Below are 47,328 nucleotides of genomic sequence, written 5' to 3'. Positions count from 1 at the left end.
TCACCAAGGAGCATTGCGCATGAGCAAACTGACTTCCTTCCTCGGGGCCTTCGGACGGTTCGCCCAGGTCAAGAAGCTGTGCCGCGTCAACGGGCGCGGTATCTACAAGCGCATAGACGAAAACCGCGAACTGCTCGAACTGCTGCAACGGGAAAGCCCCGACCTCATGAAGCGCTGCCCGTGGATTGAGGGCTGGCTAGAAAGCCAAGACCATTTCTTGGTCGAACTGGCCGCGACCGTCGGCACAAAGAACGACCTTGCCGGGAGCTTCCCGAACTATCCGCGCCCGTGGCCGGGCCACGACCGTAAGGGGGCATAAGCATGGACATGCCGAAGTGGTTGAAATGGACGCTTGGCATCGTGGCATTCATCGCCGCGACTGTCGGCGTCGTGTGGCTGTCGGGCTTCCTGTTCTTCGCGTTCAGCAAGACGAACCCGATAGGCAAGACGGACTTCTCGACGTGGTGGACGTACTGGCAGTTCTACCAGGGCGATCCGGTCATAGCGAAGCGCCTCAAGGTGTCGTTGATCGTCGCGGCCGTAGTGGCCTACGGCGTGCCCGTTTTCGCCATCATTGCAGCCATGCGCGAAGTGCGTTCGCTGCATGGTGAATCCCGGTTCGCAAGGCCGGGCGAAGTCGCCAAGGCCGGGCTGTTCGCCAAGACGGGCATCATCGTCGGCAAGCTGGGCCGGCGCTTCCTGATGTTCTCCGGCATGCAATTCGTGCTGCTGGCCGCGCCGACCCGCTCGGGCAAAGGCGTCGGCATCGTCGTGCCGAACCTGCTCAACTGGCCGGAATCGGTAGTAGTGCAGGACGTGAAGCTGGAAAACTTCCTCATCACGTCCAAATACCGGGCCAAGTACACAAAGGTCTATCTGTTCAACCCGTTTGCGATCACCGAGGACGCCGAGGGCAACCCGCTACATGGGCGTTCGCACCGCTATAACCCACTCGGCTACATCAGCGACGATCCGCGCTTGCGTGTGACCGACATTCTGGCAATCGGCTATTCGCTCTATCCGGGCGAAGGCCGCGACGCCTTTTTCGATGACGCGGCCCGAAACCTGTTCCTGGGCCTGACGCTGTACCTCTGCGAAACGCCGACCTTGCCGCGCACCATGGGCGAACTGCTGCGCCAGTCGTCGGGTAAGGGCCGGCCGGTGAAGGAGCACATTCAGGGCTTCATTACCGAGCGCAATTACCGCGAGTTTGGCGACGTGATGTTGAACGACCTGGGCGAGAACCGCGCGGCCGTCGTGGAAGCGGTTGCCGCGATCCGTGCTTGCACCGACGCCGAGGCCGACGCGCTTTGCTCCGAAGTGCCGGTAGCGGTCGCCGAGAACGTCGGCAAGGCCGAGCTTGACCAAATCGAACTGCTGTTGAGCGCGGCCGGTGCGGAGTATGAAACCGAGCGCCGGCTTGTGCCTCTGACGGTGTGGGACGGCGTGGGCCTGCCGCCTCTGTCGATGGAGTGCGTTGACGCTCTGAACCGCTTCACGTCAACGTCCGACAACACGCTGTCGAGCATCATGGCGACGTTCAACGTCCCGCTGACCATTTGGGCAAGCCCGATTGTCGATGCCGCGACCAGTGCGAACGACTTCGACCTGCGCCGCGTCCGCAAGGAACGCATGTCGATCTACATCGGCATCCCGGCGAACAAGCTGGCCGAGGCCAAGCTGCTGCTGAATATGTTCAAGACGCAGTTGGTCAACCTCAACACCAACCAACTGCTGCATTCGACGCCTGAACTCAAATACACCTGCTTGATGCTGGAAGACGAATTCACGGCACCCGGCCGGATCGGCATCATCGACAAGGCGAACTCGTACATGGCCGGCTATGGTCTGCGGCTGCTGACCATCATCCAGTCGCCGGGCCAGCTTGAGGCGGAACCGCCAAAGGGCTACGGCAAAGAGAACGCCCGCACGTTCATTACGAACCATGCGTGCCAGATTCTCTACACGCCGCGCGAGCAACGCGACGCGAACGAATATTCCGAAATGCTCGGCTACTACACCGTGCATGCACGCGGCAAGAATTGGGGCCGTGGCAACACCGGATATTCCGAGCAAATCGGTGAAGGCGCGGGCCAGAAGCGCGCCCTGATGATGCCGCAAGAACTCAAGGAGATGAGCCAGCAAAAGCAAATCATCAACCTTGAAAACACCAAGCCGATTCAGTGCGACAAGATTGCCTACTACGCCGATCATGTGTTCATGGATCGGCTGAAATCTGTGTCGCCGACCTTGCAAGCCCTAGGCCGCAAGCTGCCCTCCAAAAAGCAGCTTGAAGACACCTGGGGATCGGGCGAACTGGCGTCGCCGGTCCCGGTGCTCGACCTCGACTTGCACGAAGCTGTCGTGCAGGCCCGTACCCGTGAAATGACCGTCGCCGACGTTGAACAGGGCATCGACCTGCGCAAGCTGGCCGTCGATACCTCGAAACTCGCCGTCGCGGCCGGCTCTGATGGTCTGGAACCTGACCAGATTGAAGACTTCGTGAATGGCTTCTTCGATGCGCTCGACGCGGCCGACGATAGCGAGCACGAAGACGGCGAGGCCGTCGATGACGACGGTTCGAGCGCCCCGCCAAGCGACGACGAACTTGCCGCGCTCGATGCCGAGGCCGACGCCGAAGACGAAGCGGCCGAAGTGAACGCCATTGCGCCGCCTCCCGCTGCGCCCGAGCCTGTTACGACGGTCGCAGAAGTGCCGGCCGTTCCGGCTGCTACTGTCGCCCAGGCTGCGCCAGCGCCGGCCGCCGAAACCCTTCGTCATGACGAAGACGACGGCGACTTGATCGCGGCGGAACCTTCCGACGACGAACTGGCGGCAATGATGGATGAAGTATTCCCAGGCGATGACGCGCTGCCGGACGAAGCTGAAATGCTGGCCGCGCTCGATGCGATGGAAGAACCGCCGGAATTACCGGCCGAGGCTGAGGAAGACGCGCCCGTACTAGATTTGAGCGTTCTTGACAAGCCTTTGCGCCAAAATAGATAATCTTGGCTAACCAAGGTTTCACATTTTGCGAGCGAGGCCATTTCGGCCTCGACGCAATGCGGGCACTGCCCATCACTTAGGAGAACCTTCGATGTCTCAAGAACGTCCTATTGGCGATTCCGCCAACACCCCCCCGAAAGCCGAAAAATCCAAAGCGCCGACCGCAGGCGCGTACCGCATGGATGCCGGCGAAATCCCCCAGGAAATCCGCTCCAACATCGCCGGCAAGCTCGGGACCGAGGCCGAAGTGTTCCCCGCAAAGGAGAACGGCAGCTACAAAGGCCCCGTCGTCCACGCCGACAAAGATTTTGTCGTGCAGGCTGTCGGCAAGAACCAGCAAACCGCCGTCGTTCATCGTCGTGAAGACGTGGAAATGATGGGCGCATCCCTCAAGGGCCGCGACGCCAACAACGACTTGGAGAACCGGAATATTCAGGTTCACTACCGAGGCGACAAGGCCAAGGCGTACCCGTGGGACGCGGAGAAGGAACAGCAGCAGCGGGCCGCCCGCGCGTCCGAAAAATCGGCCGAACGCGGCGCATCCACCGCAAACAAGGTCATGAGCGAGGCCGAGAAATACGCGGCCGAGAACATCAAGAACGCCAAGCAGCGCGAAGCGTTCTTGAAGCACCTGGGCAACGTCACGCAGCAGGCTTTCCAGCCGCAACAGCGCCAGGAACAGGCCGCGAAGGAACAGGCGAAGCCCGTCCCGTCGCAGACGAAACAAGCCGATCACGGCATCGAACGATAAGGGGCGGATATGGCTACCGAAGAAAACAAAGACCTGGGCGGCGTCGATCCGGCGTACCGGGAACAGATGGCACGGCTTCGCGCCACCACGGACGACCTCAACGCGGCCATGGCCGGCCCGGCCTATGGCATCACGCAGATTGACGGCAAGCCGGCAACGTCGTTGCGGTTCGAGCGCTCGGAAAAGGACGGCCAGCCGTCCTATACCGTGTCGTTCCACATGGGTAACAAGCAGGTTGCCCGCTTGAAGGATTTGGACGGCGACACCCTGGCCGATGCTGTCGGCGACAAGAACGCGAAGGCCATCACCGAGCACGCCGAGGCCAAGGGTTCGCTCAAGGGCGAAGACCTGCAAAACGAGTACGGCCTAAGCCCGGAAGAAGCCGCGCGCCGGATCGCGGCCAAGGAAGCGCAAAAGGCCGCCCAGGAAGTGTTAGAGCCGGACGAACCGGGCGAGTCGAACAAGATCGAGCACACGCCCGAACGCCAGCTTGAGCAGTTCAGCGATGCCGAACTGGCTCAAGGTCTTGAGCGCGCAGCAGCGAACCGCCAGCGCGACCGCGAACTACTGGCCGCCGAGCAAGAACGCCTCGGGCTGCAAGCCGAGGGCAAGCGCATCGACGTTGAAAACCTGTCTGAAAAGGCCGATGAACAGCAGGACGCGAACCTGCTTGCCGAGCGCACGGGCGGCGATACGGATTACGACAGCCAAGTCGTGACCGAGCGCGAAAAGAACCGGCAGGCCGAATTGATGGACCAGCTTCACCAGCAATTCCGCGTCGCTGGCACGAAGTTTCACTTCAAGGACCAGCCCGGCCGGATCGCGTTCAAGGACAAGGGCGAACGCATGGTGTCGGCGTCGAACGATGAGCGCGTGGCGAAGGCCATGGCGACCATGGCCGATGCCAAAGGCTGGAAAACCATCACGGTTTCCGGCCATCCCGACTTTCAAAAGGAAGTCTGGATGGAAGCCAGCTTGCGCGGTATCGAGGTTCGCGGCTTCAAGCCCCAGGAGCAAGACTTGCGCGCTCTGGAAGAACGCCGCGAACGCCAGATGCGCAACAGCGTCGAGCATGACGCCGGCCGCGATCAGCAGAAGGCCGAGAAGGCCCGCGAGCGCGAGGAACGCGAGCAACGCGAAGCGAACCAGCGCAAGCAGGCCCAGGAAGCCGCAGAACGCCGCCAGGACGCCGAGAAGGCCGATAGCCGTGGTTCGGGTAGCAGCGTCGCAGAAAAGGCCGCTACGGCCGCGCTGCGCGTCTATGCGGGCCGTGTGCTGGCCCATGGCGAAGCGCCTTACAACCACGACCCGGACGAAAAGACCAACTACTACGTCAAGCTGGACACCAAGGACGGCGAGAAAACCGTGTGGGGCGTCGATCTGAAACGCGCCATGGCCGAGGGCAAGGCAAAGAACGGTGACGAAGTTCGGCTTGAATACAAGGGCAATCAGCCCGTCACGGTCGAAGCCTTGAAGCGTGACGACAAGGGCAAGGTGATAGGCACCGAGACTATCGACACCACGCGCAACACCTGGGAAGTGCAGAAATCCGACCGCCACAAGGTGGTCGAAGCTGTCGCGGCGGCCGTCATCGACGCCAAGGTGAAAGACCCGGCGCAGCGCGAAGCGTTGCGGCAAGCGGTCGATGCGCGCCTGCAAGAACGGGCCAAGGCCGGCAAGGTGCCAGCCGTGGCGATCTACGACAAGGCTGCGCCGTCGAAGTCCCAGGACGCCGAGCGAGCGCGCCCGCCGGTCGAACGCAACACCGAGCGCACTCGGTAAGGAGCATCAGCAATGCGAGATATGAGCAAAGAGGGCTATCTTGGAACGCATCGGGCATTGAAGGGCGAAGGGCATCAATTGCTCGTCGTTGCCAATGAATCCCGGCTTGTCGATACGCAGCAAAATGGCGAATGGGTGTCGAAGTACATCGGTTCGCGCAACTCGTTGCCGAAGGGTGTCTACGACATGACGGGCGCGACCAAGCCCGACAAAACCGCCGCGATGAAGACCTACGAAGGCAACGTGATGCACGTTGACAAGAAAGCCGTCTACCAGCTTCAAACGAACGACAAGGGCAAGGCCGAGCTGGTCAAGCACGACGCCGGCCTGTTTAAAGACAAGCCGCCCGTCGTCGGTAGCTACCTGAAGGTGGAGTACACGCGCGGACAAGGCCACGTCGCCAGCCAGGAACGCGCTTTAGAGCGTTAGAAGGCTCCGGCCTTCACAACGCTGAATTTGTCTTGAAATTTCCGAATCTCTATGCGCATCAACGATTTAGGTGATTCGCTGATTCGGCCTCTGGTGACACCGCGGCCGCCTCGATGCGGCCAAAGTGTCACCATCCTTCCCCCTCCCCTCTCCCTTTGGTGACGAAGTTCCCGCCGGCGCCGGCGGGATCTGTCACCAACACCCGCCCCGCGACGCCGCTTAGATGGTGACAGCCAGGCCATGGCCAGGTCGTCGAGTCGTCACCAGTCAAGACAATTTCAGCGCAAAGCGCACATTTGATTGCGGCAAACTTACCAAGATATATAATATTGGTTCACCAATGTTTCCTATTACGGGGTTCACACATGCACAAATTGGCTATTCTGTCGTGCGCGGTCTTCCTGGCCGCGTGCTCATCCCCGCCGAAACCGCCGACGGTGAGCGGTTCGGATCGGCACCCGGTCAACGACGCGCGCACGGCCGAAGTGCTGCATCTGCGTGCTGAGCTTGCCGCCGCCCAGGCCAAGCTAGAAGGCCAGTCGGCGCAACCCGTAGTGCTCGCCGCGCCGGCCAAGCCCGCCTTGCCGGCCTCGCAGACGGTGAGCGTCTATTTCCCGTTCAACAGCACCGCATTCCGACCGACGCAAGCCGAGGTCGCCGCGCTGCTTCCGCTCCTGGGTGGAAACGTTCGGCATGTTTGGGTCCGTGGCCGTACCGACGGCAACCGCCCGAGCGCGGCCGATGAACGTGTCGCCCTGAATCGCGCCCTCGCCGCTAAAAACTGGCTGGTCGCGCAAGGTGTGTCGCCGCTGAAAATCTCTGTGAACTACGTTTCGGCCGGCGATTACGTCGCGGACAACATTTCTGCGGCCGGGCGTGCGCAGAATCGCCGCGTGGATATCCAAGTTTTCAACCGCTAAGGAGAAAGGAAGTCTATGAAACGTCTACTCATTACGTCGTCACTCGCTGCGACGTTGCTGGGCGCACTACCCGCCCAGGCCCAGGAGTTCACGGGCGATGTGCGCCTTGCCTGCGAGGCAATTCTTTGCCTGTCCACCGGCCAGCGACCGGGCGAATGCTCACCGTCGCTGTCGCGCTATTTCGGCATCCACAAAAAGAAGCTGAGCGACACCATCAAGGCCCGCCACAACTTCTTGAACCTGTGCCCTGACGATCAAGGCCAGATGAGCGAACTCAAGAGCGCCATTGCCAACGGTGCAGGCCGTTGCGACGCGGCGGCCTTGAACTCGCAACTGATGTACTGGCAGTACGGCGACGAACGCCGGGTCATCCGCGACACGATGCCCGGCTACTGCTCGACGTATGCGAGCAACAGCAGCGTGGACCAGACGAACAGCGTAGCGGCCCGCTATGTCGGCACGCCTGAGCGTGGCGGCTTCTGGGTCGATTACGACAAGTACGATGCCGCCCTGGCTGAGTACAACGCGCGGATTGCGAAGGAAGACGCGAACGGCGGTCCGAACAACGGTCGCTGGAACCGCTACAACAACGACGGCGGCAACTAGACCGCTTACGACCAACACCGAGGAAACCAAAGCGCGGCCTTTGCCGCGCTTTTTTCTGACTACGGAATCATGGGAATGGAAAGTATCGAAAATCAGCAAGCCGGCGAGCGGATCGGCAACAGCTACAAGCTCTCATGGCTGGCCTATATCCGGCCGGTTGTCGTCCTTCTCGTCCTGCTCGCGGTGGCATCGGCGTTCGGCGTCGGGTCGCCTGTGTCACTGGTGATAGCGGCCGTTGCCCTGGCACTGTTCGTCTATCAAGTGCTCTACCTTCGTAGCGTCGTGCTCTATACCGACGATGACGGCGTGTGGTGCTATGCCGGCATCCTCCCTTGGAACAAAGGCATGGTGGGAGTGAAATGGCGCGACGTTGAAGACGCCGTGTTCTACACCGGGTTCGTGAGTTGGGCCTTTAACTCCTACGCCGTGCGCATCGGCCATCGGTTCACGAAAACCAGCGAGCTTTACTTGCGGCATGTTCGGTTCGGCCGGGCGGCCGTCGAACACATCAACGAACTGCATCGGTCGAAGCTCGTAGCCGAATGATCGGGCACCAAGGCAAAAAAGCGCGGCTGTGACCGCGCTTTTTTTTGCCCGCTCGACGCGACAGGAACGCCGTCAGCGCGTTTTCTCGTCGCTGCCCTTGCCCCTGCCCTGCTCGATGTCCTTCGGCTTCTCCGGGCCTTTCTTCCGCGCCTGCTGCTCCTGGCTGCGCAACGCCTGCACCATCGCTTCGTGTTGCGTGATCGGCGGCGGCATCTGCTGCACAAACCGCACGATCTGCAAGGCAAGCTCCTTGTCCTCGCCGTCGCCCTTCGCCAGTGCCCGAGCGACTTGCCCGTAGCCCTGTTGTGTCTCCTTCCTGGCCGCGCTGATTCTGTCTTGCGCCGGGTTCCTTCTTGCTGGACCGCCAGCCGCCTCGCGCATGGCTTCGGCCCTGCGGCTGGCCTTGGTCTTCGGCGTCATGCCCCGTCGTTCCATCTGGCGCACGGCCTGCTTTTCGGCCTTCTGCACAATGCCGCGTACCTTCCTCGGCGTGGCGTTCGCTTCTATGCCCTGCTCGCGCAACTTCTCGGCGAACGTCTCGCGCCAGTGCTGCAAATCGGCCTTGCGTGGATTGAGCCGCACCCCGTCAAGGTCCACGGCTTTGACGGCAAGGTGGACGTGCGGGTGCTTCTCGTCGTCATGAGCCGCGAAAACGTATTGGTGATTGCCGAACAGTTCCGCCGCGAACGCTCGGGCCGCGTTTTTGACCGATGCGCGATCCGTGCCGGGCGGCATGGACAGCACGATGTTGAACGCCTCGCGCTTCTTGCCGCCATCGTATGGAATGCCGCCGCCGCGCCAGTCGTCGCGGACCTCGCGCACGTCTTCTTTGCCCAGGTGAACCCTGCCCTGTTCGTCTTCTAGCTCGACGGCACCATTGCGCGATATGTAGTCCATGTGGGCTTTGATGCCCCGCATGTCCTTGCCGCCGCCCGAAATCTTCACCATGACTTCGGGAGCCTTCCGAACGGTCGCCGTGAGTTTTTCACGGCCCGATGGCCTCTTGGTCGGAGCCGGTTTGCTGTAGCGCCCGCCTGCGATGTTCTTGCCCTTGCGGCCCTGCACGCGGCCGTAATCGGTGCGCTCGCCCCAATCCTTGATTACGCCGTCAATCTCACGATGCGCCATTGGCTGCCCCCTCCAACTGGATGCCCCAACGGCTAAGGCTGGCGTCCTGAACGGCCGCCACCTTGTCCGTGTGTCGGTAAATGTAGGTCGCCAGCTTCTCTATCTGCTCGGTCTTGATGTTGGCCGGCTTCCCCTCGTTTAGCCGCTTGGCGATCTGGTTCAGGTTCCGGCCGATGGCCCGAAGCTGATACGACGATTCCCAAAGGGCTTTCGTCGTCTCCATGGTGAATTGCGGTTCATGGGTAAGGCTGGCCCGCACGCAGTTGATAACCCAACGCTGCGGGGAACAGCCTTCGGCCTCGGCTCGGGCGTTGATGCCCTGGAACTCGGTCGGCGTGAACCGGACTTCAAGCCGTTCTTTCGGCCCGATGTCCGGTTCGCCCTCGGTTTGCTCTGCAATCCAGCGGCGAACCTCGGGCGGCATGTCGTCCTGAATGATGTAGCGCATTAGCGCCCGCATCACCACGGACGGATTCTTGTCTTGCTTGGCGCAATGCTCGTCCCATTGCGCCTTCAATGGGGCCGGCACTCGAAGACGATATACGTAGCTATCTCGGGTGGCCCCAATTTCGGCCTTGCGCGGCATAGGTGCCTCCTAATCGGGGTGAGGGGGTCAATGTGCGAACGTAGTGTAGCACACAATACCGGCGTAAGCCTATCCTGCAATAGTCCTCACCCCCTCACGCTTTCTTCGTCATGACTAAGGTTTTGGCGAGCTTGGGAAAGAAAAGTGTTCTCGAACGACACAAACGGGAAATGTCCCGTGTGTTGTGAGTGAAAAATGGGATGGGACATACTGCGCGCCCTGCGGGCTTACCCAAAGGGGCGCTGCCCCTCTGGACGCCCCGCCCTCGCCGCCGGGAAGCTCGGGGGGCAGGGGTGGCGGGCTTCGCCCTTCGTCCCTGCCCCCACTCACATAGGCTTGGGTCGCCTACACCAGCATCAAGGGTTCGCTTCGCCGCCATCCTCGCCCGGTCCCTGCGCTGCGCTCCGGGCTGCGGCCTCCGGTGTCGCCCTTGACACTGGCTCCGGCTAAAAGCCGGGCAAGACAATTTCAGCGTGGCCGGCAATCGCGGCTGACAAGGCGGGAGCCTACGGCGAGGCCGCGCGCCTGGAATTGGCCTTGCGCCAGTTCCAAGGCGTCTTGCGCGGGCTGGCCTGAAAAATGGTATTCGTCGCTGTTCGGCTGCATGTCTTTGATGGCGAACAGTTGGCCGGCCGCATCAAAGAAACCGATGCTTAGCGGCGATGGGGTGTTGTGCATCCAGAAAACGCGCTCGGCTGCATCCGGCCAGGAAAAGAGCATACCCGGCCCTACATCGTCGCGGTGCATCAGGCCCCGCGCTTGTTGCTCCTGGGTCTTCGCCACGGGCACATCGGCCAGCGTGACGCCGCCGGAAAAATGCAAGGTGCAAACCTCTGTCGGCGTTGCTGCCCGCGTCTGCTGTCGGCCGACAACAAACGCGAGCACCAGCCCGGCCGCGATCAGGCCGGCGACACCGTTGCGGGCCGCCTTCCTGACGTTCATTTCTCGGCCTCGGTCAGCAGGTTGATTTTCAACGTGCCGGCATCGACTTCGGCATCGCCGCCGCCGTCTTCGTACCGGATGCGGATCAGACCAGCGGTGGACGGTCGGCGGTTCAGCAGGACCGCCGCCGCCCGGCCTTCGTGTTCCACGATCAACAGCGGCTTTTTCATGCTGTCCGGGTCCGACACTGCCTTACCACGGGGCCAGCTTGTCAGTTCGCCCCGGTCGATGTTGTCGTGGCCGTCTTCGCCCTCGGCCTTGCCGTTGCCCTTCGGGCTATCGCCCTTGGTGTCGGCGCTGCCGGTGCCCTGCTCGCCGTCGGTGCGAGGCTCGCGGCCGGCTCCGTCGCCCGCATCCAAGGAACCGCCGCCGCTGCGATTTCCTTCGTCATGACTAAGACTTTCCGGGCCGCCGGTCGAAGCGCCGTTACCGGCTCCGGCATTCTGGCCGCCTTCGCTGCCGCCCTTGTCGTTGTCCTGCGGCGGCTTCTTCTTGCCCTTCAACTGGTCGCCCAGGTCGGCAACACCCTTGCGGGTGATTTCCTCGGCCGTCTCGCACCACGCTTCGACCTGCTCGGCGAACTTGTCGTGCAGGGCGCGCAGTTCATAGAGCGTTTTCGGCGAAGTGCAGCGGCCCGAGCGGTAGGCTTCTTCGATGCAGGCCGGGGCCTCGATCAAGGCCAGCAGTTCGGTAATGGTGCTGGCCGGGCGGGTCAGCCGGCGGGCGATTTCCGCCTTCTTCACGCCCTGGTCGAGCTTGCCCTTGATGAACAAGGCAAGCTCCATCGGCTTGAGGTTGTCGCGGTTCTCGTTCTCGATCACCTGATCGAAATCGTCGCTCGTCTCGTCCACGAATGCCGGAATCGTGGCCTTGCCGGCTCGCTTGGAACCGCGATAGCGCCGAGCGCCGAAATTGAGAATCCACTTGCCGGGCTTGTCCGGGTGAGGGCGCACGGAAACAGGCTGACGGACGCCGCGCAACTTAATGCTGTCCTCCATTTCCTGCATCTTTTCCTCGGAGAACTCCTTGCGCGGCTGGTTCTCGTCTTCCTCGATGTCGTCAAGCGGCAGTTCCAACGGCTTGCCGGTGGGCTGTGCCTCTGCGCCGACGGGGATCGGCTTTTCTTCCAGTGCGGACAGGTCAAGCATGTTGTTCAACTCCCATGGTGGTGGCGATCTTCTCGAAAACCGGGCGCATCTGGCTCCATGCGTCGCGGGCGCTCGTCTTGCCGAGCTTCCAGACGGGCAGGCCGGCCGCCTGAGCTTCGGGGATTGCCGTCGTCTTCTTGACGGCTGCAAATCCGTTTTCGAGCGGGATCAGCAGCTTTGCGAATGCCTTGGACAAGTCGCGGAAGTTATCGCGCTGGAAGGGCGTCGGCTCTACGATGTTCGGCAGGATGCCGATAAGTTGCAGCTTCTTGTTGAGGGTGGCTTGTATCTTGCGAATGCCGATGTTCTCGTGGTTCAGCAGGTCGCCGATGCCGTCGATTGCCTCTTGGTTCAACTGCAACGGGGACAGCACGAAATCGCTCACGACAAGCGACGCCAGTTGCCGAATGTCCGGGTTCGGGTTCGTGTCGATCACGCACACGTCGAATTGGTCGGCGACGGATGCCAGGAACGTGTAAAGATTCGTGGCGAAGGCGTTGTGCTCGGCCGCCTGCTTTTCCATCTTGATAAGCTCGGGGTCGCCCGCGACCAAGACAAAATCAGCGTGCTCGATGCCGCTGGTTTTGGTCTTCAAAATGGTGCTGCTGGTGATGGCCGAGACGGTCGCCAGTCCGCCCGTGCGGATTGCCTTCGTCGTGTTGCGCTGATGGTCGAAGTCGATAACGAGAACGCGCTTATTGAGCACAAGCGCCAGGAAGTAGGCGAACTGGACCGCGACGGCAGACTTGCCGACGCCGCCTTTCTGGTTCGCAAGTACAAGAGTTTTCATGCCCGAATGCTCCTTAAAAAATTCCGAACGGTTGTCGGTGATGTCTTCACGCCGTTTTCCTTGAAGAACGCCACGATCTGCTCAATCGTGTAACCCTTGTCCCGAAGGGTGCGGACCTCGCTGGAATATGGCTCTAGTGCTGTGGTAGCGAGCTTGGGTTTCTCGCGCTGCATGAATGCTTCAAGGCGCTCGCTTTCCGCCTTGGCGGCAAAGCGGGCCAGAAGCACCCGCGCTTGTTTGACTGACATATCGTGCGCCGCCGCCGCATCGGGCAGCGGCACACCGTCAACCAACAAAGCACGCGCAACGCCCAAGGAACGCTCGGACCATCTGCATTTGGACGCAACGCGGTCGAACTGCGCGGCGTCCATCCTTGGGGTAGGGGACGCCATTTGTCACACGCTCGCCTTGAATTGCTCTCGTTTTTCTTTGCCCGGCGCACCGAACTGGAAGTCTTCAACGATGAAGTTGAAGCCGTAGACGGTTTCGCCGTCCTTCTCGTAGTCGTTGTTTTCGACGCGGTAATCGACAATCAACTGGTCGCCGCGCATGGCGTGCTTGGCGATGGATTCGGCCTTGCCTCGGAAGGCGGTGAACTGGATCGACACCGAGCGTTCGCGGGCTTCGCCGGTTTCGCGGTCCTTGCCGGCGTACTCGTTGGCGATCAGGGTAAAGCGGGCCACGGCGCGGTCGCCGGTCCCGGTAATCGTCGGGGTCTTGGCAAGGTTGCCGACGAAGACGTTTTTCTGCATGACATTCTCCAGGTGGCGCGGCCAGGATTGGACCGCAGGCATAGTATAACACCGGGAAAACAAAAAAGACAACAGCCGGAAAACAAAAAGACAACAAATAGGGAAACGCCGAAAATCGGCGCGCGCCCTTTCAACGCCGGCCAAAAATCGCCGCTGGCCGCATGAGCTAACGCGGCAAAAATGCCACATCGCCGCAAACGGCCGTAGAACGCCCTACAAGGCGTTTTTCCGCTTGCCGCACCCTCGGTATCAAAAAGTCCTTAAAACGGCCTTGGCGGGCCTCTCTGGCGGTCCTACGGGGCAATCCGGTCGAACCGAGACACCCCTTTCATTGCCAAACCTCTTTTTCGGCCTCTCAACCTGCGCGGACGGTTCAAGGATGGTTCGCACACGAACCCGGCTGAGCGGCCGGCCGGCTCTGCCGGTCGGGCGTGATTTGTCCGGGTCTTAGCGCCCGAAGGGTCGCGGCGCTTGCGCCGCGAGGGCGGCCGACTTGTCGGCCGGGCCGCTTAGACCATCCTCTACTCGGGCGGTGAATCGCCAGCTTTTGGAAAAGAGTCTGTGCCCGAAGGGCACACATTTCTTGCAAGCGAAGCGCGCAGGCTCGTAGAGCCGAAGGGGGGAGCCAAGCGCCCCCCTTTGGGGGGCACGTTTTGAAGGCGGGCTTGCCCGCCGTAGGCCGACGCCGTAGGCGGCGGGGCGGAGTGCCGAAGGCACGTAGGGCAGGCGTGTTTGGTCGTCGTGTCCACAACACGACGTGCCAAACCTACAGGTTATTTTTATAGGTATATCTTTAAGAAAGAACTACAGGGGGAACCGTTCGTGATTGCCAAAATATCCAGCATTGGCGGGGCTTTGCGCGTGTTTTGGCGGCATGTGGCTAAGACAGTTTCAGCGTGAGGCTGTAAGACAATTTCAGCGGGCGATTCTGTGGATAAGCAACTTTTCCGCCGCAAAATCAAAGCACTGCGAGCAAGACAATTTCAGCGTGGATAAAGTGATGTAACAACAGGCTTATCCACAAGCGCTACGTGGGCCTGTCCTCTCTCACGAATGGCCCTGCGGGCCTCTCCGGCGGCCCGTGGCGCGGCCGTAGCCTGCGCCCCGTGTGGCCCTACAGGGTTGTCCGTTCGCTGCTCCTACGTGCTCTGGATCGTCTGGACAGCCATGCAAAGAACCCGGCTTGTTGCCGGGTTCGTTTTGGTGACGCGGTGCAGTTGGCCAGGTTCTCGGCCTGTCACCAAGCAAACGCCATCTGTTGAGCGGCCGGCGCTCGCACGGCGGCAACGCTCGGGGCGCGGCGATGGCTAGCCGGGGTCATTTCGCGGATAGCTGCATTGGCCGTGTCGTCGTCCATGTCCATGTAATAGGCATCCTCCACGGCCGCGTCGATTTGCTCGGGAGTGATGCCGGCGTCGATGGCATGGCGGATCGCGTCGCGGTCCAGCCGGTCATACTTGTTTGCTACAGCCATCGCAGGATGGTCGTGCGCATTGTTCGCCATGAAAAACCCGTAGGCGAAGCCTTCCGGTGTCACACTGCGGGCGTTCTTCGTCGCCAAGCTCTTGCCACCATAGAGGCGGTGCATCTTCGATCCCTCGGTAGGCTCTACCGGCGCTATCGGCAAATCAGCATTGAAGCGGCCCCAGATGAGCGTTTTCTTGGTGTACGGGTCGCCCAAGTGGTTCGGGTCGAACGACAGCCGCCATTGAGGAAGGCCGCATAGCGCTTCGATACGGCCGACAGGGTTTTCGATTGCCCACAAACACGGCTTGAAATACTCGATTACGCGCAATGTCTGGTGGACCAGATTCACGCTCGCAATCGTGCGGCCGTCGGCGTCCTTGGCTGCGAAATGCCGCGCGCCGCTTACCGCGAAGTCAGTGCAGGGGCACGCGGCCAGAACTGCATAGATGTCCAGCCCGTCAAAATCGCCGAACCAATCCCCGAAGAAATCAACCGAAAAGTTGTTCACGTCTCCCACTTCGGCATCGGCCTGAATGTCGAAGCGATAGACTTGGTAGCCGGCTTCCTCCCAAGGCTTGGACCACTCGCCCGACAGGTCGAATAGCGACAACACAACCTTCTGGCTGTTCTCGCTGTAAATCGCGGCGTCCGTGCCTTGCGCAATGGCGCGCTTCTTCCACTCGCCAATGCGTTCCTTGGCCTCGGCCGGGGTCATCCATCCGTGCAATTTGTGATAGACCCGTGCCTTTTCGTTCAGGCGCACCACGTCGTTTTTTGCGGGCGGCTGGAACACGTTGGATACGGCGTGTTCGCCCTCCATCATGACGGCCTGCGCTGCGTTGAATTCCTCGACAATCTGGCTCAACTCGCGGTCGTCTACGCCCGTAGTGACGTGCTCGGGAGCGGTGCCATTTTCCAGAAGTCGCACAACTGCTCTTTGGTGAGCCTCGGGGGGTGCGGGGGGAAAGCCCGCGCTGTTCGTGCTGTTGTCGGTGTGGATGGTGATTGCGCTCATGGTTCGCCCTTGTCCTTCGTTCTGTTGCATCTGCTCTCTGGAGCCGCCTCGACGCATGGCCTGCACGCGGAAGGAAGGACGCAAGGGCACGCCCGGAAGCCGCAGCCCGCGCAGCGGGACCGGGTGAGGACGTGGGCGAAGCCGAACCCTTGCGGCCTGGATGACGTGTGCTATGCGTCGAAAAGAGGCGGCCCAGGGGGCAGGGGCGACGTGCTTAGAACGAAGGGCGAGGGTGGAGCGCGATCACCGGCTTTTCCACGCCGACAGCAGCACGCGCGGGGCCGAAGGCCATGCGGTCATACTGGCCGGCATCGCCGGCCGCCATAAGCGCGGCCTTGGCTGCGCGGGCTTCGCCCTTGCCCAAAGGGGCGCTGCCCCTCTGGACTTCCCGCCCTCGCCGGGGGGCAGGGATGCAGGGGGTAAGACTCCCTGCATCCCTGCCGTGAGGGTGGGAGCACTCCATCGGCATCAAGGGTTCGCTTCGCCGGCATCCTCGCCCGGTCCCTGCGCTGCGCTCCGGGCTGCGGCCTCCGGTCCCGCCCTTGACACCGATTCCGGCCGATGGTGACAACTGGCCCGCCCTGGATCTCCGAAGCTGTCGCCATTAAAAAACCCGGCTCGGGGCCGGGTTCGGACTGGTGACGCGGCCGAGCTGGCCAAGTCGTCATGCTGTCGCCAATGGTCAGTAGTCGGCCGGCGGCAGGATGAAGCCGCCGCAATCGACTTTCGGCGGGTTGTCGTCGGTGCTCACGCATTCCAACAGCGAGCCGGCCGGGATGGTGATTTGTTCGGCCTTGCCAGCTTTTGCAAGCAAAAGCTCGGTGTATGCCTTGCCGGCCTTGGCCTTCCATACCTGCGCTTCCTGCTGGTCCTTGACGGCCTGATTTTTGGCCGCGCCCAGGCCCATGCCCGTGATGACCGCCGCGCCCCATCCGCCGAGGGCGAACAGAATTAGGCCGGCGAGCTTGATCTTGCTGCGCTTCTTCGGTGGTGCTGTCTGCATGGTCAGTCCTCCCGGAACATGCCATAGGCGCGTTCGATGTAGCTGTAGGCCATATCGCGCTCGTCGCTGCCGTTGCTGCTGTATCCATCGGCGCGCGGTTCGCGGAAATAGTTCATCAGGCCGGCCGCGTCGGCGATGAAGCCGCGCAAGACTTCCTCGGGCGTCCGTTTGAACTGCGCGCAAAGCTCGAAGAACTCGCGCGGCACGTCCAGTTCGACGCCTTCGGTCGTGTCTTCGATGAAACGGCCGTTCTCGCCGGGGATGATGCCGGCCGGGGCCAAGAAACCATCAATGCACGCGGCATTGCGCCAGCCGATGCGCTCGGCGTTGTACCTGGGCGAGCCGACGGGCGCGACGTGCTCGAACACGTCAAGCTCGAAGGCCCGGCGCAAGCTCTGGTCCATGTACGGCTGAAAGCGGTACATCGGGAAATCGCTACCGGGATCGGCGTTCATGATGACGCCGATCTGGCCGACCTCGGCCAACGGCTTGCCGCCTTCGGCCTTGGCCTTGGCCGCACGCTCGGCACTGCCGGCGAATGTCGGCTTCTCGAACGTGTTGCCCTGGTACTCGAACAATAGGCGGTCGCTGCCGTGCTGCTCGGGATCGGAAACGATGTCGAGCAAGCGGGCGTTGAAGAACGCCACGGGTTGGCGGGGGTGAATGAACATAGTCGGTCCCTGTGGTGGTTAGTGAGTGAAAGCGCGACGCACGTCGCGCACGATTGCGGCGAAGCTGACGGCAGCGCGCCGGCCGTGGTGGCTCCCTGAGACGCTTGCGCGCGTCGCCAGGATGCGAAGCCCGCGCACGGCTGCATCCATGCCGGTGCGGCGGTGATGCGGTTGCCCGGCTTGGGCGGCCAGCATTTCGATTGCGATAGCGCCCGCGATTAGGTCATCGTGGCGCACGCCTTCGCCCGAGGCGAGGGCATCAAGCGCGGACACTGCCGCGTCCAGCGCTTGGGGGATGAAGCCGTGTGACATATCCATGTGGGGCAGTCTCCAAGGCGGCGGAAAGGCTTACCAGCGCTTGCCGGTAAGGTAGCGGCGTGCGTCTTGCATCGCCTGGATGACGTGATGCACGCGGCTATTGAGGCCCGCCAGGACCGCGCCGCATTCGTCGTATTCCTTGGCCCGTGCGATGCCGGCGCGGGCCTCCTCGATGCGATCCGCATCGCATCCGACATATTCGCGCTTGCGCGGCTCGCCGGGCTGCTGCGGATACAGCAAATAGAAATATTTCGGGTTGCCCTCGGCATCCTTCCGCCAGTGTTCCGAAGCGTAAATGAGGCCGGCTTTCTTGAGCGCGGCCATACGCTGCGTCACGGTTTGAATTTCGACTTCCAGGGCGTCAATCAGCGCGGGCAGTTCAGCGGAGAGCTTCACCAGTTCGGCCGTATGTGCCTTATTTGTCTTGGTTGCCATGCGTTAAGCTCCAAACAGTGCGGTCTTGAAGGCCGCCACAAGCACCGCAAAACCGACGGTGCCAAACATCGCCAGCACGAAGGCCAGCCCCACGAATTGGACGTACACAAGGCCAGTGCCCACGGCGAAAATTCCGCGAATGATTCGCGTCGCAATGCTCACGATCAGGTCATCTAGAAATTTCATGCTTGCCTCCTTCCGGGCTGGCCGACCGGGAAACCCGGCCGACCGCTTTGGACACTAGAGCACGTCCAAAATATACCATATTGGCTAGTTGTTGTCACCATTTCGAGCCGCATTTAGCGCCTCGAAAACCCGCTGTCCGTTCCAGATTCCGGCGTTATTCAGTTGCCGAACCCACGGCTTACCGTCGCGGCTTGGGCTGAACCGGAACCCATGCGAGCGCAAGATTTGGCGCGTCGCTTCGTCCGGCTTACCGTCGAAAACAAACATCACGCGGTTTTCTTCGGTGTCCTCGCGGTAGGTGAAGCCCTGGCCGGTGCGCTCCACGTCCGCCCGTTGCCGGCGCTTCTCAAGCTCGGCAATGCGGCCTTTGACCCTGCGCATGTTCCCGTTGTTGTTGGTCAGCGCGTAGTCGGGGAAGCCAATACGCCCGCAAAAGTCTTTTTCCAAGAGTTGCGCGGCCTGCTTCTCACTAAACCCGAGGGCGACTAATGCCGCTACCTGCGTTTCGGCGGTTTTATTGGTGCGAATGGCCTTGTTTGCCGCCTTCATGCGCTCCTGTGACTTCTCCATGTCGGCCAGTTCGGCGCGCAGCTTGTCGATAGCGTCGGGGTCGTCGCTGGAAATGCCGCCAGTGCCCACGGATGCGGCTTTCTGCTCGTAGTGCTTGGCCTTGTCTTGCAGCGCAAACGCCTTCCCATAGGTGTTATGGATGCGGTCGCGGTAATTCCGGTCCCGCTTCTCGCTGTGGTGGCCGACTAGGATCGGCTGGCCGAAGGGGATAGCTTCGCCCATCTGCCGGGCCTTGCGGTAGGTGCTTTCGCTGTCGCGGGCGGCACGTTCGGCGCGTTCCTCGTACCGGGCCTTCTTGTCGGCTAGGCGCTGCTCGTAACGGTTCAAGGGGCGTTCCTCGGCCTCGATGGCCTCGGCCGCGTCCGGTGCTGCCTGGGCGCTTTCCTCGGCTGCGGGTGCGTCCTCGATCTTAGCCGGCTGCTCGGCTTGGGCCTCGCTGTCGTCGTCCTTGCGCGGGCCGTCGAGCGGTTCGGTCTGCGAGATATGGAAAACGGTTGTGGTCTTCGGCTTCTTCACGGGCACTTCCTCGCCGGTCTGCTCGTCCTTCTTGGTGCAAGGGATCACGGTCACGATACGCACGCCGTGTTGGCCCTTCTTCACCACGCGGCCCAGGGCTTTCCATGCGTTGAAGGTAAAGACGTTCTCGCGCGGCTTCACGTCGTCCGGGTCGATGCCCATTGCTGCGAAACCCTCGAAGATGGCTTGATAGTTCGCCATGCTTTCACCAGTAACCGCATTCGTCAGCGCCTTGTGTTGCAATTCGGCCTGCTTTGCAGTCCGCCCGGTCTTCGGGTTTTGGCTGTCAAACATTGCTTTGCTAGATGCTTGAGCCGGCTTTTGACTTTGAATTTCTTGGTGGTGATTCATGTCGGTATCCGCCTTAGTGGTTGAACATTGCTTCGCTGAGTGCCTTTCGCCGTGATTGCCCGTAGGAAGCTCGGTCGGATAAGCCGGACTGCAAGGGCGGAACCGGAAGCCGCAGCGCCGAAGGCGACCGGGTGAGGATTCCGGCGTAGCGAACCCTTGCGGGCCGGCCCGGCCGGGCTACCGTTTAGGGCAGGCGAAAGGTGGTCAGCGAAGCGGCTGTTTGTTCAACCTCCGCCGTAGGCGGATACGGACATGAGCACCGAGTAGGGCTGGGCTATGCCCTGCGAACTGGACCCGCGCAGCGGGGCTTGAAGTGCTGCCGAAGGCGGCGCACTGGTGACACCGCGGCCGCCTCGATCGCGCGGGCCTGTCACCAAGAAAATGAGCGCGTGCGGCATTGGTGACGAACTTCCCGCCGGCGCCGGCGGGATCTGTCACCAAGCGGGCGCAATGGCCGGACTGGTGACAGCGCGAAGCGCTGCAGGAAGTCCGGCCGTCACCATGAGCGGGCGGGCGACTGGTGACAGCCTGGCGCAACCTGGTCGGCGTGGCCGTCACCATGCCGGCCTATGGGCGCTGTCCACATATCCACGGCTTGCGAAGGATGCCCCATACATCCGCAGCGGGCGGTGGGTATGTGTGTCAGACGCCAAGCGCCGCAAGGCGCAACGAAAGGGATTGATGCCCGAATGGGGCGAGACTGCCGCTTGCGGCTGGCTCGATGCACGGCACGAAAGCCCGGCCCCGGCAGCGCCGGGGTGAGCATGGATTACTGCGTGGCGGTGCCTGCCCGGCGAAATTCCCAAGGTGGGACGGGCGAAGGATCGGCCCAAAGGCCGCGCTTCTCGCGGCGGGCCTCGGCCTCGATCTGGATCACGGCCGGATCGGTGACATAGCGGCGATACGCCCAGGCCATGCCCTGGCGCACAAGCTCGTTGTTGACGTTGACCGCGCCGACGTAGACGGTCCCGACGGTGCGGCCGTAACGGTCGGGGCCGGCCTCGGTCACGGTCACGTCCTGGCGAAAGGTGAGGGACGAAAGCGCCTGACGGGCGCGGGTTCCGAATGCCTGCCGCTTCTCGGGCGCGTCGATCTGCGCAAGCCGCACGCGCACGGGGCGCTTGTCTACCAGCACGTCGAGCGTGTCGCCGTCGATGACGCCGATGACGCGGCCGGCGATGTCAGCATAGGCCGAGCTGGCCGCGAAAATGAGGGCGAGCGCTGCGGCTCGCGCGAAAGTCTTCATAGGTCAGAAGGGAAGCGACGGTTGTTTAGGCGTGGTGTCGGGCAAGACGTGCGTAGGGCTTGGGTACAGCACAAGCCCGTTGCGCGACTCCGACAACTTCGCTTCGGGATAGATGGCGACGACGTTTTTCAACTCGCGCAGGAATGCGCGCTTGAAGTCGCGCAAGCCTTGGTCGTTGATGGCGTAGCCCGCGCCGAACTGACCGGACAACGAAACCCATGGGATGGTCGTGCGCTTTGATAGGTAGCTCATGCGGTGCGTGAGCCACACATAAATGTCGAGCGCCAAGGGCGATTGACGAAGTACGCGCATCGCGCGCATGTCCACCGGCAAGGGGTGCTCGATGCACTCCTTAAAGAACGGCTCCGAAAGCTGTAGGCGCGATTGCCAAGTGCCGGCTTCTTCCTCGGCCTGCGGCTGCCACCATTCGACCTTATCGGCCAGCAGCACGTTTTGCAGCGCCCAGGAATCCTTGCCCTCGTAGCGGCACGAAATGATCGCGCTGAAAAGCGTGGTCATGGCGTGCTTCAAGCGGGTGATGTCGCCGCGCTTGCCGCCCGTGCTGTGTAGACCGAGTTCATTCAAGTAGGACGCCAGCGTGTCGCCCAGGCTCAAGACGCGCTCTTTTTTCTGCACGGCCTCGGTCGCAACCCAGGTCAGCAGCAGCCGGGGCAGGGTGCCGTAAGGCAACCCCTCCGGGTGCGCGGTAAGCATGGTCAAGGTGAAGTCGCCGTTCTTGCGCACGAAGCGGTCTTCGGAGAGCCGGCGATGCGGCAGCGTCGCAATGGCAAGCGCGCGGGTCATGAAACCGAGCGTGCCCGCGCTTTTCGCGTCCTCGGCTTCAATGGCAAGGTGCGCTTCGATCAGGTCGCGCACGCGCTCGGGTAGCTCGGCATAGCGGTAATCGAAAACGGCTTTGATGGGCGTTTCGATGCGGCGCTTTGCGGCGGCCGGCTTCTCGGCCGGCGGCGTAATGTCTTTGGCCGGCGATGTGAAAGCCCGGTAGGGCTTGACTGCGCCAGTCGGCCGGCCGTTCATCTGGTCGGCCCTCGCGCGGGCCTCGGTCTGAACCCTTGCAAGCAAGGGGAAGTCCTTCGCCAGAAGGTCGCCAACGGCTGAAAGCCGTTGTGCTTCCTGCTTCTTCCTGTAGGCGCGCTGCGCCTCGGCCTTGGCCGTGGCTTCGCCCTTCGCTTTGAGTTGCGCGGTCACGTCGTCGGCGTCGCCGATGATCTTGCCCACGGTAGGCACGGCAAGCCGTCGCTTGGCCTCGGCGTTGTCGCGGTGCGCCTGGGCGGTCTTCGCGGCAACCATCGTTGCCGATTCAAGGTCGATGCCGATCTTCACCAAATCGTCACGGTAGCCGGCTTCGTCGAAAACGTCGGCGTCGGTTTTTTTGCTGCGTGTTCGGCCGCGTGTGGTAGATTGTTGTCTGGTCATCGTCGCCTGTCCCTTAAATGTGGTGGTGATGGCAAGCCGGCAGATTGCCCGATCTGCCGGCTTTTCTGTTTCTAGCGCTCATGTTCCGGTCCTTGCTGGCCGGCCCGCGTGCGGTCGGCCTGCTTGGCCGGCGTGCTGTGTCCCTTCTGCCTTTCACTCGGCGACTGACGAAAATCTTTCGTCTCGCCCTGGTCTAGTTTGGCCTGAACGTGCGTGCGCACGGCCAGCAGCGCATTGCGCTGCGCGGCGGCATCGTCCGGCATCTTCGTCTCGAAATACTGCGCGGCCGTGCGCATGGTCTTGAACGCTTCGCGCAATTCGGGGTGTAGCTCGATGGCGTCGGCCTCGGGCATCTGCTCGAAGGCGATAGCGCGGCTTGGCCGGATCGCATCGCGCAGCAGGTCCGGCAAGGCGCGGTTGCTTTCAAACTGGTCCATGCTCAACACGACATCGCGCTTTGTGCCGGCGTGCTGGATATGAGGCAACGCCAGTTCGTTCACGCTGAGGTCGCGGGCGATGTAGAGAACATCGCGCCCGCCCGGCGACTTGCCGAACCGATCCCAATCGAGCGTGTAGCCGGATGCCTCGGCAAGCTCGCGGGTGAACTCGCGCAAGGTCCGGCTGTTGCCGTCACTGAAAGGGTGGATGTAATCGACTTCGGCGTAGAGCTTGCCGATAGCCTTGGTGAACTCGGCCGGCTTGAGCTTCGATAGCTCGGCCGGGTTCGCGTCCTTCAAGACTTCATCAAGGCGGGCTTGCGCCGCCTTGTCCATCGGCGAATAGGCGACGTTCGACGGCGCTGCGACTGTCTCAAGGCTGCGGCTCTTGATCCAGTCATTGCCGGCGGCCACGGCTGGGCGGTACTCGCCCGGCGTGACATCATCAAAGCCCAGGCCGGGAAGGTCTTGGAATATGCGGCGGTTGACTTCTTTCAGGTGGGCGGCGTCGAAGTTGCCGCGCACCGGGTCAAGGCGCAATTCAACGACGCGCTGCCATGTGTGCGTCGCTTCGAGCGCTTGGCGCTGTTCAGCCGAAAGCGGCTTACCGCTCTTGGGCTGATTCATTGCGCACCTTCACGAACTCGGGCAGGTCAATTTCGCCGTTGATGAAGCGCTGTGCGTGCTTCTCGTCGGCCTTGCTGAGTTTGAAACCTTCCAGGCCGACCGAAGAACGGCCATAGTTCACGGCGTCTTCGCGGCGCTTGCGCTCGGCCGCGCTGATGAGGGGACGGGCCGGGGCGCGCGAACGGGACCGCTCGACATACTCGCGCATGAAATCGCGCAACACCTGGGCGGCGGGACGGTGCTCAAGCTCGGCTGCTTCCGAAAAGCTCGAACGCAAATCCGGCTCGACCCGGATCGTCATAGTTACTTCTTTGCTCATGGCTCACTCCGTCACTGATTCGGATAGGGCATTCTGCCCGTAACGACATTGTACTGCAAACGTCGTTACATGGTCAATTTAATTAGCCAAAAATACACTAGCCAATTTACATTGGCGCTTGGTGTTTTTGGCTATTCATGGGATGATAGCCAAGTTAGGCATACCCAATTTGGCCACAGAAGGGGGATTCATGACACAACGATGGAACCGCACGGTTCACGGTGCGATGCGCGAACTTCTACGCCGCGCTAACCGCGTCAGGATTTGGCGAGATTTATGGATGTCGCCTGTCTACGCATGGTTTCGCCGTAATGTTCTACATCGGGAAGACGCTTTTGCAATCAGCGTCCGAGAACTTCACGCAATAGACGCGCGAGTGGAACGAATTCATCGCCGTTATTTCAGGGGCAGCAGCCCACAAGGGGTAAAGAACAAATGATCGAAGACCTTAAAGGGGATGAGCGGACCTTAGTTGTCGTCGCTCTCCAAGCGCTGCACCGCGAGCGCGTGACGGCCTACGGCACGGCATGCACGGTTTGCGATCTGACCGGCAAGCCGTCGCCTGACCGCGACCTGTTCGGCCTGGACGAAGTGGACAACGCATTGCGGCGCATTGGTGCCGCTCCGATGCGATAAGGGGGCACGCATGGCAAACCGGATTCCGCTCGACCCCAAGCTGCCGAAGTTGTTCGACTCGACGCCGAACGAACAGCGCAGCAAGGCCCAATTAGACGCATGGTGGGATCACCCTTTCGGCGTGACGATGGCCGACGGCCGTATCGACGTTCGATGCCTCAACGGCGGGGCGTGGGATCGGTCTACGCATCTTGGCGTGGCCGATGACTACGACGCGGCGTGCGCACTGGCCGAAGCGAAACAAGCGGCGTGGCTGCGCTTCCGCGAACGGCCCGTCGGAAGTCCCCAGGACGGGAAATTCTTGCTCCTGAAAATGCCGCAACGGCCTGACGAAGACATGGTGACGGTTGGCACGTTCGACACGGCCGAAGCGGCGAATGAATACTTGCGCGAGCACTACCCCGAGACGCCGCGATGAAGGTTGCCCGCATCTACATGCGCGTCAGCACGGACGGCCAGGACTTGGAGCGACAAGAAAGCCTTGTGGCCGGGGCGCGGGATGCCGGCTACTACGTGGCCGGCGTCTACCGCGAAAAGGCATCGGGCGCGCGGGCGGATCGGCCGGAACTGCTGCGCATGATTTCGGACCTTCAACCCGGCGAAGTCGTCGTGGCGGAAAAGATCGACCGCATATCGCGCCTGCCGCTGGCCGAGGCCGAAAAGCTCGTCTCTGCGATCCGGGACAAGGGCGCGCGGCTGTCGGTCCCCGGCGTGGTGGACCTGTCCGAACTGGCGGCCGAAGCGAAGGGCGTTGCCAAGGTCGTGCTCGAATCCGTGCAAGACATGCTGTTGCGCGTCGCGTTGCAGATTGCACGCGATGACTACGAAGACCGGCGGGAACGGCAGCGCCAGGGCGTCGAACTGGCGAAGGCGGCCGGCCGCTACACTGGCCGGCGCGAAGACACCGGCACGCATGAACGCATCATTGCGCTGCGCACGGCAGGCAAGAGCATTGCCGACACGGCGCGGCTCGCCCAATGCAGCGCGAGCCAAGTTAAGCGCGTGTGGGCAATGGCGAAGGCCGACGGCCGCGTACTGTCCGACGACTGAATGGTGACGGCTGACCGCGCTCGAGCGCGCTAAATTGTCACCAAAAAATAACCCGGCTGGTAGCCGGGTTCATCGCGCATCATTGTGGGGGCAGGGGAGGGCGATAGTCCTTGATGTTTCGGGTAGGCCCGGACCACCCGACGTAAGCCGCCATCACCTTGCGGATGAGGGAAGACACGTTTTCGTCTTCGTCGCTCGCCTGTTGTTGAACTCTTTCAAGCAACTCTCTAGGCCAATCTATCTTTGATGAAGCTGCAAGGTGCGGGTTTTTAGGAGAATGAGCCATTGCGCTATTTCCGAACACTGGTGACAGTCAGCGTGGAAGCTGCGCGCGGCGCAGCCCTTGGCGGGCGATGAACTTCCCGACAACATGACAGAACATCAGAACAAATACGATCCGCGAGGCACCGTCTAGATTGCTCTCGATAAGTGCTGCTGCTCCCTTGCTGTACTCGATAACATCCAATGCAGCCAATAAGCCAAAGAGAACGGCAATACCGGCAAGGCCGACGGTGAGAAAACACGCCGCGAAATAGCAGAAGTTCGCCAGCTTGGTGACAGATTGCGAACTCTCTTGTGCTGCGCGTCGTATGGCTACATCAGTCCATCCCGGCCAGTCTGCTGTCCCCTTCAAACCGTCGCCAAGATGCTTTTCTTCCCAAGCTGAAAGCGCCTGACATTCTTCGTCGGTCAGGTGCTTTTGTAGCTCCTTAATGGCCCTCATACGGGCCTCAAATTCTTGAGACATATATCTCTCCAAAATGCACATAGTTGAATTCCAAAATATACCATTATGGAGCCTGATTAAGAACATTATGGGAGCGTAAGTTAGCGTAGTTTCGTTTGCTGCGCGCCCTGCGGGCTTGCCCAAAGGGGCGCTGCCCCTCTGGACGCCCCGCCCTCGCCGCCGGGAAGCTCGGGGGGCAGGGGTGGCGGGCTTTGCCCTTCGTCCCTGCCCCCACTCACATAGGCTTGGGTCGCCTACACCAGCATCAAGGGTTCGCTTCGCCGCCATCCTCGCCCGGTCCCTGCGCTACGCTCCGGGCTGCGGCCTCCGGTGTCGCCCTTGACACTGGCTCCGGCTGTTGGTGACAACTGGCCCGCCCGGGATCTGCAAAGCTGTCGCCAAAGAAAAACCCGGCACGGGGCCGGGTTCGATTGGTGACGCGGCCGAGCTGGCCAGGTTCGTTATCTGTCGCCATAGCGAGGCCAAAGACGCAGCACGATTGCAGCGGTGCCACCGAGTGCCGCGCAGACTATCCAGCCAAAGGCGCGATACGTCTCGGGCGACAACAGCCACCATGCGACGGACGCCAGCAACACGGCGAGGGTGAGGAACAGCAGCCGGCCGCCCGTCACGCTGTCACCAGATGGGCCAAGTAGATCGAATTGAGCGCGGCCAGCGCCCAGGCCAAGGCATAGAGCCAATAGCGCGGCGGCTTCACGCCTTCGAGCGCTTTGGCTATCACTGGATCGCTTATCGGCGTGTTGCGATGCCGCCAAAGGAACCATGCGGCATAGGCGTCTTTGCTCATGCGATACAGGCAAAAGGCGGCGACGGGCAGGCAGACATAGGGAAGCCACCACAACACGTCAGAAATGGTCTGTACGCCGTTCATTTCTGCATGGTCTCCCGTAGCTTCTCGCGGGCCTGCTCGATGGTGATGTCGCGGCAATCGGAACCGGCTGGGCACGTCATGAGTGCATGCACGTCGTCAAGCACGACGCGCACTAGCTCGACCGACTCCCAACGGCTGATTTTTCCGTCGGCCATGGCGTCCCGGATCAGTTGGCGGGTGTGCTCGTTCGCGTGCGGCCATGCCCAGGCATAGGACAGATAGGTGTAGTCCTCGGTTTCCTGATTGACGTAGTAGACAGCAGCGGCAGCGCTGAATACCGGGATCAGGACCGGGACCATCAGATAGTCGATGAAGAAACGGCGGGCCTTGCTCATTGCGCACGCTCCTTGCGAAGTTCGCGGAATGGGTCGGCGTTGCTGATGTAGGTGTGGCCGTCGATCCACGAAAAGCCGCACCGCATGACCCAGGTGTAATTTTTCTTCTCGAAGACCTCTACAGGATGGTCCTTGCATTCGTTGGCGCGCAGCCGGTCGATGGTGTGCATGTCGGCCGTGCCCAGGTTGCGGGCAAGGAATCGCGGGTAGCTGTCCGCATTGACCAGATAGAGGCGTTCAGCGGTATTCAGCACCGCGCCTACGATGACCAAGGCGGCGGCAATGCAGCCCATCTTGCCCAGGATGCGCAGCGGCTTGCGCTGCGACCGGGCCGCCTCGGCGGCTAGTCCGGCACCGATGAAAAAAGCCGCGAAGGCAAGATACCCGGCGAACGCCTGCCAGGATCGCCCGACGATCCCCAAAAATACGGCCATGCCAAGCCATAAGCCTATGCTTATTTGCCAAAGTGGCCCCTTCAATCCTTTCATGCTGTACGCCTCGAAAAAAAGCCCGCGAGGGTGTCGCGGGCGGTTCGTAATTATGCCGCCGCAGTCTGCGAACTGGCACCCTTGACCCGTAGGGCCTCCCACTGCTGCTTTACGGCCTCGGGGCCGTTGCTTTTAACCGGCGTCGCGTCGTCATGCTGATGCAGGGCAACGATGCGGGCCGCGTTCTCGGTCTTGGCCGCCTCCACGGCCGCTAGGGCATCGGCCCGGCCTTGGTCGTCGGGATGCGCGGCGCACTCGATTTGCAGGCGCAGCGCTTCGGCCTCTAGCCAGTCGTCAAACTCGCCACGAGTGGCGATTTCGGTCGCGGCCAGGGTGCCGCGCTGTTTGGCGTTGGCCTCGCGCTTGCGGCGTTCCTCTCGGTCGTTCTGCCGGGCGGTAATGATGTCATCCATGATCGGCCCGACAACCTTCCCGAGAAAACCGAACACAATAAGGATGCCGAACATCCACGGCATGACGTTGAAAATCATGTCGAACAAGGCGTCGGGTGCGGATTGCAGGCCATTCATTTCACACCCTCCGCGTCGCCGCTGACCTTCGTTTTCAGGGCGGCGAGGCGGTCGGCAATCGGGGCCGCCGTGAGGGCCGCCAGTTCGGCGTCGATGTTGCCGCCGCTCCTGTCGTCGGCCAGTTCGTCCAGCGCTTCGGCCCCGGCCTCGATCTTGTTCACACGCTCGCGCACGCTGTCGAAATCGACGGGGTTATCGCCGACACCGCCCAGGATGCGCGCCGCGCGACTGGTGGCGTTGGCGGCCTTGGCGCGGGCATCCAGCAATTCCGCCTCGTTGTCGGCGTCGTCCTTCTTCTTGCGAAGGTCGGCGAGCTTCGCTTTCAAGGCGTCAACCCTCGGCGACAGGATCGACAGCGACTTGTCGAACGCTGCGCCGTTCGTCTCGGCGCGGGCGGCACGCTCAAGCGCTGAGGTAGCGAGGTCGTCGCGGCCCACGCGCACGGCCTGCTCGGCCTTTGCGTTCCAGTCGGCCGCCTCCTGCTTGGCGTCGTCGCGCTTCTTGATGAGCACCTTTTGATCGCCGATGACGGATGCCACGGCTTCTTCGTGCTTGGCGATTTCGGCGGCGAGGTCGCGCACCATCTGGCGGGCGACTGCGCCGGGGTCTTCGATGTTGTCGAGCGCGTCATGCGCACGGGCCTTAAACAGTCGGGCGAGGCGATTTAAGATCGAGGTAGCCATGGTTCAAACTCCTTGCAGTTTGGGGATGGTTAGGCGGGCTTCGGCGTTCCAGCGCCGGGGCCTGCCGCTTACTTTCGCCAGTCCACAAAGGACGGGCTGACAACGATGTTCGGGCTGAACATCAAACCTGTGGGCGTCACGTTCATGCCGAGCGACGCGGAAATGGGAAGGCCGCCGATGTTGTGCATGCGGTAGCCGGTCCCGCCGTAGTAGTAGGGGCCGTTTGCGCAGCCCGTGAGGGCCACCACAAGGGCGGCAACGGCGATGCGTAGGGTCTTCACTCCTTCTTCCTCCTGGCCGATATTTCGGCCTGCTCTGGCCGCCATGCGGCCATGTCAGCGGTGACAGTGGCGAAACCGACATCGCGCAGCAGCTTGAGGGCCGTTCCGGCATCGCTGAACGTGCGCGGCTGCCGGTCGGAATGCCGAACCAAGACGACACGGCCGCCGGCCCGTGCGTCGGCCGTCACGACGAACACGCGGCCTTGGCCGACGATCTGCGCGGCGGCCAGTCCGCCGGCTTCGTGCGTGGTGCGCAACTGCTCCAAGGTCATGCTTTGCATGGTCAGTCCTTACGCGCGGTCGTCCGGCGTCACGGTTTCGATAATGAGGTCGTCATGGTCGGCGGTGAACGTGTGCGCCTTGCCGTCGCGGCTGCTGCCGGCGTTCAGTTCCCAGGCCAGCGGCCCGCCCGTGGTGCTGTTCAAGTTGTCCTCGATCACGCCCAGGCACGCCATGCGGCAAGCGTCGGCGCTGAGGCCATCCGCGCCGGCTTCGGCGAGGAACGCGGCGAACCGGGCCGCACCTGCGGCCGTGAAGTCGTGGACCTGCTGATAGGTGTCGGCAAGATCAATCCGCACGGTAGCGTTAGCGAGGATTGTTTGCACCGTGGATGCCGGCAGCGATTCAAGGCTGCTCGTATCGACCGGGACCGTCTGGATAGGCTTCTTCATTTGCAAAACTCCGTATTGGTGACAAAAGGGGCGAGGCCTGGCGGGCTTTCTGTCGCCAAGCCTCGGCGGTTAGGCTGCGGCGCGCACGTCGTCTTCAAGCAGGACCAGCAGGCGGCGCAGGTCGCGCACGGTCATCATGGGCACGGTGCAGGGTTGGCCCGTCGCAAAGGACCGTCGAATTTCCTCGGCAATCTTGTTAATATCCGGCATCGCTTTCCTCCTTAGAACTGGTTTGGCGGTCACTCCCCGGATGGTTGCAGCCATGCCGGGGAATCTTGTTTCTGTGCCCCTTGGCTTACTCGGCGGCCGTGTCCAGCGGGCCGTCAAAGTCGTTTTCTGTCAGGCTCTCAAGGTCTTGAATGACCTGTTCCAGCGCCTCGATAGCGGCGTCGGCCTTCTCGCCTTTCTCGCCCTCTGCGAAGGCTTCCGGCATGTTGTCGCGGTAGTCCTGTTCCTCGTCGCGGATGGCCTCTACATCGCTCTTGATGTCCTCGGCCTGCGACAACAGCGCCGCAATGCGGGCTTTGATGTCTTCAATCTGTTTGCGGCGCTGTGCGTTCATGGTTTGTTCCCTCGGCGATCAGTTAGAAGCCTTGCTTCTTCATTTCCTCGGCGACGATCTGGCAGGCGATTTCGTTCAGGTCGTCGGGGAGCTTGGATTGAATGGCTTGTAGCGCTTGCGCAGCAGCGAAGGCGCGGGCGAAGTCCGGGCGCAGTTCACGAATGGCGTTCGCTTCGCCGCTCTCGGCAAGCCGGCGATAGACGTTTGCCCACTCGCCCCAGGTCGGTGTGATGTCGATGGTCTTCATGCTCCAAGCTCCTTTGTCGGTGGCGACCAATATCGCCTAACTCGATAACCAAATTATACCATCTTGGTAATCTGAAATGCAAGAAACGCGACTCTAAAACAACAAAAACAGGGTGCCGGGTTGGCGACGGGGCCGCGTCCTGGTCGCGGTCCCTCTGTCGCCATGGCGGGCGGTCAGGCGTACCAAGTCACGCGGCACGGGCGGCCGTCCCACTTGCTCAAGCTGCCGCGCCCCGACTTGCCGGCGTTCAATGCGTGCCAGCCGGTCGCGCGGTGCGTTTCCTCTTTCGCCATCGGGTCGAAGTCGTCGGGCCGGGGCGTGCTGGTCCCGGTCATGCTGCCGGCCGGCTGCTCGGTGATGTCGGCCGCGATCTTGCGCACGACGGCGGAACGGTCGGACGGCACGCGCACGACCTGATAAAAGGTGACGTTGGTTTGCTCGTAGCCCCACACCGAATAAACGATGTCGCCGACGGCCAGCCCGTGCGCTGCCTGACGGCGGGCGCGCTTGGCTTCCTCGTACTCAGTTTCGCGGGCGACGTAATCGGACAGATAGCGGTCGCGGCGCTCGGCGCTGCCGAAGGCGTAGCGCTGCGCGGGCTTGGACTGGCGGCCCTTGTAGGCGACGAACGCAGGGCCGTTCGCGCTCTGGAAGCAATAGGCGATGACGGCGGCGGCGGGAAATTCGCGGGTTTCGGCGTTCTGCGGAATTTGGCGGGTCTTCATGGTGTCGGCTCCTGTTGTTCGGTGGCTGTGGGTGCCCCTTGCGGGGCACCTGGGCGGCTTAGTCTTCGTTCGGCTGCATGATGGTGATGACGGGTTCGGCGTTGTCTCCGGGGCCGATCTGCATCGCCAGCGAGACACGGCGCGGGCGGTTGCCTCGGCCCTCGCGCGGCACGCGGTACAGGTCGAACAAACAGCGCTCGACGTTGCCAGCGGTGCGCGCGGCAAGGTGGGCCATCCAAACCACGTCCCAAAGGCGGCCGGCTTCGTCCTGCGTGGTTGCCTTGCGGGCCTCGTCGGCCTCGGTCCACTCGACGCAATCGGCCCATGCGGCACGGGTCAGCGCAACGGGGATGCGGAACCCGGCTTCGCGGGCGGTTTCCGTCACGTCTACCAGCACGCCGTCGGCGATCCCTTGGGCGCGCGTGTAAGCCGAAATCACGTCTTCGGCGTTGAACAGCGGGGCGGTGTTGTTGGTCATGGCTGCGGCCTCCAAAAGTCAGACGATGTAAGAGGGAAGGGGGGAATCCGGGTCGATGGGGCCGGCCAACAGTTCGTTGGTTTCGTTGTCGTACACCTCGACCCAATAGCCAGCGGTCCAGAAGTTGCGCGCGTGGCCGTTAGCCTTCTTGCGGCAGATAGCGACGTGGTAGTCGTGCAGGTGCTCGAAGTGGGCGCGGGTTTCCGGGTTCGTGGTGCTGGCCTCGACGCGGTAGCTTCTGAGGCTTTGGGCTTCTACATTTGCTTTGCTAGATGCTTGAGCCGGCTTTTGATTTTTCTGGTGGTGATTCATGTCGGACCTCGCCTGTTGGTTGAACATTTGCTTCGCTGAGTGCCTTTCGCCGTGATTGCCCGTAGGAAGCCCGGCCCATAGAGGGCAGGGGTCAAGGGCGGCACCGGAAGCCGCAGCCGTGAGCGAAGCGAGGGGACCGGGTGAGGATGCCGGCGAAGCGAACCCTTGATCCCTGACCGGGCCGGGCTACCGTTTAGGGCAGGCGAAAGGTGGTCAGCGAAGCGGCTCAACCCCGCAGTAGGCGGCGCTCGACATGAACACCGAATAAGGCAGCGCTTGCGCTGCGAACTCGACCCGCGCAGCGGGGCCTAAAAGCCGAAGGCTGCGCATTGGTGACACCGCGGCCAGCTCGATCGGCGGGAACCGTCACCAAGCTATAGCGTTCTGGTTTTCGATGGTGACAGCTAGGCCGCCGGCGCCGGCGGCTGTTGTCACCAGATTCACCGCGCCGGGCTGGTGACAGCGCGAAGCGCTGCAGGAAGCCCGGCCGTCACCATCCGACCGCTAAAAAGCACTGTGCGGATGGGGGTTTATCCATCATTTCTTGATGATTGGTGGGTAGAGAAATGACTTGCGGCGGCAAGGTGGCGATTCGTTGTCAGAACGAAGGCGCGGACGCGCTGAAACTGTCTTGCGTTTTGGTGACATGACGATAGATTTTGTCGTCACGCAGTCACCAATTTAGTAGAATTGCAAGTTTGGACGGCGCGCTATTTCGGGTTTTCCCGAACATGCGTCGCCGAGCGCCAAAGGCGCAACGAAAGGGATTGATGCCCGGAAGGGCCGAAACCGGGGGAGCCGGGTTCGGTTCACGAAAGCCCGTCCCTGGCGAAGCCAGGGTGAGCAAGTTGGTTTTGCAAATGGTGAGTGTTCGTAGCCGGGATGAGGAAAAACGACTACCAAAATATGGTGTTTTGGTAGTAGAATAGGACGCTTTCAACATGACCGACCCCGACAACAGGACTGACATGAAGCGACAGCCATGTAGCCCTTCAAACAGCATTCTAGAGGGCGATCTAGAGCTTGCGGCTAAGCATCAAATCATCGAGAAGCTCAAAGTCATGGAGACGCCGATAGGCTTCTACGTAATCGCCGAGTTTTCAGACAAATCCCATGTACTCGAACGACACAAGGGAACAGGTCTGCCGGACTGGTTTTACATCATCGCTCAACTGCTCTCGGAACCGGGTAAAGAGTGGTACTTGACGACCAGACGCGACCGGACAGTTCCCAAAGTTTTCAAGGACTTGAAGCGCCTCAACGATCACTTGAAGGAAGCCTATCCAACGGATAGCTTCGAGTTGATCCGAGGGCAAGACGTGCCAGGAGTGCCCAAAACGAAGACGCGAAAACCCGCGAAAACAAAGGCGGGGATACGCAAGCCGACTACCAAAAAAGGCAATGTTCAATGACCAAAGTATGGTATATTGGTTTCTGTCCATCCCCATTACGGAGACAGAAACATGCTGGAATTCTTGGCCCTCGCCGAGCAATGCGCGCCGACGGTCGCACCGCAGACGATGGCGGCGCTTGTTCATGTCGAGTCGAGTTTTAACCCTTACGCAATAGGCGTCGTTGGTGGCCGGCTCGCCCGGCAACCAACCAGCCGCGATGAAGCCGTAGCGACCGCGAAGGCGCTTGAGGCCGACGGCTGGAACTTCTCGGTAGGGGTTGCGCAAGTCAACCGCTACAACCTCCCCAAATACAACCTCACCTACGAACTGGCCTTCGATGCCTGCGCGAACCTTCGCGCCGGCTCGAAGATCCTCGAAGACTGCTTCGTGCGTGCCACGCCGCGCACGGGCAGCGAACAGGCCGCCTTGCAGGCGGCTTTCTCCTGCTACTACTCCGGCAACTTCACGCGCGGTTTCCGGCCTGACAAGGCCGGCGAGCCGAGCTATGTCCAAAAGGTACTCGCGCAAGCGAACGTGCCGGCGAAGGCGATTCCGGTCGTGCCTTCGATCAAGCCGGGGCAGGGCAGCGCAGCGCGCCCGAAAGCCGTCAAGGCTGCGGACAGCGCGCCCGCGACCGATGCGCCGGCTCCTGTGTCGGCCGAACCGGCCGACCATGCCCCCGTGCTGCTGCGCCCGTCGTCGGAACGCGACGCGGTGCGTCTGCAACGTGCGGTGCCCGGCACCGACGGAAATCAACCGGCCAAAGCCAGCGAGACGGCCGGGACTGGCGGCGAAGCGAAAAGCTCCGTCGTCGTCTTCTGAGGACGACTTATGAAATTGATGGTGGTGGAAAGCCCGAACAAGATCAAAAAGATCGAAGCCGAACTAGGCGAGGGCTGGAAGGTGATGGCAAGCGTGGGCCACGTCCGCGACTTGCCGCGTAATGGCCTCGGGATCGAGAAGCCCGATTTCACGCTGTGCTATGAGTACATCCCGCCGGCCAAGGTGGGCGACCGTACTTTCCCAGGCGGCCAGGACCGCGTAGCGCGCATCCGCAAGGAAGTACGCAACGCGGAAATGGTCTACCTCGCCACCGACCCGGATCGGGAAGGCGAGGCCATCGCGTGGCACCTGAAAGACGCGCTCGCCCTGGGCAATGATGAGTATCAGCGCGTGACGTTCGATGAAGTCACGGGCAAGGTCATCCGGGCCGCGCTGGCGAAGCCGCGCAAGATTGACGACGATCTGGTACATGCCCAGGAAGCGCGCCGCGCCCTCGACCGGATCGTGGGCTACATGGTGTCGCCGCTGCTGTCCGACATGCTCGGGCTGAACCTTTCAGCGGGCCGCGTGCAAAGCGTGGCCGTGCGCATAGTGGTCGATCTTGAGCGACGCATTAAGGCGTTCCGCAAGACGAACCATTTCGGGGCCGTCGTGTTCTTCGACGGCGACGCCTGGAAAGCGGAGTGGAACACGAAGCCATTCACGACCGAGGATTCGCCCTACGTTCTGAACGAAGAACTGGCGAACAGGGCGGCCAACTCGCGGCAATTCCGCGTCACGGATTCGAGCACGGACACGGCGCGCGAAGCGCCGCCGTCGCCGTTCTCTACGTCGCTGCTGTTGCAGGCGGCAAGTGTGTCGCTCAAGCTCGATCCCGAAGTGACCGCGAAGCTCGCGCAAAAGCTCTTTGAGCAAGGCGCGATCACCTACATTCGCACCGACAGCGTGAATTTCGGCGATGACGCCATTGCCGAAATCCGGTCCTATGCCGAGGGCAAGGGCTGGAAGCTGCCGGATGCGCCGCGCCGCTTCAAGGCGAAGGGCGACGCCCAGGAAGCCCACGAAGCGATCAGGCCGACGCATATCGAAGTCGAAGAAGCCGGCGAGGACGACAAGCAGCGCGCCTTGTATCGCCTCATATGGCAGCGCTCGGTTGCCTCCCAACTGGCCGATGCCCGCTACAAGGTGAACGCGGTCACGCTGGAATCGACGGACGGCCCGACGCCGTTCGAGTTCAAGGCCAAGGGCCGCGTGCTCATTGAAGCCGGTTGGCGCGTCCTGACCGCGAAAGATGCGGTCGAAGACGCCGACACCGACGACAAGGCCGACGGCGAAGCCAAGGACGCGGGCAAGGTGCCCGTGCTCGATGTCGGGTCCGATAAGCGGGCCGACACCGGCAAGATTCTGCGCAAGCAGACGATGCCGCCGAAGCGGTACACGAAGGCGAGCTTGATTGCCAAGTTGGAAGCCGAGGGCATCGGCCGTCCGGCGACTTACCCGGCCATCATGGGAAACGTGATGAATCGCGGCTATCTGGCCGAGGAAAAGCGCTACCTCGTCCCGACGGAAACCGGCGAGCTGGTCGTGGACAATCTGGTGAAGGCTGGCTTCGCCTTCATGGAACTGGATTTCACCCGCGATCTGGAAGGCCAGCTTGACCAGATTGCCGAGGGCAAGACGACGTATCTCGACGTCGTTGCGCCCGCCTATGACCAGTTGAACAAGGAACTGGTGAGCATCGCCCAGGGCGGCGAGTTCAAGCCGCGCTATACCTGCCCGAAATGCTCGGCCGGCCTGCGCCGGTTCAACCATGCGACCCGTGGGCCGTTCTGGTGCTGCACGAACGACGATTGCCGGCACTTCATGGACGACGCCAAGGGCAAGCCCGTCGAACGCCTGTCGTATCCGTGCCCGAAGTGCGCGACGGCGCTGCGCCGGTTCAAGCGCAGAAACGGCGGCGGCTACCTGTGGGCCTGCCCGAACGACGAATGCAAGACCTTCCTTGACGACGTGGACGGCAAGCCCCTGGAACCGAAGGTGCATAGCTGTCCGAAGTGCAGTTCGGACCTGCGCCGCTACCAGAAGAAGGACAAGGAAACTGGCAAGCCGAAGGGCTTCGGCTGGTTCTGCACCAACAAGGAATGCTCGACCTTCCTCGATGACGAAAAGGGCAAGCCCGTCGTCATCAAGACGGCCCCATGCCCGGCCTGCGGCAAGCCGATGTATCGGCGCAAGAGCACGCAGGGCGCGGGCTACTGGTGGGGGTGCAGCGGGTTCAAGGACGGCTGCAAGAACGTCATGGACGACAAGGCCGGCAAACCCGTGCCGAAGGCGGCCAAGAAGCCGGCCGGGAAGTCGCCCCGCCGGTCGTAGCGCGCTACCATGAAATGCAAAAGAAGATCACCAAAATGGTATATTTTGGTGTTCTCTGTTGTATAATCCGGCTAGAGAACGGACTAAGGGAGAGCATAGAAATGAAGTGACCAAATCCGATTTCTACGGCTGCGGACCGTTCAACCCGTTCTCGCTTTCTTTTTCATAACCTGGAGTCGAAAAACCTATGGAATCCCTGACCATCAACAAGAGCGGCGCAAGCCGTGCGGTTCCCCTGCTGGCCCTGGTGGCTGTCCTGGCGCTGTTCGCGGTCGAACCTGCCTTCGCGCAAGGCGGCTTGGACAAGGTGAACACCTTCATGGACAACGTGCTGTCGATCCTGCGCGGCGTCTCGATCACGGTCGTTACCATCGCCATCATGTGGGCGGGCTACAAGTTCCTGTTCAAGCATGCCGACATCGCCGAGTGCGCGAAGATTCTGGCGGGTGGTCTGCTCATCGGTGGCGCGGCCGAACTGGCCCGCTTCCTCCTGAACTAAGGGGGTAGCCCGCGATGTCGGCACCAATGGACGTACAAGACCCGCGCGACCCGTTGTTCAAGGGTTGCACGCGGCCGGCGATGGTGTTCGGCGTGCCATTGGTGCCGCTCGCCGTCGTTTCTGGCGTGGTCATCCTCCTGAGCGTCTGGACGACGATTTTTCTCGCCCTGTCGCTGTTCCCCATCGTCCTGACGATGCGGCTCATTGCGAAGTCGGACGATCAGCAATTCAGGCTCTTGGGCCTGAAATTCCTGTTCCGGGGCGTGAACTACAACCACAACGGACGGTTCTGGAAGGCTTCGGCTTACAGCCCGATCCCCTTCAAGAAGCGGAAGTGAGGCGCGCATGAACGCTCAACCAAAGTATTTTCAGCAACTGAACCGGGAAAGGGCGATTGCGCCCTTTCTGCCGTACAGCAGCCATGTTTCGCCGAATACCATCGTCACGAAGGACGGCGACTACCTGCGCATCTGGAAGGTGGCCGGCATCGCGTTCGAGACGACCGACGCCGACGAAATCTTGCTGCGCAAGGAACAGCTAAACACGCTGTTCCGCTCCATCGGCACGAACCATGTCGCGCTGTGGTCGCACAACGTGCGCCGCAAGACTAGCGACCGGCTGAAATCGGTCTACGACAACGATTTTTGCCGCGATCTGGACCAGAAATATTACGACTCGTTCGCCGGCTATCGCATGATGGCGAACGAACTGTATTTGACGGTCGTGTACCGCCCGAACCCGTCGCGCATGGACCGCGCCCTGGTGAAGTCGTCGCGCCGGTCGGTGGATGAAATCAAGCGCGACCAGCAGGCGGCCATCCGCAAGCTGGACGAAATCGCCTATCAAATCGAGTCGAGCATGCGGCGCTATGGCGTCGATGAAAAGCGCGGCCTCGAAGAACTGACGACCTACACCGACACCGACGGCGTGCTGTACTCGCAGCAATTGGAGTTCTTGAACTTCCTGATTACTGGCGAGTGGCAAAAGGTTCGCGTGCCGACGATGCCCCTCAACGAGTACCTGGGCACGGCCTGGGTGTTCGTAGGCACGGAAACGATTGAAATTCGCTCGCCGAAGACGACGCGCTTTGCGCAGTGCATCGACTTCAAGGACTACACCGCGCACACCGAGCCGGGCATTCTCAACGGCCTGATGTACGAAGACTACGAGTACGTCATCACGCAGTCCTATAGCTTCATGACGAAGCGCCAGGGCAAAGAGTTCTTGGAACGACAGATGAAACAACTGTCGAACGCCGAGGACGGCAGCGTGACGCAAATCGTGGAAATGAAAGAGGCCATCGACCAGCTTATCCAAGGTGAGTTCGCCATGGGCGAATATCACTACTCGCTGATGATCTTCGGCGAGTCCATGGAAAAGCTGCGCCGCAATACCACGTCGGCCATGACGATCATTCAGGATCGCGGCTTTCTGGCCGCCATGGTGGCGACGGCGACCGATGCGGCTTTCTACGCGCAGTTGCCTTGCAACTGGTCCTATCGGCCCCGTGTGGCCGGCCTGACCAGCAAGAACTTTGCGGGCCTGTCGAGCTTCCATAACTTCCGCGCTGGCAAGCGTGACGGCAACCCGTGGGGGCAGGCGGTCACGCTGCTGAAAACGCCATCGGGCCAGCCCTTGTATCTGAACTTCCACTACTCGAAGGGCGACGAAGACAACTACGACAAGAAGCTGCTCGGCAATACCCGCATCATCGGCCAGTCCGGCGCGGGTAAGACGGTGCTGATGAACTTCTGCCTGAGCCAAGCGCAGAAGTACAAGCACAATGCGCCGTCGGGCTTCTGCAACGTGTTTCTGGATAAGGACGAAGGCGCGAAGGCGACCATTCTCGCCATCGGCGGCAAGTACCTTGCCGTCAAGAATGGTAAGCCGACCGGCTTCAACCCGTTCCAGATGGAGCCGACCGAGGACAATATTCTGTTCCTCGAAAAGCTGGTCCGCGTGCTCGTCTCGGGCGAGGGCCAGCGCGTCACCACGACCGACGAACTTCGCATCAGCCATGCCGTGCGCACGGTCATGCGTATGCCGCGCGAGCTTCGCCGGCTCTCGACTGTGATTCAGAACATCACCGAGGGCACCGACCGCGAGGACCGCGAAAACAGCGTGTCGAAGCGGCTTTCGCGTTGGTGCTACGACGACGGCAACGGCAAGCGCGGCGCGTTCTGGTGGGTGCTGGACTGCCCGAACGACGAAATCGACTTCACGACGCACAACAACTACGGCTTCGACGGCACCGACTTCCTCGACAACAGCGACGTGCGCACGCCGATTTCCATGTACCTGCTGCACCGCATGGAAACGGTCATTGACGGCCGCCGCTTCATCTACTGGATGGATGAGGCGTGGAAGTGGGTCGATGACGAAGCGTTTGCCGAGTTCGCGGGCAACAAGCAGTTGACCATCCGTAAGCAAAACGGCCTGGGCGTGTTTGCTACGCAGATGCCTAGCAGCCTGTTGAAGTCGAAGATTGCTTCGTCCCTGGTGCAGCAGGTTGCGACGGAAATCTACCTGCCGAACCCGAAGGCCGATTACCACGAATACACCGACGGTTTCAAAGTGACCGACGCGGAATTCGAGATCATCAAGAGCATGGGCGAGGAAAGCCGCATGTTCCTCGTAAAACAGGGCCACCAATCCATGATTGCGCGGCTCGATCTGGCCGGGTTCGATGATGAACTGGCTATCCTATCTGGCAGTTCGGACAACAACGAACTGCTCGATGCTGTCATTGCCGAAGTGGGGGACGATCCCCGGCAATGGCTCCCTGTGTTCCACGAACGCCGCAAGGCTCGCGTGGTGGCTTCCAAACAAGAGTGAGGTATTTATGAAAAGGATTCTCGTCGGAGCGATGTTCGCAGCGGCTTTTGTTGGGGCCGCCAACGCGCAAATTCCCGTCAGCGTGACTGTCGATGCTCCTGCTACAGCAAACCACTTGGAGACGATCACCAAGTGGGTAGCGCAGTACAAGCAGCTTGAGGCGCAGATTGACCAAGCGAAGCAGCAATATTCGTCCCTCACGGGTTCCCGTGGCCTGGGTTCCATCATGGACGATCCGAAGCTGCGGGATTACCTGCCGCAAGACTGGCAGCAGGTCTATGACGCCGTGAAGAACGGCGGCTATGACGGCCTGACCGGACGCGGCAAGCAGGTCTACGCCGATAACAAGATTTTCGATGGTTGCGCCTTCGTCATGTCCGAGGATGCGAAGAAGGCGTGCGAGGCCCAGGCCGTGAAGCCTTCCCAGGACAAGGCCGTGGCTCTGGATGCCTTCGACGCGGCCAAGAGCCGCTTGCAGCAGATTGACGGCCTGATGCGTCAAATCAACCAGACGCAAGACCCGAAGGCGATTGCCGAGCTTCAAGGCCGTATCTCTATCGAGCAGGCCAAAATCCAAAACGAAGCGACCAAGCTGCAACTCTATTCGATGGTCGCGGCGGCCGAAGAAAAGGTGCAGGCGCAGCGGCAGCGCGAAATCCAGGCCCGCACCTGGGCGGCCCGCAAGGGCATCCAGGCGCAGCCCGTGACCTTCAACAGCAACTAAGACCGATTGGCGACGCCGCCGAGCTGGCCAGCGGCGTCGCCAGTCACCAATACGGCGTTTGGTGACGCCATCCCGGCCAGGCTCGCCGGGATCTGTCACCAGACGGGACTAGGGCGGCAAGCGCGCTGCCCGCCTACTTGGAGAGTGAAGCAATGAAAAAAATGATGGTGCTGGTTATGGCGGGCGCGCTGTCTGTTCTTGCCGGTTGCAAAGAAGACAAGACGGAAGTGGTTCAGTCCGTCGAGTGGTACAAGGCGCACACGGCCGAGCGCAAGGAAATGCTCGCCAAGTGCAACGAGAACCCCGGCGAGCGCATGGCGACGCCGAATTGCGTCAACGCAAGCCGCGCGGATTCCTCCACGACGTGGGGCGCTCGCGGCGGCGGCATCAAGCCCGTGGCACCGCTCACGGCCGACGAACTCAAAAAGAAATAGGACGGTGACATATGGACCCGATGGTCTTTCAGTTCATCGGCGAGACGGTGCAGAACGCGACGGATGCGTTTGTGTCGCCGGCCGCCTCAAAGCTGATGACGGCGCTACAGCTAACCGCGCTGGCCGGGGTGACGCTCTACATCACCATGACCGGCTACGCGATCAGCACGGGCGCGGTTGAAGCTCCGTTTCAGACGTTCCTCAAGCAGTGCGTGAAGATCATCATCATTGCGGCTTTCGCCCTGACCGCTGACGGCTACACCAATAGCGTCATGGGCGCGCTGCAAGGGCTGGAAACCGGCCTTTCCGACGCGCTCAACGTGGGCGGCGGCAATGCGACCTCGATTTATCAGGTGCTTGACCAGTCATTGGGCAAGGGCATGGAAATCGTCGGTACGTGTTTCCAGAAAGCCGATGAAGCCGGGTGGAACTTCGGCGCGGTCCTTGGGTGGGCAATTGCGGGCCTCGTCGTTGCCATCGGCACGGTGCTGGTGTCGATGCTCGGGGGTGCTGTGGTCATCGTGGCGAAGTTCTCGCTTGCGATTGTCTTCGCCATGGGGCCGCTGTTCATCCTCGCACTGATGTTCCCGATCACGGCGAAGTTCTTCGATAGCTGGTTCGCCCAGGTGATGAACTACACGCTGACGATTGTCATCATGGCCGTGGTGATGACGTTCGCCATGAAAGCCTATGACACGTTCATCCAGGGCGCGGACTTCTCGGGCAGCGGCGACGACAACCCGATGTTTGCGGCCTTGCAGATTGGCGCGCTTACCGGCGTGCTTATCTGGATCATCCTACAGGCCGGCGGCATAGCCTCCGGGCTGGCCGGTGGTGTCTCGATGGCTGCAATGGGCGTCCGGCACCTGATGATGCCCGTCACGGGCACCATGCGCGGCCTGCAAGGGGCGCGGAACATGGTGGACCCGATGACGACGCGCCGCGATATGCAGTCGGGCATGATGACGACGGCCCGCCGGTCGAACCATATGGTCGCCGGCAATACGATGTGGAACCCGGCTTACCGGCAGCACGTCTTGCAGAACATGGGCAAGAACTGGGGCCGCGCCTCCGGCGGAACCGTCAAAAACTGATCTTCTTCGCCGCTCTGTTTCTGAAAAGGGACAGGGCGGCTTTTTTTGCGCCTTCAATTACCAAAATAGGGCATTTTGGTATGAATGGTTGTATAATCTGGCTTGCCCATAACCTAACCCGTAGGGACCAACACATGAAACGCGCTTTTGTCCTTCTTCTGCTCGCGGCCGCTCTTGCTGGATGCGCGAGCACTCGGCCGCCGGTAGTCCCTTCCCTGGAAGGGAAACCGCGCGTTCCGATCAACAAGCAACAGCCGACGCCTATCACTCCGGCCGCGGCCTCGACCGTCAATCAATCTCAAGGGGAGTAATGTATGTTCGGACGCAAAAAACCGGCGGCTGAGGCAGCGACGCCGCCGAGCACTGACCCGGCGCAGCAGCATTTCGACAAGGCCATGGATTGGGAAGCCTCGCGCATCCAATCCATTGAAAAGTCTGAGGGCCGCGCCTGGAAGGTGGCCGGCGCGGCGGCCGGCGTCGCGGTGCTTTCGTGGATCGCAATCGCGCTGATGATGCCGCTCAAAGAGTCGGTGCCCTACGTTATTCGCGTGGACAACACCACGGGCGTCCCTGACATCGTGACCGCCATGGACGTGAAGGGCGTCGGTTACGACGAAGTGATGGACAAGTATTGGATGGCACAATACGTCCGCGCCCGCGAAACCTACGACTGGTACACGCTGCAAAAGGACTACAACACCGTCGGGCTGCTGTCCTCGCAGCAGGTCGGCGCATCCTATGCGGCGCTGTTCGAGGGCAAGGAAGCGCTCGACAAGAAATTCGGCTCGTCGGTGCGGGCAACCGTCGAAATCGTGAGTGTCGTCCCCAATGGACGCGGGACCGGCACCGTCCGTTTCATCAAGACCACGAAGCGGGTTGACGATGACGGCCCCGGCACCGTCACGAAGTGGGTTGCGACCGTCGCTTACGAGTACCGCAATCCGTCTCTTATCTCGGAATCGCAGCGCTTGGTGAACCCGTTCGGGTTCCAAGTGCTGAGCTACCGCGTCGATCCCGAAATGATCGGGGGTGGACAATGAAACCTGCTGCTATCGCTCTCGCGCTGGCGTGCGCTTTCGGTAGCACGGCCGCCCTGGCCGTCGATGTGCCGTCATCGTCGCGCTATGACAATCGCATCCAGTACGTGAACTACAACCCCGGCGATGTCGTGCTTGTGCGCGCTCTGCCGGGCCTCGGCGCTCGCCTTGTATTCGGCCCGGACGAAGAAATTCTCGATGTGGCGTCCGGCTTCTCCCAAGGATGGGAGTTCAGCGACCGGCGCAACATCCTCTACGTCAAGCCGAAGTCCATCAAGCAGGGCGAAAACCAAATCCTGTCGCCGAAGGCCGGGGATTGGGACACGAACCTGATGGTCACGACCAACAAGCGCATGTACGACTTCGACTTGAAGCTGATGGCGAGCGCCGGCAGCGACGGCAAGCCCGTCGCAAATCAGCGCGTCGCCTACCGCGTCCAGTTCCTGTATCCCGGCGAAGCGCGGGCGAAGGAACGCGCCGAGGAACGCAAGCGCGCAGCACAAGCGAAGCTCGATGTCACGCCGCCGCCGATGAACTGGCACTACTCGATGCAGATCGGCGACAAGTCCGAGGGCATCGCCCCGACGATGGCCTACGATGACGGCCGCTTTACCTATCTCCGGTTCCCGAACAACCGCGATTTCCCGGCCGCGTTCATCGTTGCCGCCGACAAGACGGAAAGCCTCGTCAACAGCCATATCGACCCCAACACGCCCGACGTGCTGGTGATTCATCGTGTGTCGCCTGAACTGGTCTTGCGCCTCGGGAACGCTGTCGTCGGCGTCTACAACGAGAGCTACGACCCCGACGGCCTGCCGCCGACAAACGGCACGACTGTCCCCGGCGTTCAGCGCGTCATCAAATCCGGCGAGGAAGCAAAATGAGCAATCAAGCGAATAACACGCCTTCGGAACTGGAAGCGCTCGACGGCGAGCGCGGAATGCCGAGCGTGAACCAAGAAGGACCGTCCACGAAAAAGCGCGCCCTGGTGCTGCTCGCCATCGTGCTTTTCGTGGCCGCAGCCGGCGGCGTCGGCTACTGGAAATTCAAGCAGCAACAGAACCGCGATGCGGCCGGCGCGGAAGAAAAGAAGCTGCGGCTTACCAGCGCCGTGCCGGCCCGCACATTCAGCGAGCCGCCGACCAAGCACGTACCGCCGCCGCTGCCCGATCAGGAAGCCAAGGCCGTGCCTGTGGTGCCGGCTGTCGCTTCCGGCGGGCAGACCGGCCAACGGCCGGCCCTGCCGGGTGACGCGACTTACCAAGCGCCGGTTCCGCGCCTGGACAAGTCGGCGTCGTCGCTCATGGTGGCGAGCCAGTCGAACCAACGCGCAGGCGGCCAGGAAGGCGGCCAGGAAGGGGCCGGCGGTGCCCGTTCGCAAGCCTCCGGCCAGGACGGGCAAGGCGGCATGTCGGCGCTGCTGAGTTCCACGAAGACGGCGACGCGCAAGGCGACGAACCTCGGCAACCGGAATTTCCTGTTGGCGAAGGGAGCGTTCATCGACTGCGCCTTGCAAACGAAGCTCGATACGACCGTGCCCGGCATGACCGCGTGCGTCGTGACACGCAACATTTACAGCGACAACGGCAAGGTGCTGCTCATCGAGCGCGGTTCGACCGTCTCGGGCGAATACCAGTCGAACATGCGCCAGGGCATGGCCCGCATCTTCGTTCTGTGGAACCGCATCAAGACGCCTAGCGGCGTCGTGGTCAATCTGGACTCGCCGGGCACCGATGCCCTCGGCGCGGCCGGTGTAGGCGGCTATGTCGATACCCATTTCTGGCAGCGCTTTGGCGGTGCGCTCATGCTCTCCCTGGTGGACGACGTGGCGCGGGGCATCACGTCGCAAACCAGCGGCAGCAACGGCAACAACCAGTTCAATTTCAACTCTACGGGCGAAGCCACGCAAAACATGGCGGCGGAAGCGTTGCGCAACACGATCAACATTCCCCCGACTCTTTACAAAAATCAGGGCGAGCAAGTCGGTATCTACGTCGCCCGCGATCTTGACTTCTCGGGGGTCTACGATGTCGCAGCCCAATAATTCCGGCGCTAATGAGTACCTGACCGGCGAAGGCGCGGTGCAGCGTGCAACCTCTGTCAACTTCCATCTGGAAGCCGTGAAACAGTGGATGCAGGACGCTGAAATTACCGAAGTGTGCGTGAACCGGCCGGGGGAAGTGTGGTGCGAACGGCAAAGCGTGTGGGAAACCCACAAGGTGGACGCGCTGACGTTCGATCACTGCCTTTCACTGGCGACCGCCACGGCCAAGCTCGCCAAGCAGGACATTTCCGACACGCGGCCGATTCTGTCGGCCGTGCTGCCGGCCGGCGAGCGTGTGCAAATCGTGATGCCGCCCGCTGCGGAACACGGCACGGTATCGGTCACGATCCGTAAGCCGTCGTTCTCGCGGCGCACGCTGGCCGACTACGAGAAGCAAGGCTTCTTCAAGCACATTCGGCCCCTGTCCGGCGAACTGTCGCCCGACGAACAGGAATTGCTCAAGCTCAAGCAGGAAGGCGATTACATCGGCTTCCTGCGCCGTGCTGTCGAGCTTGAAAAGGTCATCGTCGTGGCCGGCGAGACGGGTTCGGGCAAAACCACGTTCATGAAGGCGCTGATGCAGGCCATCCCAACCTCGCAACGCATCATCACCATTGAGGACGTGCCGGAACTGTTCTTGCCGGATCACCCGAACCACGTCCACCTGTTCTATCCGAGCGAGGCCAAGGAAGAAGAAAACGCGCCCGTCACGGCCGCGTCGCTGCTGAAAAGCTGCCTGCGCATGAAGCCGACGCGCATCCTCCTGGCCGAGCTTCGCGGCGGCGAGACGTTCGATTTCGTCAACGTCTGCGCCTCGGGCCACGGCGGCAGTATCACCAGCTTGCACGCGGGTTCGTGCGATATGGCATTCGAGCGCATGGCCCTGATGATGTTGCAGAACCGGCAGGGCCGGACGCTGCCCTACAACGTCATCAAGCGGCTGCTCTATCAGGTGGTGGACATCGTGATTCACGTCCACAACGACGTGTATCACCCGGAACTCGGCCGCCACATTACCGAACTCTGGTACGACCCGACCCGCAAACGCGCGGTCGCAGCGGAGTAAAGGTGCGACGGGCTGGCTTCCTCGCAAAGCGCGCCGCGTGCGCGCTTTTCCGTTTGGTGACGGGCGCAGCTGCTCGATCGCGGATTTCTGTCACCAATGCCGGCCTTGGCTGCGCGCCCTGCGGGCTTACCCAAAGGGGCGCTGCCCCTCTGGACTTCCCGCCCTCGCCGGGGGGCAGGGATGCAGGGGGTAAGACTCCCTGCATCCCCGCCGTGAGGGTGGGGGCACTCCATCGGCATCAAGGGTTCGCTTCGCCGGCATCCTCACCCGGTCCCTGCGCTGCGCTCCGGGCTGCGGCCTCCGGTCCCGCCCTTGACACCGATTCCGGCCGGCTGCGCGTGGTGGTGGCTGGTGACAGCGCGAAGCGCTGCAGGAAGCCATCGCGTCACCAATTCTTCATCCATTCAATGGCGACGGCCAGGCCGACCTGGTTGCGCCAGATTG

Annotated in this window: 58 protein-coding genes; 24 read left to right on the top strand and 34 right to left on the bottom strand. The window is 61.8% G+C overall.

From position 1 onward, the window contains the following. Positions 1-19 precede the first annotated feature (19 nt). The 8 genes from ACMGGK_RS24900 (at position 20) to ACMGGK_RS24865 (ending at position 8,040) form a co-directional block, all read left to right on the top strand. Positions 20-319 carry a hypothetical protein gene (locus ACMGGK_RS24900; RefSeq protein WP_071446548.1) on the top strand — a complete coding sequence of 100 codons (300 nt, stop codon included), beginning with the start codon at positions 20-22 and terminating at the stop codon, positions 317-319. A gap of 2 nt (positions 320-321) precedes the next feature. Beyond that, positions 322-3,006 (top strand): type IV secretory system conjugative DNA transfer family protein, encoded by a 2,685-nt coding sequence (locus ACMGGK_RS24895; RefSeq protein ID WP_248068987.1) that lies wholly within the window; start codon positions 322-324, stop codon positions 3,004-3,006. A gap of 91 nt (positions 3,007-3,097) precedes the next feature. Next, the gene (locus tag ACMGGK_RS24890; protein WP_248068984.1) at positions 3,098-3,757 is read left to right on the top strand and encodes a KfrB domain-containing protein; all 660 of its coding nucleotides are present in this window, start codon (positions 3,098-3,100) and stop codon (positions 3,755-3,757) included. Between the two features lie 9 nt (positions 3,758-3,766). Beyond that, the gene (locus ACMGGK_RS24885; protein WP_420277512.1) at positions 3,767-5,539 is read left to right on the top strand and encodes an LPD7 domain-containing protein; all 1,773 of its coding nucleotides are present in this window, start codon (positions 3,767-3,769) and stop codon (positions 5,537-5,539) included. Between the two features lie 12 nt (positions 5,540-5,551). Beyond that, the gene (locus ACMGGK_RS24880; RefSeq protein ID WP_137040467.1) at positions 5,552-5,968 is read left to right on the top strand and encodes a KfrB domain-containing protein; all 417 of its coding nucleotides are present in this window, start codon (positions 5,552-5,554) and stop codon (positions 5,966-5,968) included. Positions 5,969-6,333: 365 nt separating this feature from the next. Next, positions 6,334-6,888, top strand: coding sequence for an OmpA family protein (locus ACMGGK_RS24875; RefSeq protein WP_137040465.1), 555 nt, complete (start codon positions 6,334-6,336; stop codon positions 6,886-6,888). Between the two features lie 15 nt (positions 6,889-6,903). After that, positions 6,904-7,494 carry a TrbM/KikA/MpfK family conjugal transfer protein gene (locus ACMGGK_RS24870; RefSeq protein ID WP_420277511.1) on the top strand — a complete coding sequence of 197 codons (591 nt, stop codon included), beginning with the start codon at positions 6,904-6,906 and terminating at the stop codon, positions 7,492-7,494. 75 nt (positions 7,495-7,569) lie between these two features. Continuing rightward, on the top strand, positions 7,570-8,040 hold the full coding sequence (locus tag ACMGGK_RS24865; protein WP_052118650.1) for a hypothetical protein: 471 nt from the start codon (positions 7,570-7,572) through the stop codon (positions 8,038-8,040). 72 nt (positions 8,041-8,112) lie between these two features. On the opposite strand, the gene ACMGGK_RS24860 is transcribed toward ACMGGK_RS24865, so the two are convergent. The 19 genes from ACMGGK_RS24860 to ACMGGK_RS24770 form a co-directional block, all read right to left on the bottom strand. Then, on the bottom strand, positions 8,113-9,168 hold the full coding sequence (locus tag ACMGGK_RS24860; protein WP_248068972.1) for a relaxase/mobilization nuclease domain-containing protein: 1,056 nt from the start codon (positions 9,166-9,168) through the stop codon (positions 8,113-8,115). Further along, complete coding sequence (locus tag ACMGGK_RS24855; protein WP_248068970.1) at positions 9,155-9,754, bottom strand: plasmid mobilization protein; 600 nt, start codon at positions 9,752-9,754, stop codon at positions 9,155-9,157. Before ACMGGK_RS24855 ends, ACMGGK_RS24860 begins: the two co-directional genes overlap by 14 nt. Positions 9,755-10,222: 468 nt before the next feature. Next, on the bottom strand, positions 10,223-10,696 hold the full coding sequence (locus ACMGGK_RS24850; protein WP_420277508.1) for a DUF192 domain-containing protein: 474 nt from the start codon (positions 10,694-10,696) through the stop codon (positions 10,223-10,225). After that, the gene (locus ACMGGK_RS24845) at positions 10,693-11,844 is read right to left on the bottom strand and encodes a ParB/RepB/Spo0J family partition protein (RefSeq protein ID WP_043298223.1); all 1,152 of its coding nucleotides are present in this window, start codon (positions 11,842-11,844) and stop codon (positions 10,693-10,695) included. The genes ACMGGK_RS24850 and ACMGGK_RS24845 overlap by 4 nt, the downstream gene beginning before the upstream one ends. Further along, positions 11,837-12,634, bottom strand: a complete 798-nt coding sequence (locus ACMGGK_RS24840; RefSeq protein WP_043298226.1) for a ParA family protein — start codon at positions 12,632-12,634, stop codon at positions 11,837-11,839. Before ACMGGK_RS24840 ends, ACMGGK_RS24845 begins: the two co-directional genes overlap by 8 nt. Continuing rightward, positions 12,631-13,026, bottom strand: a complete 396-nt coding sequence (locus tag ACMGGK_RS24835) for a hypothetical protein (RefSeq protein WP_078563966.1) — start codon at positions 13,024-13,026, stop codon at positions 12,631-12,633. The genes ACMGGK_RS24840 and ACMGGK_RS24835 overlap by 4 nt, the downstream gene beginning before the upstream one ends. Positions 13,027-13,029: 3 nt before the next feature. Continuing rightward, positions 13,030-13,386 (bottom strand): single-stranded DNA-binding protein, encoded by a 357-nt coding sequence (locus tag ACMGGK_RS24830; protein WP_043298227.1) that lies wholly within the window; start codon positions 13,384-13,386, stop codon positions 13,030-13,032. Between the two features lie 1,237 nt (positions 13,387-14,623). Further along, entirely contained in the window at positions 14,624-15,898 is a 1,275-nt protein-coding gene (locus ACMGGK_RS24825; RefSeq protein WP_420277506.1) for a DNA cytosine methyltransferase, read from the bottom strand. Between the two features lie 184 nt (positions 15,899-16,082). Further along, a complete protein-coding gene (locus ACMGGK_RS24820; protein WP_248069119.1) occupies positions 16,083-16,232 on the bottom strand; it encodes a hypothetical protein in 150 nt (49 codons plus the stop codon). Positions 16,233-16,550: 318 nt separating this feature from the next. Further along, positions 16,551-16,871, bottom strand: a complete 321-nt coding sequence (locus ACMGGK_RS24815) for a hypothetical protein (RefSeq protein WP_071446566.1) — start codon at positions 16,869-16,871, stop codon at positions 16,551-16,553. A 2-nt stretch (positions 16,872-16,873) separates the two neighbouring features. Continuing rightward, the gene (locus ACMGGK_RS24810) at positions 16,874-17,542 is read right to left on the bottom strand and encodes a hypothetical protein (RefSeq protein ID WP_248069122.1); all 669 of its coding nucleotides are present in this window, start codon (positions 17,540-17,542) and stop codon (positions 16,874-16,876) included. Between the two features lie 18 nt (positions 17,543-17,560). Further along, positions 17,561-17,860, bottom strand: coding sequence for a hypothetical protein (locus ACMGGK_RS24805; RefSeq protein WP_043298233.1), 300 nt, complete (start codon positions 17,858-17,860; stop codon positions 17,561-17,563). 30 nt (positions 17,861-17,890) lie between these two features. Further along, on the bottom strand, positions 17,891-18,295 hold the full coding sequence (locus ACMGGK_RS24800; protein ID WP_248069125.1) for a hypothetical protein: 405 nt from the start codon (positions 18,293-18,295) through the stop codon (positions 17,891-17,893). Between the two features lie 3 nt (positions 18,296-18,298). Next, positions 18,299-18,481, bottom strand: a complete 183-nt coding sequence (locus ACMGGK_RS24795; RefSeq protein ID WP_043298235.1) for a hypothetical protein — start codon at positions 18,479-18,481, stop codon at positions 18,299-18,301. An 84-nt stretch (positions 18,482-18,565) separates the two neighbouring features. Further along, on the bottom strand, positions 18,566-19,918 hold the full coding sequence (locus ACMGGK_RS24790; RefSeq protein ID WP_272688279.1) for a DUF3560 domain-containing protein: 1,353 nt from the start codon (positions 19,916-19,918) through the stop codon (positions 18,566-18,568). A gap of 769 nt (positions 19,919-20,687) precedes the next feature. Further along, on the bottom strand, positions 20,688-21,164 hold the full coding sequence (locus ACMGGK_RS24785; RefSeq protein ID WP_420278119.1) for a thermonuclease family protein: 477 nt from the start codon (positions 21,162-21,164) through the stop codon (positions 20,688-20,690). A gap of 3 nt (positions 21,165-21,167) precedes the next feature. Beyond that, positions 21,168-22,601 carry a replication protein RepA gene (locus tag ACMGGK_RS24780; RefSeq protein WP_248069133.1) on the bottom strand — a complete coding sequence of 478 codons (1,434 nt, stop codon included), beginning with the start codon at positions 22,599-22,601 and terminating at the stop codon, positions 21,168-21,170. Positions 22,602-22,672: 71 nt separating this feature from the next. Beyond that, positions 22,673-23,665: a Fic family protein gene (locus ACMGGK_RS24775; RefSeq protein ID WP_248069136.1), complete on the bottom strand. Its 993-nt coding sequence runs from the start codon at positions 23,663-23,665 to the stop codon at positions 22,673-22,675. After that, positions 23,643-23,984 carry an antitoxin VbhA family protein gene (locus ACMGGK_RS24770; RefSeq protein WP_248069139.1) on the bottom strand — a complete coding sequence of 114 codons (342 nt, stop codon included), beginning with the start codon at positions 23,982-23,984 and terminating at the stop codon, positions 23,643-23,645. Before ACMGGK_RS24770 ends, ACMGGK_RS24775 begins: the two co-directional genes overlap by 23 nt. Before the next feature lie 435 nt (positions 23,985-24,419). Between ACMGGK_RS24770 and ACMGGK_RS24765 the strand changes: the two genes are divergently transcribed. The 3 genes from ACMGGK_RS24765 to ACMGGK_RS24755 are packed head-to-tail and all read left to right on the top strand — an operon-like array spanning position 24,420 to position 25,670. Then, positions 24,420-24,620, top strand: a complete 201-nt coding sequence (locus ACMGGK_RS24765; protein WP_272688276.1) for a hypothetical protein — start codon at positions 24,420-24,422, stop codon at positions 24,618-24,620. Positions 24,621-24,630: 10 nt separating this feature from the next. Continuing rightward, positions 24,631-25,038, top strand: coding sequence for a DNA-binding protein (locus tag ACMGGK_RS24760; protein WP_071446559.1), 408 nt, complete (start codon positions 24,631-24,633; stop codon positions 25,036-25,038). Continuing rightward, positions 25,035-25,670 (top strand): recombinase family protein, encoded by a 636-nt coding sequence (locus ACMGGK_RS24755; RefSeq protein ID WP_272688275.1) that lies wholly within the window; start codon positions 25,035-25,037, stop codon positions 25,668-25,670. Before ACMGGK_RS24760 ends, ACMGGK_RS24755 begins: the two co-directional genes overlap by 4 nt. Positions 25,671-25,983: 313 nt before the next feature. Here the strand turns inward: ACMGGK_RS24755 and ACMGGK_RS24750 are convergent, their stop codons facing one another. The 15 genes from ACMGGK_RS24750 to ACMGGK_RS24680 all read right to left on the bottom strand — a co-directional run bounded on the left by ACMGGK_RS24750 (position 25,984) and on the right by ACMGGK_RS24680 (position 32,601). Then, the gene (locus ACMGGK_RS24750) at positions 25,984-26,418 is read right to left on the bottom strand and encodes a hypothetical protein (RefSeq protein WP_272688274.1); all 435 of its coding nucleotides are present in this window, start codon (positions 26,416-26,418) and stop codon (positions 25,984-25,986) included. 607 nt (positions 26,419-27,025) lie between these two features. Then, positions 27,026-27,289: a hypothetical protein gene (locus tag ACMGGK_RS24745; RefSeq protein ID WP_272688273.1), complete on the bottom strand. Its 264-nt coding sequence runs from the start codon at positions 27,287-27,289 to the stop codon at positions 27,026-27,028. Continuing rightward, positions 27,286-27,624, bottom strand: coding sequence for a hypothetical protein (locus ACMGGK_RS24740; protein WP_272688272.1), 339 nt, complete (start codon positions 27,622-27,624; stop codon positions 27,286-27,288). Before ACMGGK_RS24740 ends, ACMGGK_RS24745 begins: the two co-directional genes overlap by 4 nt. Beyond that, entirely contained in the window at positions 27,621-28,112 is a 492-nt protein-coding gene (locus tag ACMGGK_RS24735; protein WP_272688271.1) for a hypothetical protein, read from the bottom strand. The genes ACMGGK_RS24740 and ACMGGK_RS24735 overlap by 4 nt, the downstream gene beginning before the upstream one ends. A gap of 50 nt (positions 28,113-28,162) precedes the next feature. Further along, positions 28,163-28,642 (bottom strand): hypothetical protein, encoded by a 480-nt coding sequence (locus ACMGGK_RS24730; protein ID WP_272688270.1) that lies wholly within the window; start codon positions 28,640-28,642, stop codon positions 28,163-28,165. After that, on the bottom strand, positions 28,639-29,325 hold the full coding sequence (locus ACMGGK_RS24725) for a PspA/IM30 family protein (RefSeq protein WP_137040497.1): 687 nt from the start codon (positions 29,323-29,325) through the stop codon (positions 28,639-28,641). The genes ACMGGK_RS24730 and ACMGGK_RS24725 overlap by 4 nt, the downstream gene beginning before the upstream one ends. 68 nt (positions 29,326-29,393) lie before the next feature. After that, positions 29,394-29,606, bottom strand: a complete 213-nt coding sequence (locus ACMGGK_RS24720; RefSeq protein WP_071446356.1) for a hypothetical protein — start codon at positions 29,604-29,606, stop codon at positions 29,394-29,396. Next, entirely contained in the window at positions 29,603-29,887 is a 285-nt protein-coding gene (locus ACMGGK_RS24715; protein WP_205684878.1) for a hypothetical protein, read from the bottom strand. The genes ACMGGK_RS24720 and ACMGGK_RS24715 overlap by 4 nt, the downstream gene beginning before the upstream one ends. 9 nt (positions 29,888-29,896) lie before the next feature. Then, on the bottom strand, positions 29,897-30,277 hold the full coding sequence (locus tag ACMGGK_RS24710) for a hypothetical protein (protein WP_248069014.1): 381 nt from the start codon (positions 30,275-30,277) through the stop codon (positions 29,897-29,899). Between the two features lie 69 nt (positions 30,278-30,346). Beyond that, entirely contained in the window at positions 30,347-30,487 is a 141-nt protein-coding gene (locus tag ACMGGK_RS24705; protein WP_155033720.1) for a hypothetical protein, read from the bottom strand. An 85-nt stretch (positions 30,488-30,572) separates the two neighbouring features. After that, complete coding sequence (locus tag ACMGGK_RS24700) at positions 30,573-30,839, bottom strand: hypothetical protein (RefSeq protein WP_248069012.1); 267 nt, start codon at positions 30,837-30,839, stop codon at positions 30,573-30,575. A 22-nt stretch (positions 30,840-30,861) separates the two neighbouring features. Then, complete coding sequence (locus tag ACMGGK_RS24695; protein ID WP_043298249.1) at positions 30,862-31,086, bottom strand: hypothetical protein; 225 nt, start codon at positions 31,084-31,086, stop codon at positions 30,862-30,864. Positions 31,087-31,259: 173 nt separating this feature from the next. Beyond that, positions 31,260-31,811: a hypothetical protein gene (locus tag ACMGGK_RS24690; protein ID WP_043298195.1), complete on the bottom strand. Its 552-nt coding sequence runs from the start codon at positions 31,809-31,811 to the stop codon at positions 31,260-31,262. 58 nt (positions 31,812-31,869) lie between these two features. Beyond that, positions 31,870-32,289 (bottom strand): DUF6573 family protein, encoded by a 420-nt coding sequence (locus ACMGGK_RS24685; RefSeq protein ID WP_248069009.1) that lies wholly within the window; start codon positions 32,287-32,289, stop codon positions 31,870-31,872. Positions 32,290-32,307: 18 nt separating this feature from the next. Next, positions 32,308-32,601: a hypothetical protein gene (locus ACMGGK_RS24680; protein WP_248069006.1), complete on the bottom strand. Its 294-nt coding sequence runs from the start codon at positions 32,599-32,601 to the stop codon at positions 32,308-32,310. A 941-nt stretch (positions 32,602-33,542) separates the two neighbouring features. Between ACMGGK_RS24680 and ACMGGK_RS24675 the strand changes: the two genes are divergently transcribed. The 13 genes from ACMGGK_RS24675 to virB11 all read left to right on the top strand — a co-directional run bounded on the left by ACMGGK_RS24675 (position 33,543) and on the right by virB11 (position 46,884). Next, positions 33,543-34,013, top strand: a complete 471-nt coding sequence (locus ACMGGK_RS24675) for a hypothetical protein (RefSeq protein ID WP_052118641.1) — start codon at positions 33,543-33,545, stop codon at positions 34,011-34,013. A gap of 51 nt (positions 34,014-34,064) precedes the next feature. Beyond that, complete coding sequence (locus tag ACMGGK_RS24670; protein WP_420277519.1) at positions 34,065-34,817, top strand: transglycosylase SLT domain-containing protein; 753 nt, start codon at positions 34,065-34,067, stop codon at positions 34,815-34,817. 9 nt (positions 34,818-34,826) lie between these two features. Then, positions 34,827-37,151, top strand: coding sequence for a type I DNA topoisomerase (gene topA / locus ACMGGK_RS24665; RefSeq protein ID WP_420277517.1), 2,325 nt, complete (start codon positions 34,827-34,829; stop codon positions 37,149-37,151). A 187-nt stretch (positions 37,152-37,338) separates the two neighbouring features. Next, positions 37,339-37,650 carry a TrbC/VirB2 family protein gene (locus tag ACMGGK_RS24660; RefSeq protein ID WP_043298201.1) on the top strand — a complete coding sequence of 104 codons (312 nt, stop codon included), beginning with the start codon at positions 37,339-37,341 and terminating at the stop codon, positions 37,648-37,650. 14 nt (positions 37,651-37,664) lie between these two features. After that, on the top strand, positions 37,665-37,988 hold the full coding sequence (locus ACMGGK_RS24655; protein WP_043298203.1) for a type IV secretion system protein VirB3: 324 nt from the start codon (positions 37,665-37,667) through the stop codon (positions 37,986-37,988). A 7-nt stretch (positions 37,989-37,995) separates the two neighbouring features. Continuing rightward, the gene (locus tag ACMGGK_RS24650; RefSeq protein WP_043298205.1) at positions 37,996-40,485 is read left to right on the top strand and encodes a VirB4 family type IV secretion/conjugal transfer ATPase; all 2,490 of its coding nucleotides are present in this window, start codon (positions 37,996-37,998) and stop codon (positions 40,483-40,485) included. A gap of 7 nt (positions 40,486-40,492) precedes the next feature. Further along, positions 40,493-41,209 carry a P-type DNA transfer protein VirB5 gene (gene virB5, locus ACMGGK_RS24645; protein WP_248068997.1) on the top strand — a complete coding sequence of 239 codons (717 nt, stop codon included), beginning with the start codon at positions 40,493-40,495 and terminating at the stop codon, positions 41,207-41,209. A 152-nt stretch (positions 41,210-41,361) separates the two neighbouring features. Continuing rightward, positions 41,362-41,643, top strand: coding sequence for an EexN family lipoprotein (locus ACMGGK_RS24640; protein WP_248068994.1), 282 nt, complete (start codon positions 41,362-41,364; stop codon positions 41,641-41,643). Between the two features lie 11 nt (positions 41,644-41,654). Continuing rightward, complete coding sequence (locus ACMGGK_RS24635) at positions 41,655-42,737, top strand: type IV secretion system protein (protein WP_043298210.1); 1,083 nt, start codon at positions 41,655-41,657, stop codon at positions 42,735-42,737. Between the two features lie 314 nt (positions 42,738-43,051). Further along, positions 43,052-43,777, top strand: a complete 726-nt coding sequence (locus tag ACMGGK_RS24630; protein ID WP_071446368.1) for a virB8 family protein — start codon at positions 43,052-43,054, stop codon at positions 43,775-43,777. Then, entirely contained in the window at positions 43,774-44,658 is an 885-nt protein-coding gene (virB9, locus tag ACMGGK_RS24625; protein WP_137040477.1) for a P-type conjugative transfer protein VirB9, read from the top strand. Before ACMGGK_RS24630 ends, virB9 begins: the two co-directional genes overlap by 4 nt. Then, complete coding sequence (gene virB10, locus ACMGGK_RS24620) at positions 44,655-45,818, top strand: type IV secretion system protein VirB10 (protein WP_248068990.1); 1,164 nt, start codon at positions 44,655-44,657, stop codon at positions 45,816-45,818. The genes virB9 and virB10 overlap by 4 nt, the downstream gene beginning before the upstream one ends. After that, positions 45,802-46,884 carry a P-type DNA transfer ATPase VirB11 gene (gene virB11, locus ACMGGK_RS24615; RefSeq protein ID WP_043298216.1) on the top strand — a complete coding sequence of 361 codons (1,083 nt, stop codon included), beginning with the start codon at positions 45,802-45,804 and terminating at the stop codon, positions 46,882-46,884. Before virB10 ends, virB11 begins: the two co-directional genes overlap by 17 nt. Positions 46,885-47,328 lie beyond the last annotated feature (444 nt).

Source organism: Serratia sp. BNK-33-b (assembly GCF_048684565.1).
Lineage (GTDB): Bacteria > Pseudomonadota > Gammaproteobacteria > Enterobacterales > Enterobacteriaceae > Serratia > Serratia marcescens.
This window is presented reverse-complemented; position numbering and strand designations above follow the sequence as displayed.

Bases quoted from the DNA above. Each gene is read 5' to 3' on its own strand.
- ACMGGK_RS24900 (WP_071446548.1), top strand. From the start codon at position 20: ATGAGCAAACTGACTTCCTTCCTCGGGGCCTTCGGACGGTTCGCCCAG.
- ACMGGK_RS24895 (WP_248068987.1), top strand. From the start codon at position 322: ATGGACATGCCGAAGTGGTTGAAATGGACGCTTGGCATCGTGGCATTC.
- ACMGGK_RS24890 (WP_248068984.1), top strand. From the start codon at position 3,098: ATGTCTCAAGAACGTCCTATTGGCGATTCCGCCAACACCCCCCCGAAA.
- ACMGGK_RS24885 (WP_420277512.1), top strand. From the start codon at position 3,767: ATGGCTACCGAAGAAAACAAAGACCTGGGCGGCGTCGATCCGGCGTAC.
- ACMGGK_RS24880 (WP_137040467.1), top strand. From the start codon at position 5,552: ATGCGAGATATGAGCAAAGAGGGCTATCTTGGAACGCATCGGGCATTG.
- ACMGGK_RS24875 (WP_137040465.1), top strand. From the start codon at position 6,334: ATGCACAAATTGGCTATTCTGTCGTGCGCGGTCTTCCTGGCCGCGTGC.
- ACMGGK_RS24870 (WP_420277511.1), top strand. From the start codon at position 6,904: ATGAAACGTCTACTCATTACGTCGTCACTCGCTGCGACGTTGCTGGGC.
- ACMGGK_RS24865 (WP_052118650.1), top strand. From the start codon at position 7,570: ATGGAAAGTATCGAAAATCAGCAAGCCGGCGAGCGGATCGGCAACAGC.
- ACMGGK_RS24860 (WP_248068972.1), bottom strand. From the start codon at position 9,168: ATGGCGCATCGTGAGATTGACGGCGTAATCAAGGATTGGGGCGAGCGC.
- ACMGGK_RS24855 (WP_248068970.1), bottom strand. From the start codon at position 9,754: ATGCCGCGCAAGGCCGAAATTGGGGCCACCCGAGATAGCTACGTATAT.
- ACMGGK_RS24850 (WP_420277508.1), bottom strand. From the start codon at position 10,696: ATGAACGTCAGGAAGGCGGCCCGCAACGGTGTCGCCGGCCTGATCGCG.
- ACMGGK_RS24845 (WP_043298223.1), bottom strand. From the start codon at position 11,844: ATGCTTGACCTGTCCGCACTGGAAGAAAAGCCGATCCCCGTCGGCGCA.
- ACMGGK_RS24840 (WP_043298226.1), bottom strand. From the start codon at position 12,634: ATGAAAACTCTTGTACTTGCGAACCAGAAAGGCGGCGTCGGCAAGTCT.
- ACMGGK_RS24835 (WP_078563966.1), bottom strand. From the start codon at position 13,026: ATGGCGTCCCCTACCCCAAGGATGGACGCCGCGCAGTTCGACCGCGTT.
- ACMGGK_RS24830 (WP_043298227.1), bottom strand. From the start codon at position 13,386: ATGCAGAAAAACGTCTTCGTCGGCAACCTTGCCAAGACCCCGACGATT.
- ACMGGK_RS24825 (WP_420277506.1), bottom strand. From the start codon at position 15,898: ATGCAACAGAACGAAGGACAAGGGCGAACCATGAGCGCAATCACCATC.
- ACMGGK_RS24815 (WP_071446566.1), bottom strand. From the start codon at position 16,871: ATGCAGACAGCACCACCGAAGAAGCGCAGCAAGATCAAGCTCGCCGGC.
- ACMGGK_RS24810 (WP_248069122.1), bottom strand. From the start codon at position 17,542: ATGTTCATTCACCCCCGCCAACCCGTGGCGTTCTTCAACGCCCGCTTG.
- ACMGGK_RS24805 (WP_043298233.1), bottom strand. From the start codon at position 17,860: ATGGATATGTCACACGGCTTCATCCCCCAAGCGCTGGACGCGGCAGTG.
- ACMGGK_RS24800 (WP_248069125.1), bottom strand. From the start codon at position 18,295: ATGGCAACCAAGACAAATAAGGCACATACGGCCGAACTGGTGAAGCTC.
- ACMGGK_RS24795 (WP_043298235.1), bottom strand. From the start codon at position 18,481: ATGAAATTTCTAGATGACCTGATCGTGAGCATTGCGACGCGAATCATT.
- ACMGGK_RS24790 (WP_272688279.1), bottom strand. From the start codon at position 19,918: ATGAATCACCACCAAGAAATTCAAAGTCAAAAGCCGGCTCAAGCATCT.
- ACMGGK_RS24785 (WP_420278119.1), bottom strand. From the start codon at position 21,164: ATGAAGACTTTCGCGCGAGCCGCAGCGCTCGCCCTCATTTTCGCGGCC.
- ACMGGK_RS24780 (WP_248069133.1), bottom strand. From the start codon at position 22,601: ATGACCAGACAACAATCTACCACACGCGGCCGAACACGCAGCAAAAAA.
- ACMGGK_RS24775 (WP_248069136.1), bottom strand. From the start codon at position 23,665: ATGAATCAGCCCAAGAGCGGTAAGCCGCTTTCGGCTGAACAGCGCCAA.
- ACMGGK_RS24770 (WP_248069139.1), bottom strand. From the start codon at position 23,984: ATGAGCAAAGAAGTAACTATGACGATCCGGGTCGAGCCGGATTTGCGT.
- ACMGGK_RS24765 (WP_272688276.1), top strand. From the start codon at position 24,420: ATGATCGAAGACCTTAAAGGGGATGAGCGGACCTTAGTTGTCGTCGCT.
- ACMGGK_RS24760 (WP_071446559.1), top strand. From the start codon at position 24,631: ATGGCAAACCGGATTCCGCTCGACCCCAAGCTGCCGAAGTTGTTCGAC.
- ACMGGK_RS24755 (WP_272688275.1), top strand. From the start codon at position 25,035: ATGAAGGTTGCCCGCATCTACATGCGCGTCAGCACGGACGGCCAGGAC.
- ACMGGK_RS24750 (WP_272688274.1), bottom strand. From the start codon at position 26,418: ATGTCTCAAGAATTTGAGGCCCGTATGAGGGCCATTAAGGAGCTACAA.
- ACMGGK_RS24745 (WP_272688273.1), bottom strand. From the start codon at position 27,289: ATGAACGGCGTACAGACCATTTCTGACGTGTTGTGGTGGCTTCCCTAT.
- ACMGGK_RS24740 (WP_272688272.1), bottom strand. From the start codon at position 27,624: ATGAGCAAGGCCCGCCGTTTCTTCATCGACTATCTGATGGTCCCGGTC.
- ACMGGK_RS24735 (WP_272688271.1), bottom strand. From the start codon at position 28,112: ATGAAAGGATTGAAGGGGCCACTTTGGCAAATAAGCATAGGCTTATGG.
- ACMGGK_RS24730 (WP_272688270.1), bottom strand. From the start codon at position 28,642: ATGAATGGCCTGCAATCCGCACCCGACGCCTTGTTCGACATGATTTTC.
- ACMGGK_RS24725 (WP_137040497.1), bottom strand. From the start codon at position 29,325: ATGGCTACCTCGATCTTAAATCGCCTCGCCCGACTGTTTAAGGCCCGT.
- ACMGGK_RS24715 (WP_205684878.1), bottom strand. From the start codon at position 29,887: ATGCAAAGCATGACCTTGGAGCAGTTGCGCACCACGCACGAAGCCGGC.
- ACMGGK_RS24710 (WP_248069014.1), bottom strand. From the start codon at position 30,277: ATGAAGAAGCCTATCCAGACGGTCCCGGTCGATACGAGCAGCCTTGAA.
- ACMGGK_RS24705 (WP_155033720.1), bottom strand. From the start codon at position 30,487: ATGCCGGATATTAACAAGATTGCCGAGGAAATTCGACGGTCCTTTGCG.
- ACMGGK_RS24700 (WP_248069012.1), bottom strand. From the start codon at position 30,839: ATGAACGCACAGCGCCGCAAACAGATTGAAGACATCAAAGCCCGCATT.
- ACMGGK_RS24695 (WP_043298249.1), bottom strand. From the start codon at position 31,086: ATGAAGACCATCGACATCACACCGACCTGGGGCGAGTGGGCAAACGTC.
- ACMGGK_RS24690 (WP_043298195.1), bottom strand. From the start codon at position 31,811: ATGAAGACCCGCCAAATTCCGCAGAACGCCGAAACCCGCGAATTTCCC.
- ACMGGK_RS24685 (WP_248069009.1), bottom strand. From the start codon at position 32,289: ATGACCAACAACACCGCCCCGCTGTTCAACGCCGAAGACGTGATTTCG.
- ACMGGK_RS24680 (WP_248069006.1), bottom strand. From the start codon at position 32,601: ATGAATCACCACCAGAAAAATCAAAAGCCGGCTCAAGCATCTAGCAAA.
- ACMGGK_RS24675 (WP_052118641.1), top strand. From the start codon at position 33,543: ATGACCGACCCCGACAACAGGACTGACATGAAGCGACAGCCATGTAGC.
- ACMGGK_RS24670 (WP_420277519.1), top strand. From the start codon at position 34,065: ATGCTGGAATTCTTGGCCCTCGCCGAGCAATGCGCGCCGACGGTCGCA.
- topA (WP_420277517.1), top strand. From the start codon at position 34,827: ATGAAATTGATGGTGGTGGAAAGCCCGAACAAGATCAAAAAGATCGAA.
- ACMGGK_RS24660 (WP_043298201.1), top strand. From the start codon at position 37,339: ATGGAATCCCTGACCATCAACAAGAGCGGCGCAAGCCGTGCGGTTCCC.
- ACMGGK_RS24655 (WP_043298203.1), top strand. From the start codon at position 37,665: ATGTCGGCACCAATGGACGTACAAGACCCGCGCGACCCGTTGTTCAAG.
- ACMGGK_RS24650 (WP_043298205.1), top strand. From the start codon at position 37,996: ATGAACGCTCAACCAAAGTATTTTCAGCAACTGAACCGGGAAAGGGCG.
- virB5 (WP_248068997.1), top strand. From the start codon at position 40,493: ATGAAAAGGATTCTCGTCGGAGCGATGTTCGCAGCGGCTTTTGTTGGG.
- ACMGGK_RS24640 (WP_248068994.1), top strand. From the start codon at position 41,362: ATGAAAAAAATGATGGTGCTGGTTATGGCGGGCGCGCTGTCTGTTCTT.
- ACMGGK_RS24635 (WP_043298210.1), top strand. From the start codon at position 41,655: ATGGACCCGATGGTCTTTCAGTTCATCGGCGAGACGGTGCAGAACGCG.
- ACMGGK_RS24630 (WP_071446368.1), top strand. From the start codon at position 43,052: ATGTTCGGACGCAAAAAACCGGCGGCTGAGGCAGCGACGCCGCCGAGC.
- virB9 (WP_137040477.1), top strand. From the start codon at position 43,774: ATGAAACCTGCTGCTATCGCTCTCGCGCTGGCGTGCGCTTTCGGTAGC.
- virB10 (WP_248068990.1), top strand. From the start codon at position 44,655: ATGAGCAATCAAGCGAATAACACGCCTTCGGAACTGGAAGCGCTCGAC.
- virB11 (WP_043298216.1), top strand. From the start codon at position 45,802: ATGTCGCAGCCCAATAATTCCGGCGCTAATGAGTACCTGACCGGCGAA.